The following is a 55,298-nucleotide window of genomic DNA, read 5'->3' on the forward strand; positions in this document are numbered from 1 at the left end:
AGTCTGTTCCGCGGCGGCGTTACCGGACCGGACCGGCCGGCTGTCCCGATACCCGGCCGCGTTGAGGGTGGCCTGAGTGTCCGGTGTGCCGCCCCGCAACGAGTAGAAGACTTTCAGGTCGGGATCCGTGGCCCGGGCACACCGCAGCAGGAACGTCACGGCGGCATGGACCTCCTGGTGCAGGTCGAGCCGCAGCAGCGCGTCGATGGTGTAGGCGGCATCCCGCACCCACATGTAGCGGTAGTCGTAGTTGCGATCGCCGCCGATACGCTCGGGAAGCGAGGTCGTCGCCGCCGCGGCGAGCGCCCCGGTCGGCCGGTACTGCAACAGTTTCAGCGCGAGCGCCGAGCGCCGGACGGCAGCGCGCCACGGGCCCTCGTAGGTGAGGTCCCGGGCCCAGGCGCGCCACCAGGCGATGGTGGCTTCGAGGTGTTCGTCGAGGTGACGAAGCCGCGGTAGATAGACCGGCCCATCGTCGTTGGCCGCGAACGCCAGCGTGGACCTGCTCCCGGGGCCGGTGCGGAACTCACCGCTGATGTCGTACGGTCCGATCCGTGGCTCTCCGACGTCGAAGCAGAGAACGGCCATGTGCTGGTCGCCGCAGTGTGCGAGCAGCGCGTCCTCGCGCTGCTCGATCCACGGTTGCGCGGTCTCGAACCGGCTGCCGGGACGAACCGTCCACGCCATGTCGACCTCGCCGGACGCACCATCGACCCGTCGGACCAGTTCCGTCCACGGCAGTTCCCCGGTCCGGCCGACGGTCAGCGCGTCGGTCACCCGCACTTCGCCGCTCGCGGTGCGGAACGTTGTCTCCAGTACGTTGGTGTCCTCGAGGTAGCGACGCTTTACGGTGAACGGAGACCGGGGAGCCAACTCGACATAGCCGCCCCGCTCGGGGTCGAGCAGGGCGGCGAACGCCGGTGGCGCGTCCAGCGCCGGTAACGGCCACCAGTCGATGCGGCCGTCACCGGCGATCAAGGCGACCGTCCGTCCGTTGCCGATCACGCCGTATTCGCCGAGGGGTGCCCAGGGACCGGACCTCATCGGCGCCGGGCCCGGCGTATCAGGACCAGGCCGGCCGCGACGGCTGCAGCTGCCGAGGCGACCGCGTCGCGGTGCATGGAGATCCAGGACCACGGGTCCCGGCCGGTGGCCTTGTCGTCGAACATGCCGTGCGACCCGCGGTCCGCCCGGGCGTCCTTCGGCGTGTACACGTTCGACCCGAAGCGGGGACCATCGGATTCGGAGAGCTGGCCCTGCACTCCGGTGCGGGCCAGGTACCAGTCCAAAAACCAGGGAGCGACCCGGTTGCCGAGGATGGTGTAGGCGGTCGAGTAGCCGACCCACATGTTGCGGCGTGGGTGGTCGGCCAGGAAGCGGACGGCGCGGGCCGGCAGTTCGGGCTGGAAGATGGGGGCGACCGGTTGCGGGTGCTGGTCGAACTCGTCGGCGTTCCAGTCGAACTGAACCGTGTTGACCCCCGGCAGTTGCACCATACAGACACGCACGGCGCTCTTCGTGTGCTTCAACTCGGTGATCACCGACTCGGTGAAACCCTTGACCGCGTGTTTGGCGCCGCAATACGCGGATTGCAAGGGGATGCCGCGGAAACCGAGAGCGGAGCCGATCTGCACGACGACGCCCCGGTCGCGCGGACGCATCCGTTCCAGCGCCACCATCGTGCCGTACACCTGGCCGAAGTAGGTCACCTCGGTGATCCGGCGGTACTCCTCGGGCGGGGTGTCCCAGAAGTAACGCAGGTTGCCGCTGAACGCATCGTTGACCCAGAGGTCGATCGGACCGAGTTCCTTCTCCGTCCGGTCGGCTGCCGCCCGCACCTGATCCAGGTCGGCGACGTCGGTGGCGATGCCGACCCCTCGGCCGCCGGCCGTCTCCACGTCGCGGACGGCACCGTCCAGGCCGGCCTCCCCGCGGGCGAGCACGGCGACATCCCATCCGTGGGAGGCGAGTTCTCGCACCACGGCTCGGCCGACCCCCGCGGTTCCGCCGGTCACCACGGCCACTCGGCGTTTACTCATACTTCTCTCCTTTCGCCGTCCCCGCCCTACCCACTCTGGGCCCCGCCAGCAGTCACATCGCCTCCTTGATACCGCGACGGATCAGCCACGCGTTGACCGGGTAGGCGGTCAGGAAGCCGACAGCCATGCCGATCTGCATGAGAAACCAGTACGCCGGGCTGTCCGGGTGCAGGTGCGGACCGGGGAAGAAGACGAACGCCATCAACGCCATCCACCCGAACAGGCCCACTTCGAACGCGCTCAGCGACAGCACGTCCGCCTTGGCGGCCTCGATCAGACCTTTGCCGGGCGACAGTCCCCGCATCGGCGCGATGGCGAAGTACTGGAAGACGATGCCCAGGGCGAGGGCCAACGCGTAGTCGCCGATGAACTCGACCCAGATCGCCTCACCGGCGATCGTGAGACCGAGCAGGAAGATGCCGGTCTCGGCGATGATGTCGCCGAGCGTGCAGCCGGCGCCGCAGTGCATGACTCCGATGGTCGTGGTAGCCCAGCCGGGCTTGGGCGGCGGGTCACCGCGGTCGCGTTGCCACCGCTCAGTCTGGGGCCGGCCGAACCGGACGTACGCCCATATCGCGAGCGGACCGAGATACAACGCGTTGACCGGCCAGACCGCTTCCATGATGCGCATGCGCTGCCGGTAGCCGTTGGCGTAGATGTCGATCAGGATGGCGGCCGCGCAGAGCCCGCCCAGAGCCAGAGCCACCCAAGCGAGCGCGGTGAGCCAGGTCGGTGCCATCGTCGTCCCTTCCGCAGCGGTGTCGGACAGCTGAACCACCTACCCGGCTGGTCAACATCGACTCGCATCGGCGCTCTGGCGTATCGGGCGGACCGACCGTTTCGCCGATCGGGCGCCGGGTAGGGACCGCCACGACCCACCGACAGCGAAGGGACGTGACAATGCCGGAGATTGTGGGCGAGAGCCTGGCCAAGCGCTTGATCGCTTGGGGGGTGGACACCGTTTTCGGGCTGCCCGGCGACGGCATCAACGGGCTGATGGAGGGATTCCGACGGCACGCCGACCGGCTTCGCTTCGTGCTGGTGCACCACGAGGAGGCGGCGGCCTTCATGGCCGCCGGGTACGCGAAAGCGACCGGGCGGCTGGGCGTGTGCGCGGCCACGTCCGGGCCCGGAGCGATTCATCTGCTCAACGGGTTGTACGACGCGAAGCTCGACCACGCGCCGGTGCTGGCCATCACCGGCATGCAGGAGACCTCGGTGCTCGGCACCCACTACCAGCAGGAGGTGCACCTCGACCGGCTGTACTCCGACGTGGCCGAGTACAACCTGATGATCACCAACCCGCAGCAGGTGCCGGCCGTCGTCGATCTGGCGATCCGCAACGCACTGGCCAACAAGACGGTCTGCCATCTGACCTTTCCGACCGACATCCAGGTGGCGGCGGTCGGTGAGGACCCCTACCGGCATGTCGGCCCGGGACGCCCACCGGCGAGCATGCCGGCGATCGATCGCGCTCAGCTGCCGCCGGGAGAGCCGGAGTTGCGCGCCGCGGCCGAGGTGCTCAATGCCGCGAGCAAGCCCGTGATCCTGGTCGGTGCCGGCGCGCTGCACGCCCGCGACGAGGTGATCGCGGTGGCCGAGAAGCTGGGTGCGCCGGTGGTCAAGACGCTGCCCGGCAAGGCGGTGGTGCCCGACGACCACCCGGTCACTACGGGTGGCCTGGGCCTGCTCGGCACGAAGCCGAGCGAGGAGGCGATGGAGGAGTGCGACACCCTGCTGATGGTCGGCACCTCGTTCCCGTACGGGAAGTACCTGCCGGAGCCGGGCAAGGCCCGGGTCGTGCAGATCGACTCGGATCCGACGCTGATCGGGCTGCGGATGCCGGTGGAAGCGCCGATCACCGCGGACGCGAAGAAGGGCCTACAGGGGCTGCTGCCGCTGCTCAACGGCTCGGACGGGTCGTTTGTGGGCAAGTACCGCAAGGAGATGGACTCCTGGCGGGCCGACATGAAGGCGCTGCAGGACGAGACCCGCGATCCGATCGCCCCCCAGTACGTGGCGGGGGTGATCGACGAGCTGGCCGCCGACGACGCGATCATGACCTGCGACTCCGGCACGATCGCGACCTGGGCGGCACGGCATTTCACGATCCGCGGCGACCGGCAGTTCTACCTGTCGGGCAACCTGGCCACGATGGCGCCCGGGCTGCCGTACGCGATCGCCATGCAGCACGCCTTCCCCGGCCGGCAGGTCATCGCCTACGTGGGCGACGGCGGTTTCGCGATGCTGATGGCGGAATTTCTGACCGCGGTCCGCAACGGCCTGCCGATCAAGGTGGTCGTCAACAACAACAACTCGTACGGGCAGATCCTGTGGGAGCAGATCATCCTCGGCTATCCCGAGTACGCGGTGCGGCACAAGCAACCGGAGTCCGACTTCTCCAGCTGGGCGCGGGGCTGCGGAGCGTACGGCGTGAAGATCACCAAGCCCGGTGACGTGCGCGGCGCCATCGCCGACGCACTCGCGTACGACGGCCCGGCGCTGGTGGACGTGGACGTCAACCCGAACGAGCCACCGATGCCTGGCAAGATCAAGTACGACCAGGCCAAGCACTTCACCGAGGCGTTCCTGCGCGGGCAGCCGCACAAGGTCGCGACAGTAGCGACGGTGGTCCGCGACAAGATCAACGAGCTGCGCGCATGACCGCCGTGAAGCTTCCGGACCCCGTCGTGCATGTTCCGGACACCGGCGCCGTCGACGTCGCCGGTCTGGCCCGCGACCTGGCGGCCGAGGTGGACGGTGAAGTCCGCTTCGACGCCGGGTCGCGGAGCGCCTACTCCACCGACGGCTCGAACTACCGCCAGGTACCGATCGGCGTGGTCGTACCGCGTACGGTCGAGGCCGGAGTCGCGGCGGTGGCCGTGTGCCGCCGCTACGGTGCGCCGGTCACCTCGCGCGGCGGCGGCACGAGCCTCGCGGGGGAGTGCACCAACGTCGCGGTGATCATCGACTGGTCGAAGTACTGCCACCGGCTTCTCGAGGTCAACGCCGACCGGCGTACCTGCCTGGTCGAGCCCGGCATCGTGCTCGACCTGCTCAACGACCAGCTCCGTGACACCGGCCTGGAGTACGGACCCGAGCCGGCCACCCACAACCACTGCACGCTCGGCGGCATGATCGGCAACAACTCCTGCGGCGCCACCGCCCAGCGCACCGGCAAGGTGGTCGACAACATCGTCGAGCTGGAGGTGCTCCTCTACGACGGCACGCGACTCTGGGTCGGGGAGACACCCGACGACGAGTACGAGAAGATCCTCGAGGCCGGTGGCCGCAAGGCCGAGATCTACCGGCAGCTGCGGCAGCTGCGCGACGACTACCTGGCCCAGATCCGTACCCGGTATCCGAAGATCCCGCGCCGGGTGTCCGGTTACAACCTGGACAGCCTGCTGCCGGAGAAGAACTTCCACGTCGCCCAAGCCCTGGTCGGCACCGAGGGCACGTGCGTGACGGTGCTGCGGGCACGGCTCAGGCTGGTCCCGATCGTGCAGGCTCGAACCGTCGCGATGCTGGTCTATCCGGACATCGCCACGGCGGCCGACGACGTGCCGAGGATTCTCCCGCACCGTCCGATCGCTCTCGAGGGCATGGACCACAAGCTGATCCACTTCCAGGAGCGCAAACACCTCAACCCGAAAGCGCTGAAGCTCCTGCCCGAAGAGGGATCCTACCTGCTGGTGCAGATGGGCGGCTCGAACAAGGACGAAGCCGACGCGACCACCGACGCGATGCTGGCCGCCCTCGGCCGCGGGCGCGACGACGACAACGTGGTGTTCTTCGACGACGAGGAACACGAGAAGGAGATCTGGGAGATCCGCGAGTCCGGTCTCGGCGCCACCGCCCGTATTCCGGGGATGGCCGACACCTGGCCGGGCTGGGAGGACTCGGCCGTCTCGCCGGACGACCTGGGCGACTACCTGCGCGACCTGCAAGGTCTGTACGACGAGTACGGCTATCAGCAGGCTTCGTTGTACGGGCACTTCGGCCAGGGCTGCGTGCACACCCGCATTCCGTTCGACCTGACCGGTGCGGATGGGATCGCGAAGTTCCGCTCCTTCGTGGAGGAAGCGGCCGATCTGGTGGTGCGCTACGGCGGCTCGTTCTCCGGGGAGCACGGCGACGGCCAGGCCCGCGGTGAGCTGCTGCCGAAGATGTTCGGCGACGACCTCATCCGCGCGTTCGGCCAGTTCAAGGCCGTCTTCGACCCGGACAACCGGATGAATCCCGGCAAGGTGACCGCGCCCAACCCGCTCGACGGCCAGCTGCGGCTGGGCGCCGACTACAACCACGGCGACGTCGCGACCCACTTCAAGTTTCCGAACGACGACGGCAGCTTCGGCCGCGCGGTGCTGCGCTGCGTCGGCGTCGGCAAGTGCCGCCGGCACGAAGGACCCGGGGTCATGTGCCCGTCCTACATGGCCACCGAGGAAGAGGAACACTCCACGCGTGGCCGGGCCCGGTTGCTGTTCGAGATGCTCGATGGCACCATCCGCGGCGGGGCGATCGCCGACGGCTGGCGCTCCGACGCCGTCAAGGACGCCCTCGACCTCTGCCTGGCCTGCAAGGGCTGCAAGGCCGACTGCCCGGTCAACGTCGACATGGCCACCTACAAGGCCGAGTTCCTGTCACACCATTACGAAGGCCGCCTCCGTCCGCGGGCGCACTACTCCATGGGTTGGCTGCCGCTCGCCGCGGCGGCCGTCGCGGCGACGGCGCCCCGCTTGGTCAACTCGTTGGCCCACGCTCCGGGACTGTCCTGGTTGGCCAAGAAAGTCGCCGGGGTGGACACCCGGCGCGAGGTGCCGGTGTTCGCCGGTCAGACCTTCCAGCAGTGGTTCGCCGAACACATTCCGGGCGGCAGCGGCCATCGCGGCGAGGTAGTGCTCTGGCCGGACACGTTCAACAACCATTTCAATCCGGGCATCGCCCGCGCGGCGGTGGAGGTGGTCGAGCACGCGGGCTGGCGCGTCGTGGTTCCCGATCAGAAGGTGTGCTGCGGGCTGACCTGGATCTCCACCGGCCAGCTCGACGTCGCCAAGCGCGTCCTGATGCGTACGGTCGAAATCCTGCGCCCGCACCTGCGGGCCGGCACCCTGATCCTGGGTCTGGAGCCGAGTTGCACCGCGGTGTTCCGGAGCGACGCGGAAGAACTCTTCCCCGACGACCAGGACGTCGAACGGCTCCGCCGGCAGACGGTCACCCTGGCCGAACTGCTGACGGAGCACACGCCAGGATGGCGGCCTCCCCGCATCTCCCGGACCGCGCACATCCAGACCCACTGCCATCATCACGCGATCATGGGCTACGAGGCGGACCGCAAATTGCTCTCCAGCGCCGGCGTACAGGCGGACGTCCTCGACTCCGGTTGCTGTGGGCTGGCCGGCAACTTCGGCTTCGAGGAGGGCCATTACGAAGTCTCCGAGGCCTGCGCGGAGCGGGTGTTGCTCCCGGCGGTGCGCGACGCGGAACCGACGGATGTGATCATGGCGGACGGGTTCAGCTGCCGCACCCAGGTCGAGCAGAGCGACTCCGGCGGCCGCCGCGGCGTTCACCTGGCCGAGCTGCTGCGCGCCGGTCTGCACGGCGACGACGGCCAAGGCGCCCCCGAACAACGGTGGGCCGACCGCCCGCAACCGCCGTCGCCGACGGCCCGCGCACTGACCACCGGCCTGGTGGCGGGCGCCGCACTCGCAGCTGCCGGATGGGGTGTGCGCCGATGGTTGCGCTGAGCGCGTCGGCCTACACCATCCCGACCGACGCGCCCGAGGCCGACGGAACCCTCGCCTGGTCGAGCACGACTCTCGTGCTGGTCGAGGCGAGCGCGGACGGGCACACCGGCATCGGCTGGACGTACGGGCCGGCGGCCACGGTGCGCGTGGTCGCCGACCTGCTGGCCGATGTCGTCGAGAACGTGGACCCGGACGACGTCCCGGGAGCCTGGGTCGCGATGCAGCGGCGCCTGCGCAACGCCGGTCGCCCGGGCATCGGAGGACTGGCTCTGTCCGCGGCGGACAACGCGATCTGGGATCTCAAGGCGCGTCGCTGGGGCAAGCCGCTCACCGCCCTGCTCGGAACGGTCCGGACCGCCGTGCCGGTCTACGGCAGCGGCGGCTTCACCACCTACGACGGCAAGCGCCAGGACGCGCAGCTCGCCGGTTGGGTGCACGAGCAGGGCATACCCCGCGTAAAAATCAAGATCGGGGAGTCCGGGGGCACCGAGGTCGGACGCGACCTGGCGCGTATGGCCGCGGCCCGGATGACCATCGGTGAGGCGGCCGAGCTCTACGTCGACGCCAACGGGGCTTATCAGCGTAAGCAGGCCATCCGGGTGATGCAGGCCGCGGCCGAGGCAGACGTGCGCTGGTTCGAGGAACCGGTCAGCTCGGACGACCTGGCCGGGCTCGGCGTGGTCCGGGACGCGGTGCGACCGGACGTGGCGGCCGGCGAGTACGGCTACGACCTGGTCTATTTCGAGCGGATGGCGCCGTACGTCGACTGCCTGCAGGTCGACGTGACCCGGTGCGGCGGGATCACCGAGTTCCAGCGGGCGGCCGCGGTGGCCGCCGCGCACGGGCTCGAGGTGTCCGGGCACTGCGCTCCGCATCAGCATCTTGCCGTCGCGGCCGCCACCGCGAACCTTCGGCACCTGGAGTGGTTCCACGACCACGCCCGGATCGAGGCGATGCTCTTCGAGGGTGCGGCCCATCCGATCGGCGGCACCGCGCCCGTGGGCGGGGGAGCGGGCAATGGCCTCAGCTTTCGCGGCACCGACGCGGCCCAATGGCGGGTCGGCTGAGGTTGACCGCCCTCGGGTTCGGCTTCTCCGCAAATGATCGATCCGCGAGTCGTTTAGCCCGAACCGGGACGGGAAAGCGCGCCTCGCAACCGAAGGGGAGAGTTGATGCGACGACGTCCGGTTCGTTCCGTGCGCCGGTCTTACCGGCGCGTTCCGGCCGTGCTGCTCCTGCTCCTGCTGGCGGGGTGCTCGGGTGGGTCGCAGTCGACCCTGCATGCCTCCGGCTTCGGGGCGCAGCGCACCGAAGGCCTGTGGTGGCTCTTCTTCTGGATCTCGGTCGCCGTCTTCGCTGAGGTCATGGCGCTGCTGGGCTGGGCGGTGTGGCGGCGGCGACGCCCGAACGCGAGGATTCGCGGTGGCGACTCGCTGGGCATGGTGACCGTGCTCGGCGTGGCGATCCCGTTCGTGATCCTGGTCGTCGTCTACGGGTTCGGCCTGCAGGACCTCAATGCGCTGGCGTCGCCGCCGAAGAAGGCGGACGTCACCGTCGACGTGGTCGGCCATCGCTGGTGGTGGGAGGTGCACTACGCCGACCAGCCCGGCGCGGTGACCGCGAACGAGATCCACATTCCGGTCGGCGAGTCGGTTCGGATTCGGCTGCGTACGGCGGACGTCCAGCACAGCTTCTGGGTCCCGAACCTCATGCCGAAGACCGATCTGATCGCCGGCAAGGTGAACTCCACCTGGCTCTACACCGACAAGGCCGGGACCTACCGCGGACAGTGCGCGGAGTACTGCGGCCAGCAGCACGCGTTCATGGCGTTCCGGGTCGTCGCCGAGCCGCCAACCGTGTTTCACAGCTGGGTCACCGCGCTCGCGACGCCACCGGCCCGAACGTTGACCACCGCGCAGCAGCACGGCCTGCAAGTCTTTGAGCAAAGTTCCTGCGCCTCCTGCCACACCATCCGTGGCACCACCGCGGCCGGCACCATCGGCCCCGACCTTTCCTCCATCGGGTCGCGGTGGAGCATCGGCGCCGGGGCCGCGCCCAACGACGCCGGGCACCTCGGTGGCTGGATCGCCAACTCGCAGACCATCAAGCCCGGCAACGCCATGCCTCCGCAGCCGGTGGCCGCCCAGGCCCTGCCCGACCTGGTCGCCTACCTCCAGTCCTTGAAGTAGACCGGAGTCCCCATGACCGCCAGCACCGACGACAAGCCCCGCCCGGACACCGACCCGGAGGAACTCGACCGGCTGGAACAGCAGTGGGGCGAGCGGCCGTCGCTGCACAGCTGGTTCAGCACGGTCGACCACAAGCGCATCGGCCGCCGCTACATGGTGACGGCCGGCATCTTCTTCATCATCGCCGGTATCGACGCGATGATCATGCGGACTCAGCTGGCCCGGCCGAACGCGAAGATCCTGTCGCCGGAGGAGTACGACCAGCTGTTCACCATGCACGGCACCGCGATGATTTTCCTGGTCGCGACGCCGATGTTCTTCGGCTTCGGCAACTTCCTGGTGCCACTGATGATCGGCGCCCGGGACATGGCGTTCCCGCGCCTCAACGCGTTCGGCTACTGGGTTTTCCTGTTCGCCGGCTCGGTGCTGTTCGGCAGCCAGTTCGTCGGCAAGGCACCCGACGGCGGCTGGTTCGGCTACGTGCCGCTGACCGACAAGCCGTACTCGTCCGGTATCAACCTCGACGTGTACTCGCTCGGTCTGCTCTTTCTCGGTGTGTCGACCACGATCGGGGCGATCAACTTCATCGTCACGGCGCTCAAGCTGCGGGCGCCCGGGATGTCGCTCAACCGGGTGCCGCTGTTCGTGTGGGCGATCGTCGGCACGTCGTTCATGGTTATCTTCGCGTTGCCGGCGTTGAACCTGGACAACGCGATGCTGTTCCTCGACCGCCGGTTCGGAGCCCATTTCTTCGACGTCAGCCACGGCGGCAACACGCTGCTGTGGCAGCACCTGTTCTGGATTTTCGGGCATCCGGACGTGTACATCATCGTGATGCCGGCCCTGGGCATCGTCTCGGCGGTGCTGCCGGCCTTCTGCCGGCGTGGGGTGGCGGCCTACCCGCTGATGGTGCTGGCCATCGTGACGATCTCGATCATCTCGTTCGGCGTCTGGGTGCATCACATGTTCGCCACCGGCCTGCCGCAGCTGTCCTACAGCTTCTTCAGCGCGGCGAGCACGCTGATCACGATCCCTTCCGGGATCCAGATCTTCGCCTGGCTGGCGACCATGCTCAAGGGCCGGATCGTGGTGCGTACGCCGTTCCTGTTCGTGGTCGGCTTCATCGTCACGTTCGTGCTGGGCGGGTTCACCGGTGTCATGTTCGCCATCACGGCGTTCGATGAGCAGGTCACCGATTCCTACTTCGTCGTCGCGCACTTCCACTACGTACTGTTCGGCGGTGCGATCTTCCCGATGATCGCCGGCGTCTACTACTGGCTGCCCAAGTTCACCGGGAAGATGTTCAGCGAGCGCCTCGGCCGGTGGGCGTTCTGGCTGGTCTTCATCGGTTTCAACGCCACGTTCTTCCCGATGCACCTGTCCGGCCTGTTCGGCATGCCGCGGCGGGTCTACACCTATCCCGGTGACCTGGGCTGGAACATCCCCAACCTGATCTCGACTATCGGCGCGTACGTGCTCGCGGTGGGCCTGTTCCTCGTGCTGGCCGGGGTGCTGCACGCGATCCGCCGCGGCCAGCCGGCGACGGCCGACCCGTGGGGCGGCGACACCCTCGAATGGGGAGCTGCGTCACCGCCGAAGCCCTATAACTTCCCGGTGTCGCCACTGGTGCACAGCGTTCACCCGATGTGGGACGAGCGCACCCGCACCGACCTCGTCGAAGCGGAGATCCTCACCGGCCACCGGGCCATGCAGACCAGCGAGCTCGACGCCGTCCCCGAGAAGCCCATCGAGATGCCGGAACCCGCCCTGGTTCCGTTCGTCAACGCGCTCGGCATCCTGGTGGTCATCTTGGGCCTGCTGTGGGGCTGGTACTGGGTGGCGGGCGCCGGCGCGGTCGTGGTGTTCGGATCCCTCGCGCGCTGGCTCTGGCCGCCCGAACGTACCCCTGAGCAGGCGGGAGCGACCACGAAATGACTGCCGTCGTCGAAGAGGCCGCCCAGCCGCGGTCGCTGGCCACCGAGATGCCGTCCGGCCGGACCACCGGCTGGTGGGGCATGGTCCTGTTCGTCACCACCGAGGCGACGTTCTTCGCTGCCGCCCTCGGCAGCTACTTCTATCTGCGCTTCCAGGCCCAGCAATGGCCCCCGCCCGGCATCGAGGCGCCCAAGCTCACCAAGGTGATCATCATGACCGCCATCCTGCTGCCGAGCAGCCTGCCGGTGATGTGGGCCGAACGCGGCATTCGGAAGGGACAGCGCTGGCGGCTGCGGGCCGGGCTGGCGATCACGCTGGTGCTGGGGCTGGCCTTCCTCGCCATGCAGGCCTGGGAGTACTCGGAGGACACCAAGAAGCACACCTTTACCACCGACGCGTACTCGTCGCTGTTCTACGGCATCACCACCTTCCACGGCTTCCACGTCACGGTCGGCCTGATCATGGTCGGCTGGCTGCTGGCCGCGTCGCTGCGCGGCAGCTTCGGCTACAAGCGCCACGAACGCGTCCGGTTGACCGCCATCTACTGGCACTTCGTCGACGTCGTCTGGATCGCGATCTTCCTGACCCTCTACGTCTCACCGAGGTTGTGATGAGCGAGTCCACCACGCGGCGGCGTGGCCACAAACTCGGAGGCCTGCTCACGTGGTTCGGCGTGCTCGGCGGCGCGCTGGCCTGGGCGGTACACCTCTTCGTGGCCTGGGGCGCCGACGAGCTCACCTGCGCGTCCGGAAGCACCAGCGTCGACGGCATCCCGCTGCGCGGCGTGGTCGGCGCCGGCGTCGTGCTTCCGGCGCTGGTCACCGCCGCCGCCCTCGTGGTGGCGTGGCGGGCCTGGCGGCGGACCGACCGGGCCCGGCGAGGCGACGACCCACGGATGGAACGGGCCGGGATGATGGCTCTGATCGGTCTGTGCGCGAACGGGCTCTTCCTCGCCATCATCCTGGCCGGCGGGGCGGCCGTACTGGTGTTGCAGCCATGTCAGGGATGACCGGGCTGATGCCGCTGGCCCACGGCCCGGCAGCGGCCGGCGAGCGGTGGTCCGAACTCGCCGGTGTGCTTCTCGTCGCTGCCCTGGCGGCCGCCTACGGGCGCGGCGTGCAGGAAATCTGGCATCGGCGCGGCGTCGGGGCCGTCGTGCCCCGGTGGCGGGTCGCCGCCTTCGGCGGTGGCCTGCTGACCCTGTTGGTGGCCCAGCAGGGGCCGATCCACGAGGCGTCGGAGCACTCGCTGGCCGGGCACATGACCCAGCACATGATTCTGATGCTGCTCGGCGGCCCGTTGCTGGCTGCCGGTGGCGTGGGTCTGCCGCTCACCGTCGCCGCGCCCCGGCGGCTCCGGCACGCCGCGGCGCGCCTGCGGACCACCGGCACCGCCCGATGGCTGCGCCGGCCGCTCAACACGGCGCTCGTGGCTGCGGGGCTGCACACCGTCGTGCTGTGGTTCTGGCACCTGCCGTTGCCGTACGAGTGGGTCGAGGCGAACACCGTCGTGCACGGCGCCGAGCACGTCAGCCTGGTCGGAGTCGCATGGCTGCTCTGGTCCATGGTCGTCGGTCCCGGCGCGGCCCGGCTCAGCCCGCCCGTGGGGTTCCTGCTGCTATTCGCCACCGGCATGCCGGCTGCGGCCCTCGGTGCCGCGCTCACCCTCGCCCCGAACGTGCTCTACCCCGGCTATCGCCTCAGCGACCAGCAGCTGGCCGGCCTGATCATGTGGGTGCCGATGGACGTGGTCATGTTGGTCGTCGCCGTGACCCTGTTCCTGAGGTGGATCACCTCGCTCGATCGGCGTACCCCGGCCGACCGGGATCTGCGTCCGCTCGACGGTCCCAGGGAGACGAAGGAGGTTCCGGCGTGATCACCAACCGGCTGCGGTGGATATGGCCGTTCGCGGCGGCCGCCACCCTCGTGGTCGCACCCGCCGGCTGCTCCACACTGTCGCCGGCGCCGCCGGCCGAAGTGCCGTCCGGCGATCCGGGCCGCGGCGCGCAGCTGATCAATCAGTACGGATGCGGCTCCTGCCACACCGTCCCCGGCGTCAAGGGCGCCGACGGGCTGGTCGGGCCGCCGCTGACGAAGTTCGGCAGCCGGTCGTACATCGCCGGGGAGCTCGTCAACAGCGGGCCCAACCTGCAGCGGTGGATCGAGCATCCGCAGGAGATCGAGCCCGGCAACGCCATGCCCGACCTCAGCGTCTCCCCGGAGGACGCCCGGGACATCGCCGCCTACTTGTTCACCCTCGACTGAGGAACCGGACATGTCTGAGTCATCGTCGGAGACCACCGACCGCCCGGTGCGCCGCCTGCTCGCGGCCGCGGCCGGAATAGGCATTCTGGGCATGCCGGTCCTGACCACACCGCCGCCGTCGCCGAGCGCATCCATGCCGGCCTCCGCTCCGGCCGCGCCCACCGACGAATCCGGTCTCGGCACCCGCCTCTATCAGCAGAGCTGTGCCAGCTGTCACGGTCAGCAGGGCGAGGGGACCCAGCGCGGCCCGGCGCTGTCCGGAGTCGGGCCGGCCGACACCGATTTTCAGCTCAGCACCGGCCGCATGCCCCTGGGAAAGGAGCTCCACTCCGACATGCACGGCGAACCTGCCTTCTCGCAGGCCGAGATCTCGGCTCTCGTCCAGCACGTCGCCTCGTTCCCGCCCGGCGGCGGCCCGCCGATTCCCGTGGTCACGGAAGGAGACGTGCGCAGCGGCCGCGAACTCTTCCTGACCTACTGCTCGGCCTGTCATTCCGCGGCCGGGGTCGGAGCCACGCTCAACAACGGCCGGATCGCCCCGTCGCTGTCACGGGCCACGAGCACCCAGATCGGCGAGGCGGTGCGCGTCGGTCCGGGACTGATGCCGCAGTTCCCGCCCGATGTCGTCAGCGACGACGACGTGGACGCGATAGCCGGCTACGTCGCGGTGCTGCAGAACAAGCACGGTGACCTCGACCGCGGCGGCTGGTCGCTCGGCCGGCTGGGTCCGTTCACCGAGGGCGCGGTCGCCTGGGTGTTCGGGCTCGCCGCCGTAGCGTTTCTGGCCCGCCGGCTCGGGAAGCGTGCCCGATGAGCCCCGAGCCGGGCCCGCTGGGCGGCGAACGCGGAATCGCCCGCGGCGTCGGCATCGCGTTCGCGGTGACCGTCGTCGGCGCCGCCGGTTTCGCTGTCGCCTACTGCCTGGGCGGCAACACCCAACTGCTCGGCATCGGTCTGGGTCTCGCGTTCGCCGGCCTGACCGTCGGCCTCTGGCTGTGGGGCCGGCACCTGCTGCCGAGCGGGGGCTATGTGGAGGATCGCCCGGTGCTCAGCGCGCCGCCGCGCGATCGTCACCTGCTGGCCGAGGCCACCGCGGGCCCCGAGAGCCCGCTGCGGCGCCGCGGCCTGATCGGCATGTTCGTCGTTGCGGCCGGCTCGATCGGTGTGGTGATGCTGTTCCCGCTGCGATCGCTGCTGTCGTTCCGCAAGCCCGACCCGGTCTCCGAACTGCGCCACACCGCCTGGGGCGCCGGGGTGCGGCTGGTCACCCCGGAAGGGGTGCCGGTGCGGGCGGCCGACATCAACAGCGAGACCATCCAGATCGTCGTGCCCGAGGGGCACCTGAGGGACGGCGACGCGCCGGCCTTCGTCGTCCGGATGGATCCGGCCCGGCTGACCAGCGCACCGCCCGGCGGACTGACCGGGGAAGACCTGGTGGCCTATTCCCTGCTGTGCACCCATGCCGGCTGCCCGGTCGCCCTCTACGAGCAGACCACCGGCCGCATGCTCTGCCCCTGCCACCAGTCCGCGTTCAACCTGCTCGCCGGGGCCAAGCCGATCGCCGGACCGGCTGCCCGCCCGCTGCCCGGGCTGCCGATCGAGGTCGACGCCGACGGCTACCTACGCGCCCGGGGTGACTTCACCTCGCCGCCCGGCGCCGGCTTCTGGAGCCGCTCATGATCACACGCCGCCTGTACCGCGCTCTGGACGCGCGGCTGGGTACCACGTCGGTCGCGCGCACCGCGATGGCCAAGGTCTTCCCGGACCATTGGACGTTCATGCTCGGCGAGATCGCCCTGTACTGCTTCATCTCGCTGGTGCTCACCGGCACCTATCTGACCCTGTTCTTCGAGCCGAGCACCGCCGAAACCGTCTACCACGGCGCCTACCAACCTCTGGCCGGATCGTCGGTGTCGAGCGCGTTCGCCTCCACCGTCGGCCTGAGCTTCGACGTGCGGGCCGGCCTGCTCATGCGTCAGGCCCACCACTGGGCGGCATTGCTGTTCGTCGGCGCGATCGTGCTGCACCTACTTCGGATCTTCTTCACCGGCGCGTTCCGCAAGCCGCGGGAGATCAACTGGGTGATCGGCGTGACCATGCTGGCGCTAGCGCTGCTGAACGGCTTCACCGGCTACTCGATGCCGGACGACCTGTTGTCCGGGACCGGCCTGCGAATCATCTACTCGGTGGTGCTGTCCATCCCGGTCGCCGGGTCGTGGATCGCGCTGCTGGCCTTCGGTGGCGAGTTCCCCACCGAGGCGACGACACCGCGGCTCTACATCAGCCACGTCTTCATCGTCCCGGCCCTGTTCGCGGCTCTGATCGCCCTCCACCTGATCATCATCATCCGGCAGAAGCACTCGCAGTTTCCCGGGCCCGGACGAAGCGAGCGCACCGTGGTCGGCTCGCGACTGTGGCCGGGCTACGCCGTACGTTCGTTGAGCCTCGCCACGGGGGTGCTCACGGCGGTCTTCCTGCTCGGCGGCCTGGTCCAGATCAACCCGGTGTGGATCTACGGACCCTTCAACCCGGCCCAGGCCACCTCCCCGGCCCAGCCCGACTGGTACGTCGCCTGGGGCGACGGCGCCCTGCGGCTGTTCCCGAGGATCAACTTCCACATCTTTGGCCATCTCGTGCCGGCGCCGTTCCTTCCCGGCGTGGGCCTGGGCGGGCTGACGTTCGTGCTGCTCTATCTCTGGCCCTGGCTGGAACGGTGGCGCACCGGCGACCGGGGCGCGCACCAGGTGCTCGATCGACCCCGGGACCGGCCGTGGCGAGTCGCGATCGGCGCCTGGGCGCTGACCTTCTTCGCCGTCCTGCTGGTCGCGGGCGCCGACGACATCATCGCCCGCCTCACGCTCATCCCGGTCACCGGCATCCTGCGAACCCTGCAGATCCTGGTGCTGACCCTGCCGTTCGTCGTCGCCGCCGTCGCCCTGCTCATCGCCCGTTCCCTCAAGCGTGGCACCGCCACCAGCGTGGCGGAGTTGACCGCCGAAGACCTGCGGGCCGGGATCTCCGGCACCGCCATGCCGGCCTCGGACGAACAGTCGCCGCCGCAGCGCATCGACCTGTGGCGCAACCCCGACGGTACGTGGCGGTGGCGTTGGACCGGCGGCGAGGAACTCAACAGCAACGAGGCGTACGAAAGCCGCGACGAGGCGCTCCAAGCGGCCAAGGTCGCCTTTGCCGGGGTCCCGGTGCACCAGACCGACCCGCCGGAAGGCGTCATCCTGCCGGCCCCGCGGCAGGAACCGGGCTGGGGTACGAAGGTGGCGGCGGCCGGTGTCTGGGTCGCGCTGGCGGTGCTGGGCCGCCGCCGTTCCCGAGCCGAGGACTGACTACTGGACCGACTGGAGGAGGACGCTGTGGCGACGGACGGCAACGGGCGCGGCCGGCGTCGTCGCGGCCCGGCGTCACGGCTGCCCGTGCACCGGGCGGTGCTGGCCATGGGGCTGCTGGCCGCCGGCCCGCCACTGGTGCTGCACGACGGGTGGCGCGGTCTGCTTCCCGCTGTGGCCGGGGCGGCTTATGCCGGTTATCTCCTCGCCGGAAAACGGTGGCCACACCACACACGCCCGGCCTGGAACAGTCACATCCCCGGACCACGGGCTATCCCCGCCGCAGGCGGTGGTGTACCACCGACAGGCGCGGCTCGGAAAACCGTCAATCGGCCGGTAGATCCGCCGTCGACGGCGGAAGCGCACCCCGGTCCGGACCCGAGTAGATGAGCCGAAGAGCCAGACGTACGGCCGCCGAGCGCCCCGCCCCGCGCACGCCGTCGTGCAGCAGGGCGGCCTTGGCGGCGTTGCCGCCCGGCCCGCCGTGCACTCCACCCCCGGGATGGGCGCCCGCGCTGGCGAGATAAAGACTCCGGATCGGGGTCTCGGCCCGGCCCAGCCCGACCACCGGACGGAACACGAGCTCCTGGTAGATCTTGGTGGTTCCGCCGTTGATCGCCCCGCCGACCAGGTTGCCGTCGGCGTCGTAAAGGCCGCCCGGCGTCTCCACTAGGCGGTTGACGACCAGGTCGCGGAAGCCGGGCGCGTGGCGTTCCATCTCATCCTCCACCACCCGCACCTGCCGGTGCAGGGCCTCCGCGTCGGTGCTGAGCACGCGCGGCAGGTGGGTGTACGCCCAGAGCACCTCCGTCCCGCGCGGCGAGCGCGTCGGATCGGCAGTGGTCATCTGGCCGAGCAGGATGAACGGCTTCTCCGGGCGCCGCCCGGTGGTCAACGCGGCGTTGTAGTCGCTGAACCCGTCCAGGTCGGTACCCAGGTGAACGGTCCCGGCACGACGAACCTCCGCCGACTTCCACGGCATCGGCGCCGACAGCGCCCAGTTCACCTTCAGTGTCGAGGGATCCCACTGGAAGCGCCGCAGGTCGTCCAGCATCCGCGACGGCAGGTGCTCGGAGCCGACCAGCTTCAGGTAGAGCGCGGGAACGTCGACATCGGCCACCACCGCCCGACGCGCTCGGACCAACTCACCACCGGCGGTCCGCACTGCCCGGGCCCGGCCGTCGCGGATGACGATCCGGTCGACCGGTGTGCCGCACCGCAGCTCCCCGCCGCGTTCGGTCAGGCGGCGGACCAGCGCCTGAGTGAGCATGCCGGAACCGCCGCGCGGCACCGGGAAGCCGTACCGCTGCCCGACCATCGTCATCAGCCAGCCGAAGACGGCGCTGCCCGGCTCATCAGCCGACATGTCCGAGTGCAGCGCGGTCCCGGCGAGCAGCAGCCGGGCGCCCGCACCGCGGAACTGCTCCTCGCCCAGGCGACGGACCGGCAGCATCGCGAAGCGGGCGAACCGGGCCGCGTCGGCCGGGCCCAGCCGGCGCAGCAGGTCCAGCCCCGGCCGAACCGGCGGGAACGGCCGGAACAGCGCTTCCAGCACGGCATCTTCCAGGCGGTCCCAGCGGTGCACCAGGTCAATCCACGCGTCCCCGTCTCCGGCGGCGAAGGCGTCCACCGACGCGGCGGTCTCCGACAGGTCCCGGGACATCACCACCGAGCGGCCGTCAGGCAGCACATGAGCGAGCACGGCCGGGGCGTGCGACCACTGCAGCCCGAAATCCGGCAGGCGCAGACCGCGCAGCACCGGAGACGCCGCACCGAGTGGATAGAACGCGCTGAACAGGTCCGTGACATGACCCGGACCGAGCACCTCGGCCGACCGGACCGCTCCGCCCGGCGTCTCCTGCGCCTCCAGCACCAGCACGCTCCAGCCGGCGTCGGCCAGCAGGTTGGCGGCCACGAGGCCGTTGTGTCCGGCGCCGACCACCACGGCGTCGTATTGAGTGACCATCGACATGAGCTACCGCGTACCCAGCAGCCGCCGGACCTCACCAGCGGCCGGGTCGTTCGGGGCGGCCTTCAGGAAACGGTGAAGCGTCGCGGCGGCCTCGGTGGAGCCTTGCGCCCGCTGGGCCAGGCCGAGCAGCAGCAGCGCCTGAGCGTCGTCCGGATGCCGGTCGACGACCGGGCCGGCGACGCTCACCGCCTGAGCTGCTTGATCGGAGCGGAGCAGTGCGAAGGCGAGCCGCAGCCGGACCGCGTCGTCCGGATCTTGCGTGACGGCGTCCTGGTAGACCGCCGCCGCCTCGGCATACCGGCCCTGGCTTTCCAGCGACCGGCCCAGCGCGACCAGGTCGGTGCTCGGCTGGGGGGACGCGGCCGCGGCAGTGCCGGCGTGCTGGTGCGGGCTGGCCACGGCCACGACGGCGACCAGGACGACGACGGCCGCGGCCAGAGCATCCCACAGCTGGGGGGAGAGACGGGACGGGCCGCGAGCGGTCTCAGGTGCTCGGGCGCCGCGGCGTCGCACGCGCCAGGCCAGCACGACGGCCAGCACGACGATCACGATCGGCACTATCCACAGCACGACGCCCAGCCCGCCGTGCGGTGGGTCGGACAGGATGCTCGGGCCGTAGCGGTCGACGAAGTACTGCCGGACCTGTCGCGGCGAGCGCCCGGCGGCCAGCTGCTGGGCGATCGTGTCGCGCATGGCCGCGGCCATCGGTGACTGGGACTGGGCGACCGACTCGCCCTGACAGGCCGGGCAGAGAAGCTGGGCGGCGATCGTCCGCGCCGATTCCGGCTGCGGGGCGGCCGACCGCCACACCGCCACCCCGGCGCCGGCCAGCAACAACACCAGCAGGGCGGAGGCCGCCAGCCGCCGGGCCATCATGACGCCAGCAGCGCGGGCACGCGCTGCTCGAGCCACGCTTCGTCGAGCGCACCCTGGACCCACCAGCGGATCCGGCCGGTCCGGTCGACCAGGAAGCTCTCCGGCACGCCGCGCGCCCCCCACGCCACCGCCAGCACGCCCGGCGGGTCGGCCACACTGGTGAGGCTCGTGGCTCCGACATCGGCGAGGAGCCGATGAGCGGACTCGGAGTTGTCCCGCATGTCGATGCCCACCACCCGGAAGCCGTCGGCCGCCCAGCGGCTCTGGGCGGCGGCGAGCGCGGGCAGCTCCTGGCGGCACGGGTCGCACCATGAGGCCCACACGTTGACCAGTACGACCTGACCGCGCAGGGTCGCCAGATCGAACTGCGGGCCGTCAAGCGTCCGGCCGCGCAGCTCCGGAGCGGTTTCGTCGCGGACCTGCGCCTGCACCGCGTCGCCCGCCGCGCTCGCCGACCGGGCCGACGCCCGCATACCCTCGGTCAGGACCACCCCGAGCGCCGCCACCGCCAGCACGGCCGTCACCCCTGCGATCAGCCGCTTGTTCATGCCGGACTCCCGACGGTCACTGGTTGCGGTGCCGGGGCTTCCTGCGGGGCCGCACGGCGGCGCCCCGGCCACCGTACGGCGGACGCGAGGCCGCCCAGAGCAGTCAGCGCGCCGCCCAGCCACACCAGGCCGACCAGCGGGTTCACCGCCAGGCGAACGGTGGCCGTGGTTCCGTCCGAGGCGACTGCGAGCACGGTGGCGTACACGTCACGCGTCGGGCTGGACCGGATCGCGGGCACGCTGACCGTGAGATCCCGGGCCGGGTAGTAGCGCAGCTCCGGACTGCTGATGCCGCTCGCGTCACCGGTCAACGTGAGCCGGACCCGGGCCGCGACCCCGGAACCCGAGCCGTGCTGGTCCACCGCTTCGAGGCGTGCCCCGACGTGGCCCGCGCGGACGGTTTCCCCCACGTGCAGCTGGCGCTCGGCGATCACGGTGTAGGCCGACGAGGCCGCCACTCCCACTGCCACCACCGCCAGCCCGGTGTGGGCGACCAGCCAGCCCGCCCGGCGCCACGGGCGGGCGGCGCTCGGCGGCCGGCGAAGCATTCCCGTCGCGCTCCCGGCCAGACCGGTTACGACGTACGCCCCGAGGCCGAAGGCCATCAGGGCCAAGACCCCGGGCCGACTGAACAGGCCGACCAGCACAACGGTCGTCAGACCGACGGCGGCCGGAATCCGCACTGCGCGCAGGTCGGCGGGGCGCCCGGGCCGCAACACCGGCGCCAGCCCCATGAGCAGCAGCACCACCAGGGCGACCGGCACCGCCGAACGGTTGAAGTAGCCGGGCCCGACGCTGGCCTTGCTCCCTTGCACGGCCTCGACGAGCAGCGGGAACAGCGTGCCGGTGAGCACGATCGCGGTGATCGCGACCAGCAACACCGAGTTGCCCAGCATCACCGACTCCCGCGAGGAGAGCGAGGAGGCCGGTGCGGCGCCGACCGAACGGCCGGCTCGCCAGACGGTCAAGCCCACCACGACCGCCACGGCCAGCAGCACGAAACCCAGCAGCATGGGACCGAGCGGCGAGGCGGTGAACGCATGCACGCTGGCCACCGCACCGGACCGGGTGAGGAACGTGCCGACCAGCACGAGCAGGAACGTGCCGCAGGCCAGCGAGGTGTTCCACGACCGCAGCGCCGGGGTGCGACGCCCGGCGATCAGCGTGTGCAGCAGGGCCGTCGCGGTGAGCCAGGGCAGCAGCGACGCGTTCTCCACCGGGTCCCAGGCCCAGTAGCCACCCCAGCCGAGCACCGCGTACGACCACCACGCCCCCATCGTGATCCCGGCAGTCAGCAGCGCCCACGCCACCAGAGTCCAGCGCCGCACGGTCGCGCTCCAGATCCGATCGGTCTGCCCGGTCACGAGCGCCGCGATCCCGTACCCGAACGGTACGACCAGCGCGATGTAACCCGCGTACAGCAGGGGTGGGTGGATCCCCATTGCCGGGTGCTCGCGGAGCAGCGGATTGGGCCCCGGACCCGCGGCCGGGACTGGTGAGACCGCCGCGAACGGATCGGCGGCGAAGTAGGTCAGCGCGAAGAAGAACGTGGTGACCACTCCGGTCACCGCCAGCGCCCAGGGCCGCAGGCGATCCGGTGTCCGGCGGCCGAGCAACACTGCGCAGACGGCGAGAATCAGCAACCACAGCAGCAGCGAGCCGTCGAGCGCGGCCCACAGGCTGGTGACCGTGTAGTAGAGCGGCACGTCCCGACCGCCGTTCTCGGCTACGTACTGGACGCTGAAGTCGTGCCGGATCAGCGCGGTCTCGAGGGCGCCACAGGTCAGGGCGGCCGCCGCGAGGGTGACCCAGCCGGCGACCCGGGCCGGCCGCGGCGGGGCGCCGACCACGGCCACCCGCAGCCAGAGCAACGCCGAGCCGACCGCCGCGACGAGGCCGAGCCCGAGCCCGACGCGCCCGGCCTGACCGATCACCGGTCGTCCCCGCCGTCACCGGCGGCCGGCCGGTATTCGTTGCCATGTTTGGCCATCACCGTGTCGGAGTGGAACACACCCTGGCCGTCGAGGGTGCCCTCGACCACTGCCTGCTGACCCTCCCGAATCGTCCCCGGCAGGTCCTCCACCTGCTCCACCTGGACCCGGCTGGTGCCGTCGCCGAGCTGGAAGCTGGTCAGTCCGTTCTGTGTGTGCAGCGAGCCCGGCACGACCTCGCCGCCGAGGCGCACCCGCGCGGCAGGTCCCTGCTGCACCTCGCTGGGCGTGCGATAGAACATCAACGTGTGCTGCAGGCCCGCGCCCATCAACAGCAACGCCCCGGCGACGGTCACGCCCAGCAGCAGAAGGCGGGCGCGGCGGGGCGTCACCGCCGGGCTCCGGCGAGCGGGCGGCCGGAGGCGGTCGCCGGGATTCCGGCTCGGGTCTCGAGGACAGCCAGCCGCTGCAGGAAGATCCACGCGGCGGTGACGGTGCCGGCGGCGACGCACAGCAGCAGCGCGGTCAGCATCAGGCCGTTGATCGGCGGCTTGACGTTCGGTGCCAGCAACGTGGCCTGCTGGTGAAGTGATCGCCACCAGACGACGGAGAAGTGCACGACCGGCACGATGAGGAACCCGGCGACTCCCAGCCGCGCCGCCCGGCGCGCGCCCCGGGCCGGGTCGTCGTCGCTGAACCGCAGCGTCGCCTGCGCCGCGTAGATCAGGAACATCGCGATCGTGCTGACGATCCGCGGGTCCCACGCCCACCAGACGCCCCAGGTGAGGTGACCCCAGACCGTTCCGGCGGCGAACGTGACCACCGTGGCGCCCAAACCGATCTCAGCGGCCGCTCGGCCGGCCCGGTCCCAGCGTTCGTCACCCCAGATCAGATACGCGACCCCGGCCACCAGCACGACGAAGAACGCCAGGTAGGCGGTCCAGGCGGCCGGTACGTGCAGATACATGAGCCGCTGAGCCTGGCCCTGCGCGGCGTCGGGCGGCGCGATCGTCGTGCCGGCGAGTGCTCCGGCCAGGCTGAGCCCGGCGGCTGCCCATCCCAGGGTGCGCCGGTCCTTGGCGGCTCGAGGGCCGGCGAGCAATGGCGTGGGTGCGTTTGTCGGCATCGGTGTCCTCCGGTCGACCGCTGGCATGGCTCGCCGCCGCCTTCCCGCCCGGTGCCGTCTGAAACGCCCCGGCGGGCGCTTTCTTCCCGGTCTCGGTCGTCTCCGTCCGGTCCACGGGGACCGACCGATCACCCCGGGGTCGGCCTCGACGAAAAATCTGACGGGTGACCGGTGTTTGACGGCTGAGCTGCCGGGTAGGTCGCGCCCCGGAACCAGGGGGTGACCATGGGACTGCGAGAGACGTTCCTGCCATGGCCGGTGCTGCGCCAGGCGTTCAGCTCAGTGCGCGGCGGCGATCGATCGGGGCGCGGCGAGGCGGTGCGCTCGCGCGCCACCGACCGGCTCGAACCGCGTACGGAGACGGCCGATCGAGTGGTCGAGAGCGTGTGCCCGTACTGCGCGGTCGGTTGCGGCCAGCTCGTCTACGTCAAGGACGACAAGGTCGCGCAGATCGAGGGTGACCCGGCGTCGCCGGTGAGCCGTGGGCGCCTGTGTCCCAAGGGCGCCGCCTCCAAGCAGCTGGTCACCAATCCGCTGCGCGAGACGAAGGTGTGCTACCGGCGGCCGTACGGCACCGAGTGGGAGGAACTTGACCTCGGCACCGCGATGAGCATGATCGCCGACCGGGTGGTCGCCACTCGCCGGGACACCTTCGTCGAGACCGACGAGCAGGACCGCCGGGTCCGCCGCACGATGGGCATCGCGATGCTCGGCGGGGCGACCCTGGACAACGAGGAGAACTACCTGATCAAGAAGCTCGGCACCGCGCTCGGGGCGGTACAGATCGAGAATCAGGCCCGCATTTGACACTCCTCCACCGTTCCCGGTCTGGGAACCTCGTTCGGTCGCGGCGGCGCGACGACCTTCCAGCAGGACCTGCAGAACGCCGACTGCATCGTCATGCAGGGCTCCAACATGGCCGAGTGCCACCCGGTCGGGTTCCAGTGGGTGATGGAGGCCAAGGCCCGCGGCGCGACGCTGATCCACGTCGACCCGCGGCTGACCCGCACCGGCGCGCTGGCCGACCTGCACGTTCCAATCCGTGCCGGCACGGACATCGCCCTGCTCGGTGGCCTGATCAACTACGTGCTGAGCCGGGGGTTGGAGTTCCGCGAGTACGTGGTCGCCTACACCAACGCGGCCACGATCCTGCGCGAGGACTTCCAGGACACCGAGGACCTCGACGGCCTCTTCTCGGGCTGGCAGGACGACACCAGCAGTTACCAGACCGACTCCTGGCAGTACGAGGGCGTCCGGGTGGCCGGCTCCGCCGGTAAGCGTCAGCAAGGCACCGACCGCTCCCACCAGCGGCACTCGACCGGCCGCGGGCACGAGCACGGCAGCCACGGCGCCTCCCTGGAGGGCCTGCACCAGATCGAGCGCGACGAGACCCTGCAGCATCCGCGCTGCGTCTTCCAGGTACTCAAACGGCACTACAGCCGTTACACCCCGGAGATGGTTGCCCGGGTCTGCGGCATCCCGGAAGAGATCTTCGAGCAGATGGCCCGGGCGATCACCGAGAACTCCAACCGGGACCGCACCACCGCGTGGGCCTACTCGGTCGGCTGGACCCAGCACACGGTCGGCGTCCAATACATCCGGGCGGCTTCCGTGCTGCAGCTACTGCTGGGCAACATCGGCCGGCCCGGCGGCGGCATCCTCGCCCTGCGGGGGCATGCCAGCATCCAGGGCAGCACGGACATCCCGACGCTGTACAACCTGCTGCCGGGATATCTGCCGATGCCGCATCCGGATTCGCACGGCGACCTCGACGAGTACGTCGCCGACGACTCGGGGGAGACCGGCTACTGGGGCAACATGCGGTCGTACGCGGTGAGCCTGCTCAAGGCGTACTGGGGGAACGCGGCCACGGTGGAGAACGACTTCTGCTTCGACTACCTGCCGCGGATCACCGGGGACCACAGCACCTATCAGACGGTGCAGAACCAGCTCGACGGCACGTGCAAGGGCTACTTCCTCAACGGCCAGAACCCCGCAGTGGGCTCGGCCAACGCCAAGGCCCAGCGCCTCGGCATGGCCAACCTCGACTGGCTGGTCGTCCGCGACTTCTCGCTGATCGAGAGCGCGACCTGGTGGAAGGACGGGCCGGAGATCGAGTCGGGCGAGCTGCGGACCGCCGACATCGGCACCGAGGTGTTCTTCCTGCCGGCGGCCGCGCACACCGAGAAGGACGGCAGCTTCACCAACACCCAGCGGATGCTGCAGTGGCACCACAAGGCGGTCGAGCCGCCGGGAGACGCCCGAAGCGATCTGTGGTTCTGGTTCCACCTCGGCCGGCTCATCCGGCAGCGGCTGGCCGCCTCGACCGATCCGATGGACCGCCCGATCCTGGATCTGACCTGGAATTACTCGACGTCCGGCCGGCACGCCGAGCCGAGCGCCGAGGAGGTGCTGCAGGAGATCAACGGCTGGAAGTCCGACGGGTCCTGCCTGTCGTCCTACGAGGAACTGCAGGACGACGGCTCCACGACGTGCGGCTGTTGGATCTACTGCGGCGTCTACTCCGGCGGCGAGAACCAGTCGGCCCGGCGCAAGCCGCACACCGAGCAGAACTGGGTCGCACCGGAGTGGGGCTGGGCCTGGCCGGCCAACCGGCGGCTGCTCTACAACCGGGCGTCGGCCGACCCCGACGGCAACCCTTGGAGCGAGAAGAAGGCGTACGTCTGGTGGAACCCGGACGAGGGTAAGTGGACCGGCCATGACGTGCCCGACTTCCAGCCCACCAAGGCCCCGGACTACCGGCCGCCCGAGGGGGCGAAGCGCCAGGACGCGCTCTCCGGCGTCGACCCGTTCATCATGCAGGCCGACGGGAAGGGCTGGCTCTACGTGCCGGCCGGTCTGACCGACGGACCCTTGCCGGCCCACTACGAACCGCAGGAGTCGCCGGCCCGCAACCTGCTCTACGGCCAGCAGCACAACCCGGCCCGGCAGCTCAACAAGCGTCCGGTCGACCTCTACCAGCCCAGCGGCGACGAGCCGGGCAGCCAGATCTTCCCGTACGCGCTGACCACCTACCGGCTGACCGAGCACCACACCGCGGGCGGCATGAGCCGATGGCTGCCGTACCTGTCCGAGCTACAGCCGGAGATGTTCTGCGAGGTCTCCCCGGAACTGGCGACCGAGGCCGGGCTGGAGCATCTGGGCTGGGCCACCATCGTCACCGCGCGCAGCGCCATCGAGGCCCGGGTGCTGGTCACCGACCGCATGCTCCCGATGCGGGTGGACGACCGGTTGGTCCACCACGTCGGCCTGCCCTACCACTGGGGCGGTAACGGCCTCACGACCGGCGACGGCGCCAACGAACTGACCCACATGAGCCTCGACCCCAACGTCCACATCCAGGAGGCCAAGGCCTTGACGTGCGACATCCGGCCCGGCCGGCGGCCACGCGGCACGGACCGGCTGGAACTGGTGGAGCACTACCGGCGGCGCGCCGGGATCACGACGCAGACCGGAACGGCCAAGCGGACCGCCGAGGAGGGCTCGCATGAGTGACGACCTGCTGGAGGGCTCGACCGGCTACCGCGACGCACCGCCGCGGATGGGCTTCTTCACCGACACCAGCGTCTGCATCGGCTGCAAGGCGTGCGAGGTCGCCTGCAAGGAATGGAACGCGATCCCCGACGACGGCCTGTCCCTGCTCGGCATGTCGTACGACAACACCGGCATGCTGGGCGCCGACACCTGGCGGCACGTCGCGTTCATCGAACAGGACAAACCCCTCGGACGGCAGAACAACGCGGTCGCGGCGATGCCGGCCGGCCCCACGGCCACCCACCACGACGCCGACGTCGTGGCGGCAGGCCTGGGGGAGAGGCACGGCGCCGGACTGGGCACCGACACCGGCGGCACCCGGCCGTCGGCCCAGCCACTCGATGTCCTCGGCGCACCGGTGTCCCCCGACGGGCGTAAGGAACTGCGGTGGCTGATGGCCAGCGACGTCTGCAAGCACTGCACGCACGCCGCCTGCCTGGACGTGTGCCCGACCGGCTCGCTGATGCGTACCGAGTTCGGCACCGTGATCGTGCAGGAGGACATCTGCAACGGCTGCGGCTACTGCGTGCCCGCCTGCCCGTACGGGGTCATCGACCAGCGCAAGGACGACGGCCGGGTGTGGAAGTGCACGCTGTGCTACGACCGGCTCGGCGCCGGGCAGGAACCGGCCTGCGCCAAGGCCTGCCCGACCGACTCGATCCAGTACGGCCCGCTCGAGGAGTTGCGCGAGCGCGCCGCCGAACGCGTGAGCAGCCTGCACGACGCCGGGGTCTCCGAGGCCCGGCTCTACGGCGCCGACCCGGGGGACGGCGTCGGCGGCGCGGGCGCGTTCTTCCTGCTGCTCGACGAGCCCGAGGTCTACGGCTTCCCGCCCGATCCGGTCGTGACCACCAGGGATCTGCCTCGCACGTGGAAGCACACCGCACTTGCGGCGGCCGGGGTTGCGGTGGCCGCCGTAGCGGCGTTCGTAGGGAGCCGGAGATGAGCGAAGTTGGGCGCGACGGGCTGCGCGGTGTGGTTCCGGGACGCCAGGCGCGCGTCGGGGAGCGCGGCGGACGACGGCGACGCGGCGGCGGTGAGGTGGTGCCGCCGGCGGAGTTCCGCTCCTACTACGGCCGTTCGGTCATCAAAGCGCCGACGTGGGAGGCCCGCGACATCGGCGGCTACCTGTTCCTGGGAGGACTGGCCGGCGGATCTGCTCTGCTCGCTGCGGGCGCCGACGTGACCGGGCGTACGGGAATGCGGCGATCGGCGCGAGCCGCGGCAGCCGGCGCGGCCGGTCTGTCGCTCGCGGCCCTGATTCACGACCTCGGACGGCCGGCGCGTTTCGTGCACATGCTGCGGGTGGTCAAACCGACGTCGCCGATGTCGATCGGCACCTGGATCCTCGGTGGCTTCGCTCCCCTGGTCGCCGTCGCGGCAGCCGACGAGGCCCGGGCCCTGCTCCCGGGGCGGATCCGCCCGCTCACCGCGGTGCTCGCCCGCCCGAGCGGCCTCGGCGCGGCCCTGCTCGCGCCGGCGCTCACGACCTACACCGGCGCGCTGATCGCCAACACCGCCGTACCGGTCTGGCACCACGCTCATCGGGAACTGCCGTACCTTTTCGGTGCGAGTTCGCTCGCCGCGGCGGGCGGCTTCGCGGCGGCGACCTGCGCGACCACCGAAGCCGGTCCGGCCCGGCTGACCGGGGTAGCCGGAGCGCTGGCCGAACAGATCATCGACGCCGGGGTCCACAAGCGGCTCGGCATGGTGGCCGAGCCGTTGTCGCAGGGGCGAGCCGGCCGCTATCTAAAAGCCGCCCGCTGGACGACCCGGGCCGGCGCTGCCGTGCTCGCCGTGTCGGCGGTCCGCCGCAACCGCGCCCTGGACGTCGCCGGCGGTCTGGCGCTGACGGCGGGCTCGTTGTTCACCCGGCTCGGCTACTTCCACGCCGGCACGGCGTCGGCGACCGATCCCCGCTACACCGTCGTCCCGCAACGCGAACAGCTCCGAGACGGCCGGGCTGACCCGGCCGATCGCTCCCGCAAAGCCCGGAAGAGCTGACCCCGCGCACTCGCGGCCCGGCCGAGGAGCACCGCTGGCCGATTACCGTGACACGACCGTCGCAAAACTGCGAAAACGTCGCCACATCAGTCTTTCACGCTGGCAGGGATAGCGAGTCGGGACGAGTGACCCCGGAGAGAGGAGTCGACATGACAGCCGAGACCGTCGGCTGGAGCGGATCGGCTTTCGCGCGGCCATCGATTCCGCCGTGGCCTGTCATCCGTACGTCGCCGTCGACCTGACTCATGCCGGAGTCATCGACGCGTTCGGCCTCGGGGTTCTCGTCCGCGCCCGCAACGCCGCCCGTCGGCGAGAAGGCGAACTCGTGCTGGCTGGACCATCCCAGTTCCTGCAGACGGTGCTGCGGACCGTGCGCCTGCACACCGCGTTCCGCACGTTCAACACGGTGCCGCAGGCGACCACCGCGGTAGGGGGCGAGTCGCCCGGAACGGAACGCTGATCCGAACGGCGGCTCGGGCGCTGCGTGCGTACCGCCGCCTGACAACACGAGGAGGAGACCGATGACAGACAAGTCGATGCGGACGCTGGTCCGGCTCCGTGACACCGATCAGACAGTTGCCGATCCCGACCAGGACATCCGGGGCCGGGACGTGTTCGACAGCGGCGGCGAAAAGGTGGGAACCGTCGAGGACCTCCTGATCGATCCGCAGGAGAACGCGGTCCGCATGCTGCGCCTTGAACACGGCGGCATCCTGGGCTTCGGGGCTACCTCGTCGTTCATCCCGGTCGAGGCGGTCAGCGCGGTCGAAGCCGACCGGGTGCGCATCGACCAGTCCCGGGCCCGAATCTCTGATGCACCGCGATACGACCCCGAGCTAGTCGACCAGCCCGACTACTACCTCGGCCTGTACGACTACTACGGTTACGCACCGTACTGGACTGCGACGAGCGCGCCGGCTCCGCACTGGGCGGCGATGCTGGGCCGACCGAAACACTGAGCGGCCTCAGTCGTTCCGGCCGCCGTGCGCCAACCCCTCGTTGTTCATGCGATGAAGAACCGCGCGGACAGCGGTCACGGCCCCCTGCTCATCGACCACCGGCCGGGCAACGAACCGGACGGCGGTGCTGGTGCCATGCCGCTGGACGCGGACTATCAGGTCGACGGCCCTCTTCAAGCGGGTGAGCCGTCGTATCGCATCGGTCACCGCGGTTTCGTCCGGTGCGGCGACGTACCGGTGCAGGGCACCCAGCTTGACCGGCCCGCGAAGCGGATCCCGGCTCAGAAGCTCGTAGACCGCATCCGACCAGACCGCCTCTTTCGCGTTGAGGTCCCATTCCGCCCAGCCGCCGCCCGCGGCCCGTTGGAGCATCCGCAGCCTGCGGTCCAGGCTGTCGCCGTCTTCGGATCGCCAATGGATGAGTACTCCATCGCCGAACTTCGCCGCCCGGCCGCCCATCCGGACCGTGATCGGACCGCGCGGGGTTTCGACGTCGAACTCGGCCGGTCCCCAATCGACCGGCGTACCGCTGGACATCGCGACCCGGTAGGCGTCGCCGATGCCACCGGTGAGGACGTGCGGATAGAGCTCGTGCAGGCGCCGGCCGACGATCTCGTCCGCGGCGCGGCCGGCGATGTCGATCGTCTGCGGACTGCAGTGCTCGAAGCGCCAGTCGACCACGTCACTCGTCGTGTCACGCACAGGGCTCATCAGCGCGAAGCAGGGTGGCAGAGCTTCCAGGATCGCCTGAGCCCAATGTGTGGCGGGGGATACCGCCGGACTGTGCGGAGCCGTGCGGAGCAGCCGGGACAGTTGATGCCCGGCGACCTCCACCATCTCGGCCACCTGGGCCCGGCTGTCCTCGTCGAGGACGATCTCCTCCGGCCACAGCACGGACGCGACTCCGAAGACGCGGCCCGCCTCGCGCAGTGGCAGACAGGCCCGCAGGCGGCCCGGCCCCAGTAACTGGTAGCCGCGCCGGTCGGCCTCCTCACGAGTGATCCACAGCGGACTGTCGGTCGCGACTGCGCGCAGGTAGGCGACGTTGAGCGAGCTCGGTGTGCGACGCCACCGGTCGACCAACGGGATCGGCAGGCCGTACGAACCGACGAGCCGCACGGCGCCGTCGGGTTCCAGCACACCGAACACGACGGCCGCCGCCCCGAGATCGCGGAGCCCGATGGTGCACAGGACCGACGCCAGCTCATCCGCGTCGGCGGCCCGCGCCAGCTCCTTGCGAATCGGTCCGGCCCACTCCGGGACCTCAGCGCCAGGTGCTGTCTCGGCCTCGAGGGCGAGGGCAGGATCGGGCGCCGGGCGGCCCAGATAGGTCTCCGGACAGAAGCCGATGTCGGCCGAGGGCCGATCGACCTGGCCCGCGTCCGCGGCCGGAACCGGTGACCCGACGACCCGAGCAGCCGCTTCCAACAGGGTCAGATTCTGTCGGCGGGCCGTACTTGCCAGACGGTCGAGTGCCGTGTTCAAAGAACAGCTGAGCCGGACGCTCAGGATTCCCTTCGCCTGTTCCACGGTGGCCTGTGTCCGCTGCTCGTACCGGATCCGCTGAAGTTTGCCGACCAGATCCACCAGGATGTCCGAAAGCGCGCCGGCATCCTCGCGTTGCGCCGTCGAAGTGGGCCGGTTGCCCGGTGCCGGCCAGTCGAGCGCCGCCGGGTCAGGCCTGGGCGGTTTCGGCGTACGGGGCACACCGGCCGCCGCGGCGAAGGCGGCGGCGACCGCTGTCAGACGGTCGCGGCCGTCGAGGACGGGTTCGAGTAGGGCGCGTACCGGCGCCGGCCGGTCCGGATCGTCGAGGTGAAACGTCAGTTCCGCGCAAGCGTGCTGGTGGAGGACCCGGTCCACCGCGCCGGCCAGACTGGCCCGTTCATCCGGCCGGGCAAGGTCGGGTAGGCCGGGCAGCGTGACCGGGCTCGGGCAGCCGATCACCGTCGCGTTCTCGGCCGCCCACTCGATCTGTCCGCTCTGCAGGTTCCACTGCGCCCACCCGGCCGGTACGGATTCCTGCACCAGACCGATGAGGTCGTGCAGGCGGCTGCGGGCGTCATGATGCTCCCAGCTGACCAGGATGCCGTCGCCCAGACGGGCGGCCCGGATCCCGATGGTGGTGGCCGCGGTGCGGCCCAGCACGGCCAGCGGTTCCCGCACGGGGCCGTGGGTGAAAGTTCGGCCGGTACGCAGTGCGTCTTCGTATCCGCGCAGGATGTCGCTGCCGATCAGCTGTGGATGCACCTCCAGCAGCCGGCGGCCCACCAGTTGCTCGCCGGTGTGTCCGAGGGCGTCCCGGGCGTGGGGACTGCACATGTCGAAGCACCAGTCCACGATGGAACCCGAGTCGTCGCTGACCGGACGTAACAGGGCGAAGGATCCGGGCAGTCCTTCCAGGACGGCCTGCAACCAGTGCGCCGTCGGCGCGCCGATCGTTGCGGTTTCGTTCTGGCCCAGCCGGACCAGTCGGCGACCGGCCGCGGCGGCGAGAGCGGTCACGAAGGCTCGTGCGGTCATGTCCAAGCCGGGATCACGGGGCCACAGCACCAAGGCGACCCCGAAGACGTCACCGCCTCTCCGCAGCGGTAGGCAGGCCCGGAACTCGTGGTCGCCGAAGACTTCCAGCCCGGCGCGGTCGGCTTCCCGACGGGTGAGCCATAGTGGGCGGCCCTCGGCCACCGCTGCCACGAAGGCCACTCGTACGCTCGAGGGCAGGCGCTGCCAAGCGCTGACCAGGGACCGCGAGATTCCGTACGACCCGACGAGCCGGACGGTCTCGTCAGTCTCCCGGACCGCCAGCATCAGCCCGGTTGCGCCGAGCGGCGGAAGTCCTTCGTTGAGCATGGCCTCGGCCACGCCGTTACCGTCCCCGGCGGCCGCCATGGCGGCGCACGCCAGATGGTACCGAGCGGCGTCTTGATCGGACAGCGGTCCCAAAGAGGCCGAATCCCGATGCTCGACCAGCGGCAGGAGACCGAGCAGGCCCGCGGCCACCTCGGCAACCTTCGTATTTGTCTCCTGGGAGATCCGGGTCAGCTGATCGAACGCCTGTCCGGGTGAACAGCCCAGCCGCCCCATCAGAACGCCTTTGGCCTGTTCGATCACCATCCTCGAGCGTTGCGACCGGCGCAGACCGGCGAGTTCCTGGCTCAGCCTCAGCACATCTCGGGCTGCACCCGGCGTCCCGGCTGAGCGGCCGGAGGAGCGGCGTGCCGGTCGAGATTGCGGCACAACGCCACCCCCGTTCTGCCGTTTGCGTCTTCGGGTGCTTCGCCCATTTCTCAGTGGTCTTGACCCAGTCTGCCGTGCCGGTCACAGCTCGCGAGCAGCGTATCGTCGCCCGATGGCATAGGCGTGAGAAGTGCCCCGCCTCCGATCGATCAAACGAAAGGTTCCCGTTTCGAGACCTCTACGTCGGCGCCGCAGACGACCACCGCCGGACATCTGTTCACAGCCGCCTCGGCGCGACGGTTCGCACCGCCCCGCACGGGTATGCGGACTGCCGGTCGAAGCGAGGAGCTGCCGGATGCACAGCTGGAGCCACGTTCTGTTGGGTGACTGGCGGGAAGCACTCGATGCGGTCGTCAAGGTCGTCGCCTTGTTCCTGACCGCGGCCGTGGCGCTGCGCTTCACCGAACGCCGCACGCTGGCCGAGTTCGCCCCGTTCGACTGGGCCGCGGCCGTCGCCTGCGGTGCGATCATCGGCCGCACCGCCACCGCGCCGGACATCTCCTGGCTGGTCGGAGCCGCCGCTGTCGTCGCTCTGCTGGCGGCCCACTCGGCGGTGTCCTGGGCACGGTTCCTTCCGCTGTTCGCCCGCTGGTTCGACCCGCCGCTGCGGGTACTGATCCAAGACGGCCGGGTGGACCGTCGCCAACTCCGGCGGTGCCGGATGACCGACGCCGACCTGGAGGAGGTTCTGCGACAGCACGGACACGCCGGTCCGGACGATGTCCATCTGGCGGTCTTCGAGACGAAGGGTACGGTCTCCGTCCTCGGCGGTCGCTCCTGACCGGTCCGGGCCGTGAAGCGTCGGCCGGCCGAGTGCAACGCGGCCGGGCAACCCCGTGCGGTGCCTGTGCTGCGAGTCGCCGGAGGAGGAGCTGGCCAACCGGCGAAGGTCCGAGGCCACCGATCACCCCGAAACCGGCAGGAGTCGCCGCGGAACCATTCGGGTTCGAGAGCCGCTCCGGGCAGGCGACGAGGGCGCACAAGCCTGGCGCAGAAGATGAGCGACCCGGCCGGCCGGTGGGCGCTTCTTCGGCTCACGAGCAAGACAGCGGCGGTAGATGGACGACACTTCCGGAGGAACCTCGCACCACTCCGGCAGTCGCGGGGTCGGTGAGCATGCCCGGGCTACCAATACGCTGTCGACGCCGCCGGTCCATGCGGGGCGTCCGGCCAGGCAGGCATGGAGCACGAGCCCGAGAGCGTATACATCGGCCGCCGGACTGACCGGCAGCGCGTGGAACTGCTCGGGCGCGAAGTATGACGGCGTGCCGGGGATGCGCCCGTCGAAGTCGATCGCGCTTGCCCCGGTCGGCGCCGACAACCCGAAATCGACAAGCTTCGCTCCGGCCGCCGACAGCATGATGTTGCTCGGTTTGACGTCGCGATGGACCACATCGTGTTCGTGGGCCGCGGCCAGCGCCGAAGCGACATCGGCGCAGACAGCCGCGGCGTCACGCCACGACATCGGCCCGGCTGTGCCCAGGCGCGTCGTCAGCGTCTCACCTGCAACAAGTTCCATCACGACGAACGGAAGGTAGCGGCCGTCCTGCTCCGCCTCGCCGTAGTCGAAGACCCGGGCGACGTTGGGATGGCTGAGCCGAGCCCCGCTGAGCGCCTCCTGGCGGACCGCGTCGCGGTACCTGTAGCTGTGCGATCGTTCCAGCATGAGAATTTTGACGGCGACGGTCCGTCTGAGCACGGTGTCGACGGCGCGATGCACGACGGCCATACCTCCGCGGGCAAGTTCATCACCGACGGCGTAGCGACCGGCCAGCATCCTCATGGTCCACCTCCACGACGGGTCGGGGGAGAGCCGCGCCGGACGGGCCGTGGGCTCACCACCACGATCCACGTCGGATTCGGCGACGAAGGTGCGGTCATGTGAAGGTAGTACGACGATTCTCCGCGGCTCCGTGGCCGGCGGCGCACTCTGCTCAGGGTTCGATGAGATCGGCGTAGTCGGCGATGGTCAGCGGTTCGGTGGTCAGGGAGCCGTCGCCCTGGGGGACGGTCAGAGGCGCGCCGCCGCGGGTGAAGGAGACCGTGCCGACGTCGGCTCCCTGACTGGTCAGAGTGCAGACGATCTGGCCGTAGGCGAGAACTTCGTCGCTGCGCGCGCCCTGACCGGGGCCGGTGTCGATCTCGATACTCGCCCGTCGCTGGACCAACGTGATCGGGCCGATCGCCATGGTGCTCAGCGCGGTGGCCAGACCGTCCTGCTGCTCGGCGTGGGTGGGCGGGGCTGACAGATCGGAAACCATCTGCTGCGGGCTCCGCGCAACCGCCAGTCGCCTCTGGACGCGGACGAGCTTGCCGTCCCGCACGAGGTAGAGACGCTCGACGACCGGTCCGAAGCCGTCGGGCGCAGGGGTTCCGGAGCGATAGTCGGGGCGGGGGCGGTCGACAGTGCGCGGCATGTCGTCGGCCGGCACACCACAGCCGTCGACGAGCAGGCACGCCAGCAGAGCGGCGGCGACGGTGCGGCGTCTCATGGCGTACGGCACCCGGCGAGCTCGATGCGGAATCGCGCGCCGCCGCCCGGACGATCGAGCACGGTGACTGTGCCCTGATGCGCGGCCGCGTGCTGCGCTACCAATGCGAGCCCGAGTCCGGTTCCCGCTCCATCGCCCCGGGTCCCGGCCGTTCGTCCGCGCACGAACCGATCGAAGATGATCGGCTTGTCCTCGGGCGCCACGCCGGGGCCCTCGTCGTCCACGTCGATGCGGCCGAGGTCGCCGTCGAGTTCCAGCCGCACCGCCGTGGGGCCGCCGCCGTACGCCGTGGCGTTGTCGAGAAGGTTGCCCAGCGCCTGGCGGACCCGGCGGCGGTCGACGCACCAGACAGGATCCCTCGCACTCACCAATTCCTCGGGCAGGCCGCGCCGATGACACTCGGCCCGCGCGAGTTCGCTCACGTCGACCGGCGTCCGCTCGGCCGGCCGGTCACCACGGGCCAGGGTGAGCAGATCGTCCACCAACTGCTGGAAACGGACCACCTCGCCGACCACCAGTCCCGCGGCGGTGGCGCTGCGCTCGTCGAGAGCGTCACGACGCCGGTTCAGCACGCTGGCGGCCGCCGACAAGGTCTGCAGCGGCGACCGCAACTCGTGACTGACGTCGGCCGCGAAGCGGCGGTCGCGTTCCAACCGGGCGGACAGCTCGTCGACCATGTGGTTGAACGACGTCGACAACTGCGCGAGGTCGGGCTCCTGCGCGGGGTCGAGCCGGGCGTCGGAGGCCCCGCTGGCGATATCGCGAGCGGCTTGAGCGACTCGCACCAGGGGTCGCAACACGTATCGGCTCGCATACCAGCCGAGTCCCGCGCCTCCGACGGTGGTGCAGATCGCTACGACGACGAGCACGAGGGTCAGGATGCGTAGCGTGTGGTTGAGCTCCTGGAGAGAATCGATCTCGTAGAAGGCGGTGCCGGGTGCCAGCGGAATGCCCACCAGCAGGTAGGGGATGCCCCTGGAGTAGATGCGCTGGACGGCCGGAGTGGTCGCGGCGACCCGCTTCTGCAAAGCTGCCGATACCGAGCCGGTGACCGCCGAATCGGCGCTACGGGCGTACCACTTGTCGCCCCGCTGCAGCAACGCGCGGCGGGTTTCCCCGGTGTCGAGCGAGCGCAGGACGGCGACGATGTCCGGGTCGGCCGAGGCGGCAATGCCCGCGTGGACCACCGCGGCGTCGTAGTAGGCGGCTCGTACCGCAGTATTCTCTCGTTGCCCGAGCAACGAGTGCCGAGTGATCTGGTAGGAGACGAACGCCATGGTGGCCGACAGCGCGAGCGCGCCGGTGGCGAATCCGGCGATCACCCTGGCCCGGAGACCGGCCCGGATCATCGCTGCAGTTTGTAGCCGAGGCCCCGCACGGTGACCAGATGCCGCGGGGCGCTCGAGTCGTCCTCTATCTTCTGCCGCAGCCGGCCGATGTGGACGTCGACGAGGCGTACGTCGCCACCGTCGTACTCCCAGACCCGTTGCAGCAGCTGATCCCGCGAGAGCACCCGGCCGGCGTGCTCGGCGAGCTCACAGAGAAGCTGGAACTCGGTGCGGGTCACCGCTACCGGCTTGCCGTGCACTCGCACCTCGCCGGCCTCGGGGCAGACCTCGAGGTCACCGAAGCGCAGCACCCGCATCTCGTCCGGCTCGGCCGTGCGGGTGCGCCGGCGTAGCGCCCGGAGCCGGGCGGTCAACTCCTTGACCGCCACCGGCTTGATCAAATAGTCGTCGGCTCCGGCTTCGAGCGCGGTCACGATGTCGTCGGTGTCATCGCGGGCGCTGATCACGACGACGGGTACGTCGTCGGTGCGTCGAAGCTGCCGTATGCACTCGTAACCGTCGATGCCGGGCAACATCAGGTCGACGAGGACGGTGTCGGCCGGCCTGCTCCGCTGAGCCGCCAGGCCCTCCTCGGCGGTGGAGGCGCCGCTGACCGCATATCCCTCCTCCTCGAGTGCGAGGACCAGCGACAGCCGGATCCGATCGTCGTCTTCGATAACCAGCACTGCGGACATGGACACATCCTCGCGCCGCCGGGCGCCGGGCGCGAACTCCGCGGGCCGTCCGAGCGGTTCTGTCATCGGATCGTGCGTGCTGTCATGGAACCGTCATGTGGCGGCGATGAGTCGGCCCGGCCGGAACACCGACGGTTCGGCCGGGACCCTTCGTCAGTTCTTCGGGCGCTGTGTCGGCCCGGCCGGGATGTGCGCTGCGTGGGCGAGACCGTCCAGCGCGGCGATGATCGGCTGGTTGATCCAGTCGAAGTTGGGCACGGCGACCGCCTCGCAGACCTCGTGCAATCGAGTGGCGGAGACGGTGCTGTCGACGTGCGGCATGGTCAGCTTGTGGCCCATCATGGTTGCCCACCTTCTCGGGAACGAGGTCGGCCGGAGCCGACCCGACGGACTCTCGGTACACCCGTCATTCTCCCTCGTCGTCGCCGTCTTTGCACGCCGAGTTACGTGTAGTATTGAACTTATCTATACTTAGCTGAAAGCGACTCTCGTTCAACTGCAGCGGCTTGCCGGGAAAAGTAAGTGCATTATTACACCTTTCCGGGCGCGCATGCTCGCGGGTGGCAGCGCGGCCTCGGCCAGGCTCAGAGGGTGCCCCGAGGGTCAGAAGCAGCGGTACGAGCATCCCGACCAGCACGTGGTCGACCGCCTCGACGCTGAACATGGCCGCCCCGTAGCGGCCCAAGCCGGACGATGTCGCGAAGAGCAGCACGGTGCACCCGGCCAGCCAGACCGCCGTACGGTGCCACGGCCAGCGCTCGCCGAGGCGGCGCACGCCGGCCAGGTACGCTCCGGCCAACACCACGCACAGCGGCGCGAACAGCAGGTCGAGGCGCCAGTCGAACAGCAGCCGCAGCGCCGTCGGCGGGGCGCCCACGTTGTACCCGATGATCGTCTCGTCGGCGCTGACCACATCGAGCAGGAACTTCGGAGCCGGCAGATCGGTGAGTGCCGCCGAGAATCCGAAAGCGGCGATCAGCGCACCGAGTTCGGCCGTGAGCAACCGGCGGGACGGCGCCTCGTCGTGAAGCATGCGGCGGCGCAGCCGGTGCGACAGCCGGCCGAGCCCGGCCAGCAGCACGATCTTCACGAGCAGAACCGCTCCGTACCAGGTGGTGAAGATGCTCGACCCGGGCGCCAGGAGCGCGCCGTCGATCAGGCCGGAGTAGGCGACGACCCACCAGCATCCGATCGACAGCCGGCGGTAGCGGCGCAGGGCGAAGTCCCGGTCGGCGCCGAGGCCGCGGGACCGCAGCAAGGCGACCAGCGTTCCCAGCCAGATCACCGCGGCCGGAATATGCAGGGCGATCGCCGCGGTCGCAACGTCGTGGTTGTTGTCGGAGGAGGACTGACCGGCGGTGATGATCGGTAGGGTGGCGAACACCGCGAGCCCGGCGAGCAACGGAGTCGTGCGCCACTGCAGCGTCCGGTGGCAGCTCACGGCAAGGACCGCGGTGAGGGCGGCGGTGGTCAGCCAGGACTTCGAGCTCTGCAACGCACCGGTCGCCTCGGACAGCGCCGGCCAGCTCAGCAGGCGGCGAACACCAGAGCGCCGATGCAGACGGTGGCGGCGGCATCGACCACCAGCCGGATCAGGGGCGCCCCGATGCGCACCACGACGCCCGGGTCGTGGATGTCGAGCGACGCGTACGGGACGGCGCCGGACAGCAGACTCACGACGACGACGGCCGCGGCGCCGGCGCCGGCGCCGTACCACATCACCGCGCGCGTCCAGCTCCGCTCGGCGTTCCTGATCGGAACCGAACCTCGCGAGCCGCCCTGATGGCGTCGTTCTTCGTCCGCGTGCCTTCCGATGTTGCCTGCCACTGATCCTCGTCTCCGCTTCGGTCCTCGTTCTTGATCCGGGCTCGAGCACCGGGTGACCTTGGCCGTGCGAGACGGCCGTTCAACGGTGTGAGGTGGCGGTTCCGGAGTTCACGTCCTATGAGGCGGCCTGCGTCACCGCCTGGGTGAGCAGCTGTGGCGTCGGCACACCTTCGTTGGGCCCCCGCAACTGCTTGCCGTTGACGACGACGGTCGGCGTGCCGGTGAATCCGCGCCTGGTGAACTGGTTGGTGACGGTGGTGACCCAGGGGTCGTAGGTGTGCTTGGAGACCGCGTCGGTGAAGGTGTCGCCGGTCAGGCCGACCGATTTGCCGAGGTCGATCAGTTTGGCGTCGGTCAGGCCGTTGCTGCCTTCGGCGGGCTGGTTGGCGTAGAGGACGTCGTGGTACTCGACGAATTTGCCCTCGACCCCCGCGGCCGCGGCCGCACCCGCGGCCCGGGTCGAGTATTTGGTGCCGTTGGAGCTGCGGTCGAGGATCGAAACGGTGTGATACCGCATGGTGATCTTGTGCTGTTGGACCAGCTGCTTGATCGTCGCGCCGGTCTGGTTCTCGAACTCATGGCAGATCGGGCACATGAAGTCTTCGTAGAGGTCGACGGTGACCGGGCCGTCGCCGACCTTCCAGGCGGTGCCGTCGTCGACCACGCCGGGTGGCACGGTGAGCTTGCTCGCGGTCGCCTTGTCCTGCTGCGCCAGCACGGTCCAGCCGATCAGCCCCGCCGCGACCAGCACGACCACCACGGCGATCGAGGTCCAGATCGTCACCCGGCGGCGGCGCTCGGCGGCCTTCTGCTGCTCGACGATGCGCCGGGCGTTGTTGCGTTGCCGGGCGCGGTCACCCTTGCTCATCGCTCTCCTATCGGAAGTGCTCGTCGCCGCCGGGGTGCTCGACCGGTCGGCCGAACCGGCCCCACGCTGCCCTCGTCGACGGTCCGGTACCGCCCGAGGCCCTCCCCGCAATTTTAGGTGTACCTCAGCACCTTTCGGTATCAGTCGTTTCTGGCGCATTCGTTCAGGCCGACGGTATAGCGCCCGGGATAAACTCTGCGCGGACCGGTAGCGTCGCACCATCAAGTGCACTACTGCATCATTTGCGGAGGCCCCGATGACTAGCGAGGGGCGGCCGGCCGAGATACTGCTCGTGCAGGACGACGTCGCCGACGAACTGTTCCTGCGCGTCCAGAACCTGTCCGTGCAGGGCTACGTCCGCAAGCCCGTCGACTTCGACGCCTTGACCGAGATCGTCCGATCGCAGCGGGCGCTCGCTTTCAGGTGCGCCGCCGCCGTTGGCTCCGACGACCCGGTGGCTGCTGCCCGCCCCGGAGCGGCCGGCAGCCGCATTCGGCAGCGAGCCTCGTCCGGCAGTGAGAGGAGCAACCCATGGAGATGACCGACCGGCCCGGCCCGCCGACGGGACTCGCCCGGGTGCTGTGGCGACTGCCCATCCTGCTGTACCGATGCGGGCTGGGCCGGCTGCTCGGGCATCGCGTCATGCTGCTGACCCACATCGGCCGGTCCTCGGGACAGCCCCGTCACGCCGTCCTCGAAGTGGTCGAGCACGACCGGAGCGGCTACATTGCCGCCTCCGGCTTCGGGGCCCGGGCCGACTGGTACCGCAACGTCATCGCCGAGCCCGACGTCACCATTCAGATCGCCGCCCGGAAGCTGAATGTCACCGCCGCACCGCTCTCCGCCAAGCAGGGAGGCGAGGTGATGGCTCGGTACGCCGGAGAACGCCCGGCCGCCGCGCGCCGGCTGTGCGGACTCATGGGTTTCCGCGTCGACGGCGGTGTCGAGGACTACCGCGAAGTCGGCGAGCAGGTCCCGTTTGTTCGGTTCACGATTCGCGGCGAGGGCTGAACGGCGCGCTACCGCCCTGACCAGGAGTTCAACCCGGGCGGCTGAGACCGTCACGCAACTGTCATGTCGCTGCAGAGCCACCGCCACATCACCCGGTGATGGTGTGCACGGACGCATGACGGGTGCGATGAGGAGAAGTTAATGCCGGACGGCCCGGACGACGACTTCCCGGACGACGGGCAGGACGCCGACGAGCAGCTGGTCGACCTGGCGGCGCAGGCCCTGCAGGGAGACCCCCGCGTGTACGGCCGTTACCTGCACGTCATGGTGCAGAACAGCGTGGTCATTCTCGTCGGGGAGGTCGGTTCCCCCGAGGCGAAGGCCGCCGCGGGCAGGCGAGCCTGGGCGGTTCCCGGTGTATACGACGTCTGCAACCGCCTCACCGTATCGGCGGCCGGCGACGACGCCTGGTGACGGTCGCATCGAGCCTCAGCCGCGTCGACCCGGAGGGGTGACTGCAATGCCGAGGTGGAGTGGGCGGTAGCCAGTTGGTGCGCTGTCTCGCGGCGTTCAGCGGTCGGACGCGGCGGTGAAGATGGCTCCGGGGTCACCGCTGGTGCCGTCGGTGTCAGCGAGCGCGAGGATCTCGTCGCCGGCTTGCAGGACGGTGTCGTGGGCGACCTGGACAAGGCGGCCATCGCGGTTGATCATGCTGATCCAGAGGTTCTCACCCACGGGCAGGTCGGCGATGGTGCTGCCGTCGGCGGTCGATCCGGTGGCGACTCGGTAGCGGCGCAGACCGGTGGGTTCCTCGCGGAACCGCATGCCCAGCGCCCACGGTTCCAGTTCGGTGCTGCGCATGGGTACCTTCGCCCACTTCGCCACCGTGGGTGCGAGGCCGCCTTGCACCACGACGGAGAAGGTGACGACGATGAAGACGATCTCGTAGATGCGCTGGGCGCCGGGGATGCCGGCGGTGAACGCGAAGGTGCCCAGCAGGATCGGTACGGCGCCCTTGAGACCGGCCCACAGCACGAAGATCCGTTCACCGGCGCGCAGCTTTACGGGCAGCGAGATGAGCCCGACCAGCAGCGGCCGCACGAGCAGGGTGAGCACGACGGCGATGATCAGGCCGGGCCACAGGGCGTCGACTTTGGGCAGGTCGCGAAGGGAGACGGTGAGGCCGAGGACCACGAACGCGACAACCTCGGCGAGGCTGGCCACGGCGCTGTGGAACCGTTCGACCTCCCGCTTGTACGGAGCATTCGCGTCGCCGACGAAGATGCCGGCGACGAACACGGCCAGGAAGCCGGAGCCTGTGCACACGGTGGCCAGGCCGTAGACGGCCCCGGCGAACGCCACGGTCCGGATCGGGTAGAGCGCTTCGCTGGGCAGGGGCATGCGCCGCATCAGGCGCAGCAGCAGCCAGCCCCCCACGCCGCCGACCACCCCGCCGATCGCCATCTGCCGGAGGAATTCGACCAGCCCGTGGCCTACGGCGGCGCCCCCGGTGAGTCCCGCGGTGCCGACCAGGACCGCCATCAGGGCGATGCCGACGGGATCGTTGGCGCCGGCTTCGCCCTCGAGCAGCACGCCGGAGCGACCGACGATTTCCCGGCGGCCGAGGACGGAGAACACCACGGCCGGGTCGGTGGGGGACAGGGCGGTCCCCAGCAGGAGGGCCACCTGCCAACCGAATCCGAGGGCGACGTGGGCGACCGTGGCGATGCCGGCCGCGGTGACGGCGGTGCCGGCCACACCGATCCAGAGCACGGCGCCGGCGTTCGGTCGCAGGTGACGCCACCCGATGCCCATGCCGCCGTCGAACAGGATCATGATGAGGGCGACCGTGACCACGTTCTGCACGGTCTGCACCCGCATCGACGCGAGCGTGGGGAACAGATCGGAGGCGATGGCGGCGCCGACCAGGAACAACGCCGGCGCCGGAATGCGAATGCGATCACTGATCCGGTTGGACAGGATCGCCGCCACGACCGCCAGCGATACGCCGAGCACGACCCAGCCGAAAGACTCCACACCTTCCACTCGATCAGGCTATCCAGCCCGGCCGAAAGTATGCGTCGGAAGGGTCACGCCGATGCTTCGATCCGGGCGTTCCGGCGGTCGTGAAAGCTGAGTTCTGCGCCATCGTCCGATCGCCGCCTCGGAGCCGGAACATCGCCACCGCCAGATCGGCGAAGACCGGAAGGCGTCGTCCAGATGCATCGTTTGCGGCACCGTAAGCGGCAACCGGCGACGATCGGTCGAATGTCATCGAATCGTCATGGGTTCGTGTGCGGTTCGCCGAGAAGCCGAATTCCCGGCCGATTTGCACCGTCAGATGGGACTCCGTTTTGCGGAAACGCGGTTATTGCCCGACTTCTGCGGAGAGATAATTGCGGTATTCGGTGCCCGGCAGCCGTTCCGCGTCCGGGCATCGAGCGCCCGAAACGGTCCGGTTTCGGTACGGTCCGACGATTCCGCACCACTGAAGGGGGATGGCCGAGTTGGCGAGCGTGGTGTTGGCGGAAGACGACGACGACATTCGGGAGATCGCCGTACGGGTGTTGCGCCGGGCCGGTCACACGGTTGCGTCGGCCGCCGACGGGGCCGAGGCGCTGCGGCTGGCCCACCGGAGTCGTCCCGACATCGTCGTGTCGGACATCGACATGCCGTTGATGTCCGGGGTGGATCTCTGCGCGGCGATCCGGGCCGATCCGGGTTTGCGAGACGTTCCCGTGGTGCTCGTCAGTGGGAGCCTGATGCCCGGCGATGAACGTCCGGAACAGGCGCACGCCACGGCGATGGTCGTCAAACCGTTCGTGATCGCCGACTTGCTCGCCTGCGTGGACAAGGCCCTGCAGTGCGGTCACGAGGACGGCCGGCCCCCGTTTGCGTGCCCGTAGCGCTGCGGCCCTGGACAGCTTCCGCCTGCTGTCAGCGTTGCGGGAGGTCGCGGCGGTGGAAGCCGTTGAATCCGGCCAGCAACAGGCCGATGCTGATGCCGCCGAGTACGGCCAGGCTGCCCGCGTCGACAGTTCCCAGCGGCGGATTCCCGGCATGTGTGGTCGGAGCGATGTCGAGCATCCACGACGCCAGGTGCAGGCCCGGCCCGAGAAGGGCGATGAACGTTGTCGCGGCGAAGTCCGTTGCCCGGGTATGTCGGCAGCACCGTAAGCGTCAGGGAGGTAGGGAAATGAACACGATGACGGGAGCCGACGTGCGGGGACGCGAATCGGTCACTGAGCGAACCGTGCCCGTGCGCCCGGGGATGCTGCGAGACGGGCTTCTGCTGCTGGCCGGGCTGTGGCTGGCGATCTCGCCGTGGGTGCTGGACTTCGACGTCTGGGCGCCGCGTCTGCGTGTCAGCAACCTGGTGTTCGGCGCCGCGATCGCGGTCGTCGGGGTGGGGCTGACGCTGGCGCCCGAGCGTGTGTCTCTCTTGAGCTGGGCGATAGCGTCAGCGGGTGGTTGGGTGGTGGTGTCCCAGTGGATCATTCTGCGGTGGGCGGCGACGAGCGGCGTCATTCTGAACAACGTGATCACGGGCGCGTTGATTTTCTGCCTCGGGGCGGCGTCCGCGTCCGTTTTCAGCGGGAAGCCGTTCCTCGGTGACGACGCCTGACGGCTCGAACCCGCGACCGAAAGCCTCCCGGTCAACCCGAGGCTGTCGCTGACACGGCTGGGCGGCAGTACCGCGGTGCCCGGCCGAAGCCGGCTCGCGGCTCCTCGCCCCCTTGATCACGGTCATCAGCTTGTCATCTCCGCGAGTGGTGGCCGCCACAGGCGGCTACCACTCTGTAGGGACGGACAACGGTCGGCCAGGCGGAATCTGGGCGCGAATGCAGTGACGATCCTGGCCGGGTCAGCTTCGACCGAGAAGACGTGGAGGAGACGGCTATGAAATCGGCTGTGGACACCGTTCCGGATCTGGTCGTGGACACCGGGACCGGCCAGGTGGTAGTCCCGGCGGTGCGGGCCGAACACACCACGGTGGTAGAACTGCACGGTGATATCGACATGGAGACCCTGCAACCGTTGCGGGACTGTGTCCTGGCCGGAATTGAGGAGAACAACGACGTCGTAGTCGATCTCACGGACGTAGCCTTGATCGATTGCGCGTCGCTCGGTGCGCTCGTGCAGGCGGACCGTCTGGCCGAGCGCCGGGGCCGGAACCTGAGTCTGCTGGCGCCGTCGGCTATGACACGGCGAACGCTGGCCGGTGCCGGCCTCAGCAAGACCTTCCGGGTGATTCAGGGCCGCTCCACATCGGTCTCCGGGGCGTATCGAGGTGGCTGATGACCTCAGGACCGCGTAGCAGCGATGTGGGCCCGGTTGCCCGAGGCCGGCCGTCTACGGGTTCGGCGTACGGTCGCAATCCCCGTCCACGCCGTCGTCGGCGGGAACGCGCGCGGATTCGCTGGCGGGCTGTGGCTTGGGACGAGCTTTCAATCCGGCGTGTACGGCTGCGGTCAGTGGCACCGCGAGGATAGCGCCGGCGACGCCCCACAACAGGGTCCCGGCGGTAAGTGCGGCGACCACCGCGAGCGCGTTGAGTTCGACGTACCGGCCGATGAGGAAGGGCTGCAGGACGTGGGCCTCGAATTGATTCAGGCCGAGAAGGACACCGAGCAGGATTACCGCGGCGACCCAGCCGTGGGAGGCGAAGGCGACCAGGACGGCGAAGCCGCCGAAGACGAGTCCGCCGACGATGGGAATGAAGCTGCCGAGGAACACCAGTGCGCCCAGTGGTATGGCAAGCGGGACACCCATGATGAAGGCGGTGGTGGCGACGACCGTACCGTGGAACAAGGCGACCAGGGCGGTGCCTCGCATCCAGCCGCCCAGGGTGTGCCAGATGATCGGACCGGTCTGCCGGGCCCCGGCGCGTGCCCGGCGTGGTAGCAGACCGACGAGCCAATGCCAGACCGTGTCGCCTCGCGCGAGCAGGTAGAGGCTGACGAAGACGGCGATGAACAACCCGACGAGGGTCTCGGTCGCCGTGACCAGTCCGGTCCACGCCGGCCCGGCGAGGTTCTCGGCTTGTTGCTGGAGAGCGTTGATGGCGTTGTCGCGCAGAGCGCTGAGCTGTTGGTTGCTGATGGACAGGTCGGACAGTGCGTTTTCCGCGCTGGCCAGCAGCGAGGGCCCTTGGCCGACGATCTGGTAGACGACCCAGGTGCCTACGCCACCGACGACTGCCAGACCGGCCAGTCCCGCGATCAGCGCGGCCAGCGCCCGGGGCAGACGATGGCGCCGGAGCAGGGCCACGAGTGGGGAGGCGAGTGCGGCCAACAGGATGCCGGCACTGAACGGCAAGGTGATGAGGTAGAGCCGCTTCGCGGCCTGCAGCAGCACCCACGCCCCGGCGGCCAGAACCAGGGCGCGCCACACCCAGCCGGCCGCATCGACCAACTGCGCCGGCGGCGGAGATCGGCGTGCGCTTTCATTGGACACCGCACCCTCCAACCGAAACTCATTTCCGGGAAACCGGACGATGGACCGCCTCGATGACGTGTCCCGGCCGCCGGGAGGCGGCGAGCGTCCATGTGGGGTGCGCCTTCCCCGTCTCACGACTTCTATAGCCCGGGCGCTCCCGTTTTTGCCCAGGCGATTGGGACCAGACGACGACGCGGCCTGCAGCCCGAGGAGGAGCCACTACGGTGCCGACACCGGCCATCGGCCGATGAGGGCGTTGCGTACGGCGCGGAGCTGATCGTGAAGCAGCCCGCGTTCGGTGTCGTCGAAGTCCTGCCGGTCGACGGTGTCGGACAGGCGTTGCACCTGCCGGGTTATCGCGAGGTGGTGGGCCGGCCGGGTACTGACCCAGGCGACCTCTCGGAGCAGAGTGGCGATGCGGGACAGCACCTCCGGGTCGCCCGCGCCGAAGCGGCGGGGCTGGGTGACGCCGAGGTCAAGCAGCTGATCGAACTCCGGCCGCCGCAGGACGACACGCACCTGTCCTTCCTTGTCACGCAGAAGCTCGTCGCTGAAATCCTTTTGTGCCGCTTCGCACAGCAGGGCAGAGATGTGGCCGAGGGCATGTACGGCTGTTGTCGGATCGTTGATACCGGGGGAGAGGGCCTTGGAGGTGACGTCAACCAGTTGGCGCAGCCCGAACGCGACATCCTGCACCGGCGTGCGCTCGAACTTGGTATTGACGGCATCGGCGACCCGGTCCTGCACTGCGGCGCGGATGTCCTCGGCGAGAGCGCCGTCTTTCTGCTTCCGCCATACCGCGGCGATGGGCGTGCCGGCGATCAGAGAATCGCCGGGCAGCCGGTCGAAGTGGATCACGACATCCGCGCTGATCGCCGCCGACAGCAGCGCGGCGCTGTCGACCGCGGCCAGGAAGCCTGAGGAGGGTGCGCACAACAGGGCGGCGTCCGTGGGCACTTCCACGCGTTGGCCGACGGTGGAGTCTCGCCCGTCCGAGCCGGTGAGAAGGCGGCGCATGGTGGTCAGGGTTTCGGCGTGGACCTCCCGGAGCATCGATTCAACGCGGATCTGCCGCGCCAGATGGGCCAGGAACGCCACCAGCGTCACGACGCTCAGCACCGTCAGCGCGAACGCGATCGTGACCGCCAGCTGAGGTACGAAGGCGGCCTGGTCGGACAGGGACGCGCGCACGGTGCGCAGCACGGTCAGCGCGTAGACGAAGGTCGCCAGCAACACGCCGAGGCTGAGATGCACCAGCCGGTCGCGGGTGAAGGTGCGCAGCAACCGTGGTGAGAACTGGCTGCTGGCGAGCTGCAATGTCACCACGGTGAGGGAGAAGGTCAGAGAGGTGGCAGTGACCAGCGAACTCGCCACCGCGGACAGGACTGAGCGGGCGGCTTCCGGTCCACCGTTGAACAGGTACGCGGTTACGACCGGCGGCAGCGCGTCGTCGACGTGGGCGTCCACGCGGGGCATGACGACTCCCAGCGCGACGGCGGCCACGACAGCGATCGCCGGCACTGGCCACAACTCGGTCCGCAAGGCGTCGCCGATCGTGGTCCGCCATCGGTTCGCTGCAGTCTTCATGCCCCTGATACCGCCCCGCATGGGCTCCCGGCAAGCGTCGCCCGGCTGGCCGCGTGCCGTGAGTGACCAGGCCGTGAAGGGCGGATCCGCTCGCTGAGCAACCTCAACGCCCCGGGTCCATGACAGCCGGATGACAGCCCGCGCGGGCTCAGCGCTTCCGTGGTCACGTGTTCTTCACAACGAGCGCGTCGCAGACATCCCTTACCCCTGAGACGCCCGCCGCCGCCGCCGCCGCGGCGATCCGCACACCGTCAGAGTCGACGGTGCCTTCCAGGATCACGACACCGTTCTGCACTGTGAGCTCGACGGTTCCGCCGGTCACCTTCGGATCATCGAAGAGCGCCTGCACGACGGCGTTGGTCAGGCGTTGATCGGCGGTCAGGTCCCGCTCCGGCCGGGCAGCCGGATGATCACCGGCCGGACGCCCCAGCAGGGGCGTTAGGTCGTACCACTCCGGATGCATCCACGAATACATACGACACCTCCACTTTCGTCGGCTGGACAGACGCTGATGACACCAGACTCCCCGTCGTTCATGGCAGTGTCTTGGCGAGCACATCACAGCTGCGTGACTGAAGGAAGGCAGCGGCTTGGGCTGCATTCCTCCAGCGCAAGGTTCTTCCGGATCGGCCTGCCTACTCGGATCGGGCCGTACCGGCAATCACCTCGCGTTATCGTGCCGGCTCGCCGAAACGTCGTCCGGCAGTGGTGCCGAGGAAACCGAGCGCAGGATCCGCACCGCGTCGTCAGCGACATCCGCGTCGACCAGGACCTCGTACTGCTGCGCCCGCACGTCTGGCGGATAGGTGAACCAGCGGCGCCCACGAGTGATGACGTAGCCCAGCAGAGCCACCGTCGCGCCCAGCACGGCACCGACAATGCCCCCGTTCACGGCGCCCCATAGCGCCGAGAACTCGGGGGTCATCACCCCGAACAGCACCAGCAACCAACCCACCAGCGCGCCGACTATGATCCCGGAGACGCCGCCGCGGCCGGCGACATCGGCGGAGGACAACCGGCTCCGGCCCCGCTCCCGCGTCTGCAGGCCGCTGCCGACGATCGTCGTTCTTTCCACCGGAAAGCCGGCACCGTCCAATCGCGCTACCGTCTCCTGCGAGGATCGATGGTCGCTGTGGCTCGCGACGACTCGTTGCGCGACACCGACCTGAGCGACCCTGACCACGGCCGGAGCGGTGTCTGAGGTTGACTTGTGCACCATCTCTACCCCTCATTCTGGTCCGCGAGTCGTCCGTGCGGCGGCTCAGCGCTGTGAACAGTCGTACCGGCCGACAAAGCCGTTCATCGGCTTCTCCACCGGCCGGGAGCTTCGCAATTCATCGGGTCGTTGTCACGCTAGGAGGCTGATTGCACGGACGGTGGGCGAAAGATGCTCGCTTTGGTGACGGATCACCGGCGTGCCCGGCTCGCGAGGCCCTTGGTCGCCCGCTACTTCCAGGGGTTCGTCAGACGGCTGGACCATCGGTCCAGCGCGGTCAGTGAGTGGGCCGGATCGGGCTCACCGGGTTGGTGGCATCAGCTTGGAGGAGCGGCAGAAGTAATGTCAGCGCACGGTCGAACGCCGGAGTGTGCGAGACGCAGCCGTCCGTGGTGACGGTCCACGACGGCGTACCGATCAGATATTTGAACCCGTCGGCGCAGCGGATCGCGGTCGCGACGGAGCGAGGCTTCGACGGGGTGGCGTCGGCGAGCACCTGTTTCAGCGTGGCGAGCTGGCTGGCGTCGAGTGCCTTCGGCCTGCCGGTGACGCCGTCGTTCGAGACGGTGACCCATCCGTCGTCGGTGATGTGGAGGCGCGCATCCACGCCCGCAAGACCCCCGCGGCGGGCGAAGTCGAGGGGGAGAACCTCAACCACGGCGGGACGGGAGGCGCCGGGGTTGCTGGCCGAGGTCCTGGGCGCCTGGCCGGGTTCCGACCGGGCACAGCCGGACATCGAACAGAAGGCGACCACGATGGCCAAGGCTGCTGGAAGATTCCTGCGCATGGTGATGAGACGTCGACGTCGAACGGTCCGTTCCCGTCAGACGGGCGAGCTGATGACAGTGACGCCGACCCAGCTTGCCGGCACACCAGGGGTCACCGCGCCGGTTTCGGCACCGGTGTCCAGGTGCGGGCGAGGTTGGCGGCGGCCTCACCGAGCATCCGCCCGTTGAGCCTGATGGACAGACGGCGCGGGGTCAGGCGGGTGGCCAGGCGCATCGCCGGTCGGGAATGAAGGTCGCGGGTACGCCGGTCGCCTTTTGACGGCCGGAATGCGGGGTAGGGGCCAGGACATGGACATCACCGAACTCATCTTGTTCCAGCATCACGAGCAGCGGCGCACCTTCGCGCTGCTGGACGACGTTCCTCGCGATGATGCGGCTGCTCTCGGCGCCATCTGGAGCCGCCTCGAGGTGTTGCTGGAGGTTCATGCCGCAGCCGAGGAGAAGTTCTTCTATCCGAAACTGCTGACGATCGGTCGCGGGGCCGGCGACGCCGACAGCGCCCGCGATGAGACCGAGGACGCCGTCAAGGACCACAACGAGATCCGCGACGCCGTCCGGAAAGTGGCCGGCCTGGAGGTGGGCAGCGACGCCTGGTGGGAGCGGGTCACCGAGGCGCGGGTAGCCAACAGCGACCACATGGCGGAGGAAGAGCGCCAGGATCTGGCCGATTTCCGTCGACACGCCGACCTGCAGACCCGTCACGACATCGCACTGGCGTTCATCACCTATGAGAACGAGCATGCGTACGGGATCGCGCCGGTCGACAAGGACCCGGAATCCTACGTGCAAGAGCAGGCGTGAACCGCAGCGGCGAGCGCCCCGCGAGTCCTTCCAGAGTAGGTGAACCGGTGGTGGCTGTGCCCGGCCGCAGCCACTACCAGCACGTCCGGAGCCGGAATCGGACGGCGCGTGCCTGAGACAGGCGAGTCGGCCGTTACGCGCTGACCGGACTATTGGTCTGCGCGACGTGCGGCCGCCGGCGTCCGCATCGGCACTGGCTTGGCGTGAAACGCGAGGCGCGCGGTGCCGCGTCTGTGGCCGACAACTAGAGCGCGGTCGACATGAATGCCTGGATCGAATTGCTGGAGCCGCCGCGCCCAGCACCTCGTGCTGACCTCCCCGTCAATGCGAGTCAGGCTGTGACAGGTGTTGGCGAGCCGTCGGAGGCTTGATGATGGAGATCGGCCGGTGCTCGCTATGAGAGGCCCCGCCCGTCGCGCCGACGGCGGTTCTGCGCTTGGAGAGGCTTACCGATGGAGCGTCCGAGGGCGGTGAGCTTGGTGGAAGACATCCTCGAGCGTATCCATCAGGTGCACAGCGAGTGGCCGCTGAGCATCGTCCGCGAGATTCACGTCTTCGGGTCATTCGCCAGGGGTGCGCTACATCCGGGAGACGTCGACCTGTACGTCGACCTCGAGAAGCAGGACAAACGGTGGAAGTCGACGTTGCTCAACGCGCTGACCCGTGGCTACGACCCGCATCGAGTATTCCGGCAAGCGCTCGTCGGCCGCAAACGCGGCGCGCAATTCACGTTCGAGCCTCCCGACATAGCGGCGCCGGGCACGACGCTGTTGTGGCGCCGCGGCGAGAGCCGATCCACCGCGCTGGCTCGGCTACATGCGATCAAGGAAGACCCGCTCGCCGGGAGGGCTGAACGCGACGCGATGCTCCCGCAGTTCGAGGGCATGGACCACTGGCTGCCTCTCTACTGCCGAGAAAGTCTGATCGAAGCGATCGACCGCGAGGCCCTGCACGTAGAACGACTCGTCCTCGAAGACCGCGACATCACCCATCCCCGCGCCCTCGAACATCTGAAATGGCGATGGCCCTCGACGAGCCCGCTCTACCGGGCCGGACGCGCGGTGTTCGCCCACTTTCTCAGCCGTGGCGTCGACCCCACAGAGGTGCATCTGCACGGCCAAGACGTATGCGGCCCGGGAACGCCCTACTTCGTCGGCTTCCAGCTGCGTTACCTCGGAGCGGCGCAGCATTGCCTGACTGCCGACCGAGGCCGGGAGTGGATCGAGGTCGTACATCCCTCGCGTCGAGGTGACATCTACGCGCTGCGGCTGCTTCCTGATTCTCCGTCCAGGCTGGCGACGCTCGATTGGCTGTAGGACAGACCGAGCCGTCAGCCCGCCGTCAGCCCTCATGCTCGTGCGGGCGCGTGGCACCGACGGCTATCCAACATCTACCCGGCAGGTTACAGGTTCGAGAGCCGCATCCGAGTTTTGTCTCGGCGCGCGAGGTTGACCTGCTAACGCTTGCGGAAGTGATTCTGAAAAAGCGTGAATGCAGGATGCTTGACAAGCACTTGAGTGTTGCCTCGGAATTGCGCACTAAGGCCGGATGACATGAGGTTTCCTAAACCGTGTGTCGTCGCAATGAGGATTCTATCAACCATCCTCGGCCCTTTCGCGTTCCGTGATGTACGTCTCGACTGCCGATCTACGGAACCGTAAATATTTGCCAACACGGAACGCGGGAGGGCCCTCTCGGGCGGATCGCCACTTGCGAATAGTGCCTACCGGAACCCTGAGCATCTGTGCGACCTCATCAATGGTCAACAGCTCGTCCCGTGGTTGCGATCCGAGATTTTCTCGCCGCACGAGTATCGCCCTCCTTGTGTCGATATCGTGGCGTCCATACTGAGGCACTCCGCGCAGGTTCGTCTTCCGTATTTTTCCCGAAAGAGGCACGTTGCTTGGCGAGTCGGAGTCGACCCGTTGCTGGGCTGGCGTCAAGTCGTCGGGAGAGTGGCCACACGGGCACTCCGAAGGCTCACGTTGCTGAGAACCGGACGACCAAATTATCTCCCACGCTTCAAAAGCCAACGCCGCCGCTGTCAGCTGCCGTGCGGGATGCGTGAATGGAGCAGGCCCCGTTGTTGCCGAGTTCAACCTGTCATGGACCGACACTGCTCGTCAGGTGGCGACGGGATCTGTCACCTTCCCGAAGCAGGAGCCCAATGGTCTGCTAATCGGATGGAATCCGCGTCACCAGCTACAACGCGCGACCCATCCGCGCTCCGGACTCTCAGCCGAGTTTCTGCACCGAGCGGAGCAAGGATATGACCGGCAACCAGACCGGCGCCGGGCGCATTCAACAAGACATGGCAGTGGCGATGCGCCGCCCGGGACTTCCGATGCCCACGCTGCCCCGCCGCAACCGCGACGCCAACGTCCACTACACATTGACCAGAGTGGGCCACAACGGACGACTCGCCGACCGATCCTTGATCAGGGAGCTGGGCTGGCCCGCAAGACAACACATCGCGATCGAGGCTTCAGCCGACACGATCACTGCACGAGCAGCACCAAACGGCAACAGCGCGATCACCAAAGACGGGTTTCTGCTGCTTCCTGCGTTGACTCGTCATCGATGCGATGTCCACAACCGAGAACAGGTGCTCGTCGCCGCCTACCGCTTGCCAGAACTATTAGTCATCTGGACGATGCCGGCGGTCGATGGCATGGTGGCGAGTCGCCTGCGCGAACACCTGGCCGGGATCAGCGATGCCCTCGCCGGCTGACCCGGAGTTGGACGCCGCGCGCCTCCTTCTCGCCCGGCTCGGGCTACGGCCTGAACAGCTACTCGAAGGCGCCCCACCGGCAGAACCGATCCCCACGTTCGACGAATACATCGACCGGGTCGTGGAAGCGGTCAGCGACGGAACCCGACACGCCTACGACACCTACTGGAACAAGATTCGCGCCACCTGGGGACGACGACGGCTGGACGAACCCACCGCCACTGAGATCAACGCCCTCGCCCAACACGTCAAGGACGACGCGGTCGTCCGAAGCAACTCCCGCGGCGGCCGTAGCGCAGCCGAACACCTCATCTCCGCTATGCGCTGCCTCTACAAACACGCCGAAGCCGACCGGCTCATCACCCCGGCCAACAACCCCGCGATCCGCGTCGCCAAGCCACGGCGCCTCGCCAGTAACCGCCACAGCCTGCCCGACCACCAACTCGCCGCGATCTTCCAGACCGCCACCACGACCGGTAATGACCCAGACCTCGACGGACTGGTCCTGCGCCTGCACCTCGAGACGGCCTGCCGCCGTGCGGGCGCGCTCGCGCTCACCCAGGCCGACCTTGATCCTGAGCAGTGTCTGATCCACCTGCACGAGAAGGGCGAAACCGACCGCTGGCAGCCCGTCTCACCGACCCTGATGCGGGCCCTGCGCGAACACTTCACCCAACGCGGCGGACGGCACCCGCACGACAAAATCCTGCGATACCGCCGAGGTCGTCCCATCACCAGCCGACGCTACGACTACCTGTGGCAACGCCTCGGTAAACACCTTCCCTGGGTCGCCGTGCAGCAGATCAGCACCCACTGGCTGCGGCACACGACCCTGACCTGGGTGGAACGACG

At 69.3% G+C, this 55,298-nt stretch carries 55 protein-coding genes (2 of these 55 cut by a window edge); 28 read left to right on the plus strand and 27 right to left on the minus strand.

The window, feature by feature from the left end; genetic code table 11:
• The 3 genes in view from ACIA5C_RS20700 to ACIA5C_RS20710 are tightly spaced (at most 52 nt apart) and all read right to left on the minus strand, a layout consistent with a single transcriptional unit that may run on beyond the window.
• A protein-coding gene (locus ACIA5C_RS20700; protein WP_396056871.1) for a glycoside hydrolase family 15 protein crosses the window boundary here: on the minus strand, positions 1 to 1,044 show its 5' portion. 747 nt of this gene lie to the left of the window's left edge; only the first 1,044 of its 1,791 coding nucleotides appear in the window; it begins with the start codon at positions 1,042 to 1,044; its stop codon lies off the left edge, out of view.
• Positions 1,041 to 2,039 (minus strand): SDR family oxidoreductase, encoded by a 999-nt coding sequence (locus ACIA5C_RS20705; RefSeq protein WP_364095487.1) that lies wholly within the window; start codon positions 2,037 to 2,039, stop codon positions 1,041 to 1,043. The genes ACIA5C_RS20700 and ACIA5C_RS20705 overlap by 4 nt, the downstream gene beginning before the upstream one ends.
• Positions 2,040 to 2,091: 52 nt before the next feature.
• Positions 2,092 to 2,778 carry a DUF4396 domain-containing protein gene (locus ACIA5C_RS20710; RefSeq protein WP_364095484.1) on the minus strand — a complete coding sequence of 229 codons (687 nt, stop codon included), beginning with the start codon at positions 2,776 to 2,778 and terminating at the stop codon, positions 2,092 to 2,094.
• A gap of 161 nt (positions 2,779 to 2,939) precedes the next feature.
• Here ACIA5C_RS20710 and ACIA5C_RS20715 point away from each other — a divergent pair, with 161 nt between their 5' ends.
• The 12 genes from ACIA5C_RS20715 to ACIA5C_RS20770 all read left to right on the plus strand — a co-directional run bounded on the left by ACIA5C_RS20715 (position 2,940) and on the right by ACIA5C_RS20770 (position 17,515).
• Positions 2,940 to 4,703: a thiamine pyrophosphate-dependent enzyme gene (locus tag ACIA5C_RS20715; protein ID WP_396056874.1), complete on the plus strand. Its 1,764-nt coding sequence runs from the start codon at positions 2,940 to 2,942 to the stop codon at positions 4,701 to 4,703.
• The gene (locus ACIA5C_RS20720) at positions 4,700 to 7,786 is read left to right on the plus strand and encodes an FAD-binding and (Fe-S)-binding domain-containing protein (protein WP_396056876.1); all 3,087 of its coding nucleotides are present in this window, start codon (positions 4,700 to 4,702) and stop codon (positions 7,784 to 7,786) included. The genes ACIA5C_RS20715 and ACIA5C_RS20720 overlap by 4 nt, the downstream gene beginning before the upstream one ends.
• Positions 7,774 to 8,853 carry an enolase C-terminal domain-like protein gene (locus ACIA5C_RS20725; protein ID WP_396056878.1) on the plus strand — a complete coding sequence of 360 codons (1,080 nt, stop codon included), beginning with the start codon at positions 7,774 to 7,776 and terminating at the stop codon, positions 8,851 to 8,853. Before ACIA5C_RS20720 ends, ACIA5C_RS20725 begins: the two co-directional genes overlap by 13 nt.
• Positions 8,854 to 8,982: 129 nt before the next feature.
• Entirely contained in the window at positions 8,983 to 9,975 is a 993-nt protein-coding gene (coxB, locus tag ACIA5C_RS20730; protein WP_396056880.1) for a cytochrome c oxidase subunit II, read from the plus strand.
• Positions 9,976 to 9,987: 12 nt separating this feature from the next.
• Positions 9,988 to 11,910 (plus strand): cytochrome c oxidase subunit I, encoded by a 1,923-nt coding sequence (gene ctaD / locus ACIA5C_RS20735; protein WP_396056882.1) that lies wholly within the window; start codon positions 9,988 to 9,990, stop codon positions 11,908 to 11,910.
• Positions 11,907 to 12,521: a heme-copper oxidase subunit III gene (locus tag ACIA5C_RS20740; RefSeq protein WP_396056884.1), complete on the plus strand. Its 615-nt coding sequence runs from the start codon at positions 11,907 to 11,909 to the stop codon at positions 12,519 to 12,521. The genes ctaD and ACIA5C_RS20740 overlap by 4 nt, the downstream gene beginning before the upstream one ends.
• Positions 12,521 to 12,919 carry a hypothetical protein gene (locus tag ACIA5C_RS20745; RefSeq protein WP_364095466.1) on the plus strand — a complete coding sequence of 133 codons (399 nt, stop codon included), beginning with the start codon at positions 12,521 to 12,523 and terminating at the stop codon, positions 12,917 to 12,919. Before ACIA5C_RS20740 ends, ACIA5C_RS20745 begins: the two co-directional genes overlap by 1 nt.
• Positions 12,907 to 13,785 (plus strand): cytochrome c oxidase assembly protein, encoded by an 879-nt coding sequence (locus tag ACIA5C_RS20750; RefSeq protein WP_396056886.1) that lies wholly within the window; start codon positions 12,907 to 12,909, stop codon positions 13,783 to 13,785. The genes ACIA5C_RS20745 and ACIA5C_RS20750 overlap by 13 nt, the downstream gene beginning before the upstream one ends.
• A complete protein-coding gene (locus tag ACIA5C_RS20755) occupies positions 13,782 to 14,174 on the plus strand; it encodes a c-type cytochrome (RefSeq protein ID WP_396056888.1) in 393 nt (130 codons plus the stop codon). The genes ACIA5C_RS20750 and ACIA5C_RS20755 overlap by 4 nt, the downstream gene beginning before the upstream one ends.
• A 10-nt stretch (positions 14,175 to 14,184) precedes the next feature.
• The gene (locus ACIA5C_RS20760; RefSeq protein ID WP_396056890.1) at positions 14,185 to 14,988 is read left to right on the plus strand and encodes a c-type cytochrome; all 804 of its coding nucleotides are present in this window, start codon (positions 14,185 to 14,187) and stop codon (positions 14,986 to 14,988) included.
• The gene (locus tag ACIA5C_RS20765; RefSeq protein ID WP_364095457.1) at positions 14,985 to 15,854 is read left to right on the plus strand and encodes a Rieske 2Fe-2S domain-containing protein; all 870 of its coding nucleotides are present in this window, start codon (positions 14,985 to 14,987) and stop codon (positions 15,852 to 15,854) included. The genes ACIA5C_RS20760 and ACIA5C_RS20765 overlap by 4 nt, the downstream gene beginning before the upstream one ends.
• Complete coding sequence (locus ACIA5C_RS20770) at positions 15,851 to 17,515, plus strand: cytochrome b N-terminal domain-containing protein (protein WP_396056893.1); 1,665 nt, start codon at positions 15,851 to 15,853, stop codon at positions 17,513 to 17,515. The genes ACIA5C_RS20765 and ACIA5C_RS20770 overlap by 4 nt, the downstream gene beginning before the upstream one ends.
• Positions 17,516 to 17,840: 325 nt before the next feature.
• On the opposite strand, the gene ACIA5C_RS20775 is transcribed toward ACIA5C_RS20770, so the two are convergent.
• Genes ACIA5C_RS20775 through ccsA form a run of 6 tightly spaced genes read right to left on the minus strand, consistent with a single transcriptional unit; the run spans position 17,841 to position 23,968 of the window.
• The gene (locus ACIA5C_RS20775) at positions 17,841 to 19,487 is read right to left on the minus strand and encodes an NAD(P)/FAD-dependent oxidoreductase (protein WP_364095452.1); all 1,647 of its coding nucleotides are present in this window, start codon (positions 19,485 to 19,487) and stop codon (positions 17,841 to 17,843) included.
• A 3-nt stretch (positions 19,488 to 19,490) separates the two neighbouring features.
• Positions 19,491 to 20,363 (minus strand): cytochrome c-type biogenesis protein CcmH, encoded by an 873-nt coding sequence (locus ACIA5C_RS20780; RefSeq protein ID WP_364095449.1) that lies wholly within the window; start codon positions 20,361 to 20,363, stop codon positions 19,491 to 19,493.
• Entirely contained in the window at positions 20,360 to 20,911 is a 552-nt protein-coding gene (locus ACIA5C_RS20785) for a TlpA disulfide reductase family protein (RefSeq protein WP_364095446.1), read from the minus strand. The genes ACIA5C_RS20780 and ACIA5C_RS20785 overlap by 4 nt, the downstream gene beginning before the upstream one ends.
• Positions 20,908 to 22,845: a heme lyase CcmF/NrfE family subunit gene (locus ACIA5C_RS20790; RefSeq protein WP_396056895.1), complete on the minus strand. Its 1,938-nt coding sequence runs from the start codon at positions 22,843 to 22,845 to the stop codon at positions 20,908 to 20,910. The genes ACIA5C_RS20785 and ACIA5C_RS20790 overlap by 4 nt, the downstream gene beginning before the upstream one ends.
• The gene (locus ACIA5C_RS20795; RefSeq protein WP_364095440.1) at positions 22,842 to 23,234 is read right to left on the minus strand and encodes a cytochrome c maturation protein CcmE; all 393 of its coding nucleotides are present in this window, start codon (positions 23,232 to 23,234) and stop codon (positions 22,842 to 22,844) included. Before ACIA5C_RS20795 ends, ACIA5C_RS20790 begins: the two co-directional genes overlap by 4 nt.
• A complete protein-coding gene (gene ccsA / locus ACIA5C_RS20800) occupies positions 23,231 to 23,968 on the minus strand; it encodes a cytochrome c biogenesis protein CcsA (protein WP_396056897.1) in 738 nt (245 codons plus the stop codon). Before ccsA ends, ACIA5C_RS20795 begins: the two co-directional genes overlap by 4 nt.
• Positions 23,969 to 24,193: 225 nt before the next feature.
• Here ccsA and fdh point away from each other — a divergent pair, with 225 nt between their 5' ends.
• The 5 genes from fdh to ACIA5C_RS20825 all read left to right on the plus strand — a co-directional run bounded on the left by fdh (position 24,194) and on the right by ACIA5C_RS20825 (position 30,486).
• Positions 24,194 to 27,484 (plus strand): formate dehydrogenase, encoded by a 3,291-nt coding sequence (fdh, locus tag ACIA5C_RS20805; protein WP_396056899.1) that lies wholly within the window; start codon positions 24,194 to 24,196, stop codon positions 27,482 to 27,484.
• Positions 27,477 to 28,469 carry a 4Fe-4S dicluster domain-containing protein gene (locus ACIA5C_RS20810; RefSeq protein WP_396056901.1) on the plus strand — a complete coding sequence of 331 codons (993 nt, stop codon included), beginning with the start codon at positions 27,477 to 27,479 and terminating at the stop codon, positions 28,467 to 28,469. The genes fdh and ACIA5C_RS20810 overlap by 8 nt, the downstream gene beginning before the upstream one ends.
• Positions 28,466 to 29,527: an NrfD/PsrC family molybdoenzyme membrane anchor subunit gene (nrfD, locus tag ACIA5C_RS20815; protein ID WP_396056903.1), complete on the plus strand. Its 1,062-nt coding sequence runs from the start codon at positions 28,466 to 28,468 to the stop codon at positions 29,525 to 29,527. The genes ACIA5C_RS20810 and nrfD overlap by 4 nt, the downstream gene beginning before the upstream one ends.
• Positions 29,528 to 29,723: 196 nt before the next feature.
• Positions 29,724 to 29,987 (plus strand): STAS domain-containing protein, encoded by a 264-nt coding sequence (locus tag ACIA5C_RS20820; RefSeq protein WP_396057676.1) that lies wholly within the window; start codon positions 29,724 to 29,726, stop codon positions 29,985 to 29,987.
• Between the two features lie 61 nt (positions 29,988 to 30,048).
• A complete protein-coding gene (locus tag ACIA5C_RS20825; protein ID WP_396056905.1) occupies positions 30,049 to 30,486 on the plus strand; it encodes a PRC-barrel domain-containing protein in 438 nt (145 codons plus the stop codon).
• 6 nt (positions 30,487 to 30,492) lie between these two features.
• On the opposite strand, the gene ACIA5C_RS20830 is transcribed toward ACIA5C_RS20825, so the two are convergent.
• On the minus strand, positions 30,493 to 33,723 hold the full coding sequence (locus ACIA5C_RS20830) for an ANTAR domain-containing protein (RefSeq protein ID WP_396056907.1): 3,231 nt from the start codon (positions 33,721 to 33,723) through the stop codon (positions 30,493 to 30,495).
• Positions 33,724 to 34,018: 295 nt separating this feature from the next.
• Here ACIA5C_RS20830 and ACIA5C_RS20835 point away from each other — a divergent pair, with 295 nt between their 5' ends.
• Entirely contained in the window at positions 34,019 to 34,504 is a 486-nt protein-coding gene (locus ACIA5C_RS20835; RefSeq protein WP_364095419.1) for a YetF domain-containing protein, read from the plus strand.
• Positions 34,505 to 34,627: 123 nt separating this feature from the next.
• Here ACIA5C_RS20835 and ACIA5C_RS20840 read toward each other — a convergent pair whose 3' ends face one another.
• The 8 genes from ACIA5C_RS20840 to ACIA5C_RS20875 all read right to left on the minus strand — a co-directional run bounded on the left by ACIA5C_RS20840 (position 34,628) and on the right by ACIA5C_RS20875 (position 40,933).
• Entirely contained in the window at positions 34,628 to 35,506 is an 879-nt protein-coding gene (locus tag ACIA5C_RS20840) for a serine/threonine-protein kinase (protein ID WP_364095417.1), read from the minus strand.
• Positions 35,507 to 35,657: 151 nt separating this feature from the next.
• Positions 35,658 to 36,215: a GerMN domain-containing protein gene (locus tag ACIA5C_RS20845; RefSeq protein ID WP_364095414.1), complete on the minus strand. Its 558-nt coding sequence runs from the start codon at positions 36,213 to 36,215 to the stop codon at positions 35,658 to 35,660.
• A complete protein-coding gene (locus tag ACIA5C_RS20850; RefSeq protein ID WP_396056910.1) occupies positions 36,212 to 37,564 on the minus strand; it encodes a sensor histidine kinase in 1,353 nt (450 codons plus the stop codon). The genes ACIA5C_RS20845 and ACIA5C_RS20850 overlap by 4 nt, the downstream gene beginning before the upstream one ends.
• Positions 37,561 to 38,238, minus strand: coding sequence for a response regulator transcription factor (locus ACIA5C_RS20855; RefSeq protein WP_396056912.1), 678 nt, complete (start codon positions 38,236 to 38,238; stop codon positions 37,561 to 37,563). The genes ACIA5C_RS20850 and ACIA5C_RS20855 overlap by 4 nt, the downstream gene beginning before the upstream one ends.
• A gap of 153 nt (positions 38,239 to 38,391) precedes the next feature.
• Positions 38,392 to 38,580, minus strand: a complete 189-nt coding sequence (locus ACIA5C_RS20860; protein WP_364095407.1) for a hypothetical protein — start codon at positions 38,578 to 38,580, stop codon at positions 38,392 to 38,394.
• A gap of 64 nt (positions 38,581 to 38,644) precedes the next feature.
• Complete coding sequence (locus tag ACIA5C_RS20865) at positions 38,645 to 39,733, minus strand: cytochrome c oxidase assembly protein (protein ID WP_396056914.1); 1,089 nt, start codon at positions 39,731 to 39,733, stop codon at positions 38,645 to 38,647.
• A gap of 32 nt (positions 39,734 to 39,765) precedes the next feature.
• Positions 39,766 to 39,960, minus strand: coding sequence for a hypothetical protein (locus ACIA5C_RS20870; RefSeq protein ID WP_396056916.1), 195 nt, complete (start codon positions 39,958 to 39,960; stop codon positions 39,766 to 39,768).
• 220 nt (positions 39,961 to 40,180) lie between these two features.
• A complete protein-coding gene (locus ACIA5C_RS20875; RefSeq protein ID WP_396056918.1) occupies positions 40,181 to 40,933 on the minus strand; it encodes a DsbA family protein in 753 nt (250 codons plus the stop codon).
• A gap of 256 nt (positions 40,934 to 41,189) precedes the next feature.
• On the opposite strand from ACIA5C_RS20875, the gene ACIA5C_RS20880 reads away from it, so the two are divergent.
• From ACIA5C_RS20880 to ACIA5C_RS20890, 3 genes are all read left to right on the plus strand, one after another.
• Positions 41,190 to 41,474, plus strand: coding sequence for a hypothetical protein (locus ACIA5C_RS20880; RefSeq protein ID WP_396056920.1), 285 nt, complete (start codon positions 41,190 to 41,192; stop codon positions 41,472 to 41,474).
• Positions 41,465 to 41,944 (plus strand): nitroreductase family deazaflavin-dependent oxidoreductase, encoded by a 480-nt coding sequence (locus tag ACIA5C_RS20885; protein WP_396056922.1) that lies wholly within the window; start codon positions 41,465 to 41,467, stop codon positions 41,942 to 41,944. The genes ACIA5C_RS20880 and ACIA5C_RS20885 overlap by 10 nt, the downstream gene beginning before the upstream one ends.
• Before the next feature lie 141 nt (positions 41,945 to 42,085).
• Positions 42,086 to 42,358 (plus strand): BON domain-containing protein, encoded by a 273-nt coding sequence (locus ACIA5C_RS20890; protein ID WP_396056924.1) that lies wholly within the window; start codon positions 42,086 to 42,088, stop codon positions 42,356 to 42,358.
• Between the two features lie 96 nt (positions 42,359 to 42,454).
• Here the strand turns inward: ACIA5C_RS20890 and ACIA5C_RS20895 are convergent, their stop codons facing one another.
• Positions 42,455 to 43,930 (minus strand): potassium/proton antiporter, encoded by a 1,476-nt coding sequence (locus ACIA5C_RS20895; RefSeq protein WP_396056926.1) that lies wholly within the window; start codon positions 43,928 to 43,930, stop codon positions 42,455 to 42,457.
• Positions 43,931 to 44,382: 452 nt separating this feature from the next.
• Here ACIA5C_RS20895 and ACIA5C_RS20900 point away from each other — a divergent pair, with 452 nt between their 5' ends.
• Positions 44,383 to 44,790 carry a response regulator gene (locus ACIA5C_RS20900; RefSeq protein ID WP_396056928.1) on the plus strand — a complete coding sequence of 136 codons (408 nt, stop codon included), beginning with the start codon at positions 44,383 to 44,385 and terminating at the stop codon, positions 44,788 to 44,790.
• Positions 44,791 to 44,821: 31 nt separating this feature from the next.
• Here ACIA5C_RS20900 and ACIA5C_RS20905 read toward each other — a convergent pair whose 3' ends face one another.
• Positions 44,822 to 44,971, minus strand: a complete 150-nt coding sequence (locus ACIA5C_RS20905) for a hypothetical protein (protein ID WP_396056930.1) — start codon at positions 44,969 to 44,971, stop codon at positions 44,822 to 44,824.
• Between the two features lie 109 nt (positions 44,972 to 45,080).
• On the opposite strand from ACIA5C_RS20905, the gene ACIA5C_RS20910 reads away from it, so the two are divergent.
• Positions 45,081 to 45,509 (plus strand): SPW repeat protein, encoded by a 429-nt coding sequence (locus ACIA5C_RS20910; RefSeq protein ID WP_396056932.1) that lies wholly within the window; start codon positions 45,081 to 45,083, stop codon positions 45,507 to 45,509.
• Positions 45,510 to 45,796: 287 nt separating this feature from the next.
• Positions 45,797 to 46,183 (plus strand): STAS domain-containing protein, encoded by a 387-nt coding sequence (locus ACIA5C_RS20915; RefSeq protein WP_396056934.1) that lies wholly within the window; start codon positions 45,797 to 45,799, stop codon positions 46,181 to 46,183.
• 54 nt (positions 46,184 to 46,237) lie between these two features.
• On the opposite strand, the gene ACIA5C_RS20920 is transcribed toward ACIA5C_RS20915, so the two are convergent.
• The 6 genes from ACIA5C_RS20920 to ACIA5C_RS20945 form a co-directional block, all read right to left on the minus strand.
• The gene (locus ACIA5C_RS20920; RefSeq protein WP_396056936.1) at positions 46,238 to 47,341 is read right to left on the minus strand and encodes an AI-2E family transporter; all 1,104 of its coding nucleotides are present in this window, start codon (positions 47,339 to 47,341) and stop codon (positions 46,238 to 46,240) included.
• 201 nt (positions 47,342 to 47,542) lie between these two features.
• Positions 47,543 to 48,910, minus strand: a complete 1,368-nt coding sequence (locus ACIA5C_RS20925; RefSeq protein ID WP_396056938.1) for a DUF2254 domain-containing protein — start codon at positions 48,908 to 48,910, stop codon at positions 47,543 to 47,545.
• A gap of 163 nt (positions 48,911 to 49,073) precedes the next feature.
• On the minus strand, positions 49,074 to 49,385 hold the full coding sequence (locus tag ACIA5C_RS20930) for a BON domain-containing protein (protein WP_396056940.1): 312 nt from the start codon (positions 49,383 to 49,385) through the stop codon (positions 49,074 to 49,076).
• A 186-nt stretch (positions 49,386 to 49,571) separates the two neighbouring features.
• Positions 49,572 to 50,129 carry a general stress protein gene (locus tag ACIA5C_RS20935; protein ID WP_396056942.1) on the minus strand — a complete coding sequence of 186 codons (558 nt, stop codon included), beginning with the start codon at positions 50,127 to 50,129 and terminating at the stop codon, positions 49,572 to 49,574.
• Positions 50,130 to 50,403: 274 nt separating this feature from the next.
• Positions 50,404 to 50,784, minus strand: coding sequence for a hypothetical protein (locus ACIA5C_RS20940; RefSeq protein ID WP_396056945.1), 381 nt, complete (start codon positions 50,782 to 50,784; stop codon positions 50,404 to 50,406).
• 221 nt (positions 50,785 to 51,005) lie between these two features.
• Complete coding sequence (locus ACIA5C_RS20945) at positions 51,006 to 51,128, minus strand: hypothetical protein (RefSeq protein WP_396056947.1); 123 nt, start codon at positions 51,126 to 51,128, stop codon at positions 51,006 to 51,008.
• 74 nt (positions 51,129 to 51,202) lie between these two features.
• Between ACIA5C_RS20945 and ACIA5C_RS20950 the strand changes: the two genes are divergently transcribed.
• Positions 51,203 to 51,715, plus strand: coding sequence for a hemerythrin domain-containing protein (locus ACIA5C_RS20950; protein WP_396056949.1), 513 nt, complete (start codon positions 51,203 to 51,205; stop codon positions 51,713 to 51,715).
• A 479-nt stretch (positions 51,716 to 52,194) separates the two neighbouring features.
• Positions 52,195 to 53,031, plus strand: a complete 837-nt coding sequence (locus tag ACIA5C_RS20955; protein ID WP_396056951.1) for a nucleotidyltransferase domain-containing protein — start codon at positions 52,195 to 52,197, stop codon at positions 53,029 to 53,031.
• Positions 53,032 to 53,310: 279 nt separating this feature from the next.
• Here the strand turns inward: ACIA5C_RS20955 and ACIA5C_RS20960 are convergent, their stop codons facing one another.
• The gene (locus ACIA5C_RS20960; protein ID WP_396056953.1) at positions 53,311 to 53,832 is read right to left on the minus strand and encodes a helix-turn-helix domain-containing protein; all 522 of its coding nucleotides are present in this window, start codon (positions 53,830 to 53,832) and stop codon (positions 53,311 to 53,313) included.
• 152 nt (positions 53,833 to 53,984) lie between these two features.
• Here ACIA5C_RS20960 and ACIA5C_RS20965 point away from each other — a divergent pair, with 152 nt between their 5' ends.
• Positions 53,985 to 54,446 (plus strand): hypothetical protein, encoded by a 462-nt coding sequence (locus ACIA5C_RS20965; RefSeq protein WP_396056955.1) that lies wholly within the window; start codon positions 53,985 to 53,987, stop codon positions 54,444 to 54,446.
• Positions 54,430 to 55,298, plus strand: the 5' portion of a protein-coding gene (locus ACIA5C_RS20970; protein WP_396056957.1) for a tyrosine-type recombinase/integrase. The gene runs 253 nt beyond the window's last position; the window shows 869 of its 1,122 coding nt (coding positions 1–869); its start codon is at positions 54,430 to 54,432; its stop codon lies beyond the right edge, outside the window. Before ACIA5C_RS20965 ends, ACIA5C_RS20970 begins: the two co-directional genes overlap by 17 nt.

Origin of the sequence: Actinoplanes sp. NPDC051343 (assembly GCF_044455125.1) — a bacterium.
Taxonomy (GTDB): Bacteria; Actinomycetota; Actinomycetes; order Mycobacteriales; family Micromonosporaceae; genus Actinoplanes.

Bases quoted from the DNA above. Each gene is read 5' to 3' on its own strand.
- ACIA5C_RS20715 (WP_396056874.1), top strand. From the start codon at position 2,940: ATGCCGGAGATTGTGGGCGAGAGCCTGGCCAAGCGCTTGATCGCTTGG.
- ACIA5C_RS20750 (WP_396056886.1), top strand. From the start codon at position 12,907: ATGTCAGGGATGACCGGGCTGATGCCGCTGGCCCACGGCCCGGCAGCG.
- ACIA5C_RS20910 (WP_396056932.1), top strand. From the start codon at position 45,081: ATGAACACGATGACGGGAGCCGACGTGCGGGGACGCGAATCGGTCACT.
- ACIA5C_RS20885 (WP_396056922.1), top strand. From the start codon at position 41,465: ATGGAGATGACCGACCGGCCCGGCCCGCCGACGGGACTCGCCCGGGTG.
- ACIA5C_RS20725 (WP_396056878.1), top strand. From the start codon at position 7,774: ATGGTTGCGCTGAGCGCGTCGGCCTACACCATCCCGACCGACGCGCCC.
- ACIA5C_RS20835 (WP_364095419.1), top strand. From the start codon at position 34,019: ATGCACAGCTGGAGCCACGTTCTGTTGGGTGACTGGCGGGAAGCACTC.
- ACIA5C_RS20900 (WP_396056928.1), top strand. From the start codon at position 44,383: ATGGCCGAGTTGGCGAGCGTGGTGTTGGCGGAAGACGACGACGACATT.
- ACIA5C_RS20930 (WP_396056940.1), bottom strand. From the start codon at position 49,385: ATGTATTCGTGGATGCATCCGGAGTGGTACGACCTAACGCCCCTGCTG.
- ACIA5C_RS20760 (WP_396056890.1), top strand. From the start codon at position 14,185: ATGTCTGAGTCATCGTCGGAGACCACCGACCGCCCGGTGCGCCGCCTG.
- ACIA5C_RS20765 (WP_364095457.1), top strand. From the start codon at position 14,985: ATGAGCCCCGAGCCGGGCCCGCTGGGCGGCGAACGCGGAATCGCCCGC.
- ctaD (WP_396056882.1), top strand. From the start codon at position 9,988: ATGACCGCCAGCACCGACGACAAGCCCCGCCCGGACACCGACCCGGAG.
- ACIA5C_RS20945 (WP_396056947.1), bottom strand. From the start codon at position 51,128: ATGCGCCTGGCCACCCGCCTGACCCCGCGCCGTCTGTCCATCAGGCTC.
- ACIA5C_RS20880 (WP_396056920.1), top strand. From the start codon at position 41,190: ATGACTAGCGAGGGGCGGCCGGCCGAGATACTGCTCGTGCAGGACGAC.
- nrfD (WP_396056903.1), top strand. From the start codon at position 28,466: ATGAGCGAAGTTGGGCGCGACGGGCTGCGCGGTGTGGTTCCGGGACGC.
- ACIA5C_RS20905 (WP_396056930.1), bottom strand. From the start codon at position 44,971: ATGCTCGACATCGCTCCGACCACACATGCCGGGAATCCGCCGCTGGGA.
- ACIA5C_RS20855 (WP_396056912.1), bottom strand. From the start codon at position 38,238: ATGTCCGCAGTGCTGGTTATCGAAGACGACGATCGGATCCGGCTGTCG.
- ACIA5C_RS20890 (WP_396056924.1), top strand. From the start codon at position 42,086: ATGCCGGACGGCCCGGACGACGACTTCCCGGACGACGGGCAGGACGCC.
- ACIA5C_RS20925 (WP_396056938.1), bottom strand. From the start codon at position 48,910: ATGAAGACTGCAGCGAACCGATGGCGGACCACGATCGGCGACGCCTTG.
- ACIA5C_RS20840 (WP_364095417.1), bottom strand. From the start codon at position 35,506: ATGAGGATGCTGGCCGGTCGCTACGCCGTCGGTGATGAACTTGCCCGC.
- ACIA5C_RS20810 (WP_396056901.1), top strand. From the start codon at position 27,477: ATGAGTGACGACCTGCTGGAGGGCTCGACCGGCTACCGCGACGCACCG.
- ACIA5C_RS20935 (WP_396056942.1), bottom strand. From the start codon at position 50,129: ATGGTGCACAAGTCAACCTCAGACACCGCTCCGGCCGTGGTCAGGGTC.
- ACIA5C_RS20785 (WP_364095446.1), bottom strand. From the start codon at position 20,911: ATGAACAAGCGGCTGATCGCAGGGGTGACGGCCGTGCTGGCGGTGGCG.
- ACIA5C_RS20965 (WP_396056955.1), top strand. From the start codon at position 53,985: ATGACCGGCAACCAGACCGGCGCCGGGCGCATTCAACAAGACATGGCA.
- ACIA5C_RS20745 (WP_364095466.1), top strand. From the start codon at position 12,521: ATGAGCGAGTCCACCACGCGGCGGCGTGGCCACAAACTCGGAGGCCTG.
- ACIA5C_RS20740 (WP_396056884.1), top strand. From the start codon at position 11,907: ATGACTGCCGTCGTCGAAGAGGCCGCCCAGCCGCGGTCGCTGGCCACC.
- ACIA5C_RS20770 (WP_396056893.1), top strand. From the start codon at position 15,851: ATGATCACACGCCGCCTGTACCGCGCTCTGGACGCGCGGCTGGGTACC.
- ACIA5C_RS20710 (WP_364095484.1), bottom strand. From the start codon at position 2,778: ATGGCACCGACCTGGCTCACCGCGCTCGCTTGGGTGGCTCTGGCTCTG.
- ACIA5C_RS20780 (WP_364095449.1), bottom strand. From the start codon at position 20,363: ATGATGGCCCGGCGGCTGGCGGCCTCCGCCCTGCTGGTGTTGTTGCTG.
- ACIA5C_RS20875 (WP_396056918.1), bottom strand. From the start codon at position 40,933: ATGAGCAAGGGTGACCGCGCCCGGCAACGCAACAACGCCCGGCGCATC.
- ACIA5C_RS20860 (WP_364095407.1), bottom strand. From the start codon at position 38,580: ATGATGGGCCACAAGCTGACCATGCCGCACGTCGACAGCACCGTCTCC.
- ACIA5C_RS20850 (WP_396056910.1), bottom strand. From the start codon at position 37,564: ATGATCCGGGCCGGTCTCCGGGCCAGGGTGATCGCCGGATTCGCCACC.
- ACIA5C_RS20825 (WP_396056905.1), top strand. From the start codon at position 30,049: ATGACAGACAAGTCGATGCGGACGCTGGTCCGGCTCCGTGACACCGAT.
- ACIA5C_RS20720 (WP_396056876.1), top strand. From the start codon at position 4,700: ATGACCGCCGTGAAGCTTCCGGACCCCGTCGTGCATGTTCCGGACACC.
- ccsA (WP_396056897.1), bottom strand. From the start codon at position 23,968: ATGCCGACAAACGCACCCACGCCATTGCTCGCCGGCCCTCGAGCCGCC.
- ACIA5C_RS20775 (WP_364095452.1), bottom strand. From the start codon at position 19,487: ATGTCGATGGTCACTCAATACGACGCCGTGGTGGTCGGCGCCGGACAC.
- ACIA5C_RS20950 (WP_396056949.1), top strand. From the start codon at position 51,203: ATGGACATCACCGAACTCATCTTGTTCCAGCATCACGAGCAGCGGCGC.
- ACIA5C_RS20845 (WP_364095414.1), bottom strand. From the start codon at position 36,215: ATGAGACGCCGCACCGTCGCCGCCGCTCTGCTGGCGTGCCTGCTCGTC.
- ACIA5C_RS20705 (WP_364095487.1), bottom strand. From the start codon at position 2,039: ATGAGTAAACGCCGAGTGGCCGTGGTGACCGGCGGAACCGCGGGGGTC.